The 55595-nt window shown below is 63.7% G+C and carries 63 protein-coding genes and 1 tRNA gene (2 of these 64 only partly in view); 12 read left to right on the top strand and 52 right to left on the bottom strand.

Annotated features, from left to right (window positions below):
* From LDO22_RS07690 to LDO22_RS07705, 4 genes are all read left to right on the top strand, one after another.
* Positions 1-446, top strand: the 3' end of a protein-coding gene (locus LDO22_RS07690) for a CpaF family protein (RefSeq protein WP_224026652.1). It extends 1036 nt beyond the left edge of the window; the window shows 446 of its 1482 coding nt (coding positions 1037-1482); its start codon lies off the left edge, out of view; its stop codon occupies positions 444-446.
* 10 nt (positions 447-456) lie between these two features.
* Positions 457-1389 (top strand): type II secretion system F family protein, encoded by a 933-nt coding sequence (locus LDO22_RS07695; protein WP_224026653.1) that lies wholly within the window; start codon positions 457-459, stop codon positions 1387-1389.
* 7 nt (positions 1390-1396) lie between these two features.
* Positions 1397-2281 carry a type II secretion system F family protein gene (locus tag LDO22_RS07700; RefSeq protein WP_224026654.1) on the top strand — a complete coding sequence of 295 codons (885 nt, stop codon included), beginning with the start codon at positions 1397-1399 and terminating at the stop codon, positions 2279-2281.
* 94 nt (positions 2282-2375) lie between these two features.
* Complete coding sequence (locus LDO22_RS07705; protein ID WP_224026655.1) at positions 2376-2858, top strand: Hpt domain-containing protein; 483 nt, start codon at positions 2376-2378, stop codon at positions 2856-2858.
* 3 nt (positions 2859-2861) lie between these two features.
* Here the strand turns inward: LDO22_RS07705 and LDO22_RS07710 are convergent, their stop codons facing one another.
* The gene (locus tag LDO22_RS07710; RefSeq protein ID WP_159631376.1) at positions 2862-3638 is read right to left on the bottom strand and encodes a response regulator transcription factor; all 777 of its coding nucleotides are present in this window, start codon (positions 3636-3638) and stop codon (positions 2862-2864) included.
* 252 nt (positions 3639-3890) lie between these two features.
* Between LDO22_RS07710 and LDO22_RS07715 the strand changes: the two genes are divergently transcribed.
* Positions 3891-5558, top strand: a complete 1668-nt coding sequence (locus LDO22_RS07715) for a sensor histidine kinase (protein ID WP_224026656.1) — start codon at positions 3891-3893, stop codon at positions 5556-5558.
* A gap of 12 nt (positions 5559-5570) precedes the next feature.
* Here the strand turns inward: LDO22_RS07715 and LDO22_RS07720 are convergent, their stop codons facing one another.
* From LDO22_RS07720 to LDO22_RS07755, 8 genes are all read right to left on the bottom strand, one after another.
* Positions 5571-6464 carry a tRNA pseudouridine synthase A gene (locus LDO22_RS07720; protein WP_224026657.1) on the bottom strand — a complete coding sequence of 298 codons (894 nt, stop codon included), beginning with the start codon at positions 6462-6464 and terminating at the stop codon, positions 5571-5573.
* 32 nt (positions 6465-6496) lie between these two features.
* Positions 6497-7069, bottom strand: a complete 573-nt coding sequence (gene rplQ / locus LDO22_RS07725) for a 50S ribosomal protein L17 (RefSeq protein WP_224026658.1) — start codon at positions 7067-7069, stop codon at positions 6497-6499.
* Positions 7070-7137: 68 nt separating this feature from the next.
* A complete protein-coding gene (locus tag LDO22_RS07730; RefSeq protein ID WP_013601812.1) occupies positions 7138-8148 on the bottom strand; it encodes a DNA-directed RNA polymerase subunit alpha in 1011 nt (336 codons plus the stop codon).
* A 130-nt stretch (positions 8149-8278) separates the two neighbouring features.
* The gene (gene rpsK / locus LDO22_RS07735) at positions 8279-8680 is read right to left on the bottom strand and encodes a 30S ribosomal protein S11 (protein ID WP_009358720.1); all 402 of its coding nucleotides are present in this window, start codon (positions 8678-8680) and stop codon (positions 8279-8281) included.
* Positions 8681-8734: 54 nt separating this feature from the next.
* Positions 8735-9109, bottom strand: a complete 375-nt coding sequence (gene rpsM / locus LDO22_RS07740) for a 30S ribosomal protein S13 (RefSeq protein ID WP_003803743.1) — start codon at positions 9107-9109, stop codon at positions 8735-8737.
* Between the two features lie 184 nt (positions 9110-9293).
* Positions 9294-9407 (bottom strand): 50S ribosomal protein L36, encoded by a 114-nt coding sequence (gene rpmJ / locus LDO22_RS07745; RefSeq protein WP_009358722.1) that lies wholly within the window; start codon positions 9405-9407, stop codon positions 9294-9296.
* A gap of 71 nt (positions 9408-9478) precedes the next feature.
* Entirely contained in the window at positions 9479-9700 is a 222-nt protein-coding gene (gene infA, locus LDO22_RS07750; protein WP_009358723.1) for a translation initiation factor IF-1, read from the bottom strand.
* A gap of 171 nt (positions 9701-9871) precedes the next feature.
* A complete protein-coding gene (locus LDO22_RS07755) occupies positions 9872-10807 on the bottom strand; it encodes a P1 family peptidase (RefSeq protein ID WP_224026659.1) in 936 nt (311 codons plus the stop codon).
* Between the two features lie 215 nt (positions 10808-11022).
* Between LDO22_RS07755 and LDO22_RS07760 the strand changes: the two genes are divergently transcribed.
* From LDO22_RS07760 to LDO22_RS07770, 3 genes are all read left to right on the top strand, one after another.
* On the top strand, positions 11023-11982 hold the full coding sequence (locus LDO22_RS07760) for a sugar ABC transporter permease (RefSeq protein ID WP_224026660.1): 960 nt from the start codon (positions 11023-11025) through the stop codon (positions 11980-11982).
* Between the two features lie 41 nt (positions 11983-12023).
* The gene (locus LDO22_RS07765) at positions 12024-12899 is read left to right on the top strand and encodes a carbohydrate ABC transporter permease (protein ID WP_224027193.1); all 876 of its coding nucleotides are present in this window, start codon (positions 12024-12026) and stop codon (positions 12897-12899) included.
* Positions 12900-12973: 74 nt separating this feature from the next.
* The gene (locus LDO22_RS07770; protein ID WP_224026661.1) at positions 12974-14323 is read left to right on the top strand and encodes an ABC transporter substrate-binding protein; all 1350 of its coding nucleotides are present in this window, start codon (positions 12974-12976) and stop codon (positions 14321-14323) included.
* 107 nt (positions 14324-14430) lie between these two features.
* Here the strand turns inward: LDO22_RS07770 and map are convergent, their stop codons facing one another.
* The 23 genes from map to rpsJ form a co-directional block, all read right to left on the bottom strand.
* Positions 14431-15258: a type I methionyl aminopeptidase gene (gene map, locus LDO22_RS07775; protein WP_224026662.1), complete on the bottom strand. Its 828-nt coding sequence runs from the start codon at positions 15256-15258 to the stop codon at positions 14431-14433.
* Positions 15259-15331: 73 nt separating this feature from the next.
* The gene (locus LDO22_RS07780; protein ID WP_201302397.1) at positions 15332-15901 is read right to left on the bottom strand and encodes an adenylate kinase; all 570 of its coding nucleotides are present in this window, start codon (positions 15899-15901) and stop codon (positions 15332-15334) included.
* A 5-nt stretch (positions 15902-15906) separates the two neighbouring features.
* On the bottom strand, positions 15907-17217 hold the full coding sequence (gene secY, locus LDO22_RS07785) for a preprotein translocase subunit SecY (RefSeq protein WP_159631367.1): 1311 nt from the start codon (positions 17215-17217) through the stop codon (positions 15907-15909).
* Between the two features lie 211 nt (positions 17218-17428).
* Entirely contained in the window at positions 17429-17914 is a 486-nt protein-coding gene (rplO, locus tag LDO22_RS07790) for a 50S ribosomal protein L15 (RefSeq protein WP_013601817.1), read from the bottom strand.
* Positions 17915-18121, bottom strand: coding sequence for a 50S ribosomal protein L30 (gene rpmD, locus LDO22_RS07795; protein WP_009358731.1), 207 nt, complete (start codon positions 18119-18121; stop codon positions 17915-17917). It lies immediately after the preceding gene.
* A gap of 2 nt (positions 18122-18123) precedes the next feature.
* Complete coding sequence (gene rpsE / locus LDO22_RS07800; protein WP_141159772.1) at positions 18124-18840, bottom strand: 30S ribosomal protein S5; 717 nt, start codon at positions 18838-18840, stop codon at positions 18124-18126.
* Positions 18837-19220 (bottom strand): 50S ribosomal protein L18, encoded by a 384-nt coding sequence (gene rplR / locus LDO22_RS07805; protein ID WP_159631366.1) that lies wholly within the window; start codon positions 19218-19220, stop codon positions 18837-18839. The genes rpsE and rplR overlap by 4 nt, the downstream gene beginning before the upstream one ends.
* Before the next feature lie 2 nt (positions 19221-19222).
* Complete coding sequence (gene rplF / locus LDO22_RS07810; RefSeq protein WP_159631365.1) at positions 19223-19759, bottom strand: 50S ribosomal protein L6; 537 nt, start codon at positions 19757-19759, stop codon at positions 19223-19225.
* A gap of 18 nt (positions 19760-19777) precedes the next feature.
* On the bottom strand, positions 19778-20176 hold the full coding sequence (gene rpsH / locus LDO22_RS07815) for a 30S ribosomal protein S8 (protein WP_015937843.1): 399 nt from the start codon (positions 20174-20176) through the stop codon (positions 19778-19780).
* Positions 20177-20258: 82 nt separating this feature from the next.
* Positions 20259-20840 (bottom strand): 50S ribosomal protein L5, encoded by a 582-nt coding sequence (gene rplE / locus LDO22_RS07820; RefSeq protein ID WP_018769138.1) that lies wholly within the window; start codon positions 20838-20840, stop codon positions 20259-20261.
* A complete protein-coding gene (gene rplX, locus LDO22_RS07825) occupies positions 20840-21202 on the bottom strand; it encodes a 50S ribosomal protein L24 (RefSeq protein WP_015937845.1) in 363 nt (120 codons plus the stop codon). The genes rplE and rplX overlap by 1 nt, the downstream gene beginning before the upstream one ends.
* Positions 21203-21205: 3 nt before the next feature.
* Complete coding sequence (rplN, locus tag LDO22_RS07830) at positions 21206-21574, bottom strand: 50S ribosomal protein L14 (RefSeq protein ID WP_003803789.1); 369 nt, start codon at positions 21572-21574, stop codon at positions 21206-21208.
* Between the two features lie 730 nt (positions 21575-22304).
* Entirely contained in the window at positions 22305-22610 is a 306-nt protein-coding gene (gene rpsQ / locus LDO22_RS07835; RefSeq protein ID WP_043454607.1) for a 30S ribosomal protein S17, read from the bottom strand.
* Entirely contained in the window at positions 22607-22936 is a 330-nt protein-coding gene (gene rpmC, locus LDO22_RS21815) for a 50S ribosomal protein L29 (RefSeq protein WP_159631364.1), read from the bottom strand. The genes rpsQ and rpmC overlap by 4 nt, the downstream gene beginning before the upstream one ends.
* A 2-nt stretch (positions 22937-22938) precedes the next feature.
* Positions 22939-23355: a 50S ribosomal protein L16 gene (gene rplP, locus LDO22_RS07845; RefSeq protein WP_043454603.1), complete on the bottom strand. Its 417-nt coding sequence runs from the start codon at positions 23353-23355 to the stop codon at positions 22939-22941.
* Positions 23356-24186 carry a 30S ribosomal protein S3 gene (rpsC, locus tag LDO22_RS07850; protein WP_141942674.1) on the bottom strand — a complete coding sequence of 277 codons (831 nt, stop codon included), beginning with the start codon at positions 24184-24186 and terminating at the stop codon, positions 23356-23358.
* Positions 24187-24552: a 50S ribosomal protein L22 gene (gene rplV / locus LDO22_RS07855; protein ID WP_009358304.1), complete on the bottom strand. Its 366-nt coding sequence runs from the start codon at positions 24550-24552 to the stop codon at positions 24187-24189. It lies immediately after the preceding gene.
* Positions 24553-24590: 38 nt separating this feature from the next.
* Positions 24591-24872, bottom strand: a complete 282-nt coding sequence (gene rpsS / locus LDO22_RS07860) for a 30S ribosomal protein S19 (RefSeq protein ID WP_003803803.1) — start codon at positions 24870-24872, stop codon at positions 24591-24593.
* A 12-nt stretch (positions 24873-24884) separates the two neighbouring features.
* The gene (gene rplB / locus LDO22_RS07865; RefSeq protein WP_159631363.1) at positions 24885-25724 is read right to left on the bottom strand and encodes a 50S ribosomal protein L2; all 840 of its coding nucleotides are present in this window, start codon (positions 25722-25724) and stop codon (positions 24885-24887) included.
* A gap of 29 nt (positions 25725-25753) precedes the next feature.
* Positions 25754-26059 (bottom strand): 50S ribosomal protein L23, encoded by a 306-nt coding sequence (gene rplW, locus LDO22_RS07870; RefSeq protein ID WP_011692807.1) that lies wholly within the window; start codon positions 26057-26059, stop codon positions 25754-25756.
* The gene (rplD, locus tag LDO22_RS07875) at positions 26056-26676 is read right to left on the bottom strand and encodes a 50S ribosomal protein L4 (protein WP_141159766.1); all 621 of its coding nucleotides are present in this window, start codon (positions 26674-26676) and stop codon (positions 26056-26058) included. Before rplD ends, rplW begins: the two co-directional genes overlap by 4 nt.
* Before the next feature lie 4 nt (positions 26677-26680).
* A complete protein-coding gene (rplC, locus tag LDO22_RS07880) occupies positions 26681-27331 on the bottom strand; it encodes a 50S ribosomal protein L3 (protein ID WP_159631362.1) in 651 nt (216 codons plus the stop codon).
* Positions 27332-27348: 17 nt separating this feature from the next.
* A complete protein-coding gene (rpsJ, locus tag LDO22_RS07885) occupies positions 27349-27657 on the bottom strand; it encodes a 30S ribosomal protein S10 (RefSeq protein ID WP_003803825.1) in 309 nt (102 codons plus the stop codon).
* Between the two features lie 397 nt (positions 27658-28054).
* Here rpsJ and LDO22_RS07890 point away from each other — a divergent pair, with 397 nt between their 5' ends.
* Positions 28055-29491 (top strand): GH1 family beta-glucosidase, encoded by a 1437-nt coding sequence (locus LDO22_RS07890; RefSeq protein WP_224026664.1) that lies wholly within the window; start codon positions 28055-28057, stop codon positions 29489-29491.
* A 36-nt stretch (positions 29492-29527) separates the two neighbouring features.
* Here LDO22_RS07890 and LDO22_RS07895 read toward each other — a convergent pair whose 3' ends face one another.
* From LDO22_RS07895 to LDO22_RS07930, 9 genes are all read right to left on the bottom strand, one after another.
* The gene (locus LDO22_RS07895; RefSeq protein ID WP_224026665.1) at positions 29528-30778 is read right to left on the bottom strand and encodes an Nramp family divalent metal transporter; all 1251 of its coding nucleotides are present in this window, start codon (positions 30776-30778) and stop codon (positions 29528-29530) included.
* 107 nt (positions 30779-30885) lie between these two features.
* Positions 30886-31011, bottom strand: coding sequence for a hypothetical protein (locus tag LDO22_RS21770; protein ID WP_256371453.1), 126 nt, complete (start codon positions 31009-31011; stop codon positions 30886-30888).
* 165 nt (positions 31012-31176) lie between these two features.
* The gene (gene tuf, locus LDO22_RS07900) at positions 31177-32367 is read right to left on the bottom strand and encodes an elongation factor Tu (protein WP_141159762.1); all 1191 of its coding nucleotides are present in this window, start codon (positions 32365-32367) and stop codon (positions 31177-31179) included.
* 255 nt (positions 32368-32622) lie between these two features.
* Positions 32623-34737, bottom strand: a complete 2115-nt coding sequence (gene fusA / locus LDO22_RS07905) for an elongation factor G (RefSeq protein ID WP_159631359.1) — start codon at positions 34735-34737, stop codon at positions 32623-32625.
* A 69-nt stretch (positions 34738-34806) separates the two neighbouring features.
* Positions 34807-35277, bottom strand: a complete 471-nt coding sequence (gene rpsG, locus LDO22_RS07910) for a 30S ribosomal protein S7 (protein ID WP_003803829.1) — start codon at positions 35275-35277, stop codon at positions 34807-34809.
* A gap of 1 nt (position 35278) precedes the next feature.
* Positions 35279-35653: a 30S ribosomal protein S12 gene (gene rpsL, locus LDO22_RS07915; protein ID WP_009358312.1), complete on the bottom strand. Its 375-nt coding sequence runs from the start codon at positions 35651-35653 to the stop codon at positions 35279-35281.
* 436 nt (positions 35654-36089) lie between these two features.
* A complete protein-coding gene (locus tag LDO22_RS07920; RefSeq protein ID WP_159631358.1) occupies positions 36090-39989 on the bottom strand; it encodes a DNA-directed RNA polymerase subunit beta' in 3900 nt (1299 codons plus the stop codon).
* A 104-nt stretch (positions 39990-40093) separates the two neighbouring features.
* Positions 40094-43603, bottom strand: a complete 3510-nt coding sequence (gene rpoB / locus LDO22_RS07925) for a DNA-directed RNA polymerase subunit beta (protein WP_159631357.1) — start codon at positions 43601-43603, stop codon at positions 40094-40096.
* A gap of 310 nt (positions 43604-43913) precedes the next feature.
* Positions 43914-44405 (bottom strand): hypothetical protein, encoded by a 492-nt coding sequence (locus LDO22_RS07930; protein ID WP_224026666.1) that lies wholly within the window; start codon positions 44403-44405, stop codon positions 43914-43916.
* Between the two features lie 271 nt (positions 44406-44676).
* Between LDO22_RS07930 and LDO22_RS07935 the strand changes: the two genes are divergently transcribed.
* Together LDO22_RS07935 and LDO22_RS07940 are read left to right on the top strand one after the other, a co-directional pair.
* On the top strand, positions 44677-45876 hold the full coding sequence (locus LDO22_RS07935; RefSeq protein WP_224026667.1) for an acetyl-CoA C-acetyltransferase: 1200 nt from the start codon (positions 44677-44679) through the stop codon (positions 45874-45876).
* Positions 45876-46373, top strand: a complete 498-nt coding sequence (locus LDO22_RS07940) for a YbaK/EbsC family protein (RefSeq protein WP_224026668.1) — start codon at positions 45876-45878, stop codon at positions 46371-46373. Before LDO22_RS07935 ends, LDO22_RS07940 begins: the two co-directional genes overlap by 1 nt.
* 73 nt (positions 46374-46446) lie before the next feature.
* Here LDO22_RS07940 and rplL read toward each other — a convergent pair whose 3' ends face one another.
* The 9 genes from rplL to LDO22_RS07985 all read right to left on the bottom strand — a co-directional run bounded on the left by rplL (position 46447) and on the right by LDO22_RS07985 (position 52995).
* The gene (rplL, locus tag LDO22_RS07945; RefSeq protein ID WP_018760467.1) at positions 46447-46824 is read right to left on the bottom strand and encodes a 50S ribosomal protein L7/L12; all 378 of its coding nucleotides are present in this window, start codon (positions 46822-46824) and stop codon (positions 46447-46449) included.
* Between the two features lie 77 nt (positions 46825-46901).
* Positions 46902-47483, bottom strand: a complete 582-nt coding sequence (rplJ, locus tag LDO22_RS07950) for a 50S ribosomal protein L10 (protein ID WP_141942696.1) — start codon at positions 47481-47483, stop codon at positions 46902-46904.
* Positions 47484-47779: 296 nt separating this feature from the next.
* Positions 47780-48898, bottom strand: coding sequence for a GNAT family N-acetyltransferase (locus LDO22_RS07955; protein WP_159631354.1), 1119 nt, complete (start codon positions 48896-48898; stop codon positions 47780-47782).
* Between the two features lie 7 nt (positions 48899-48905).
* Positions 48906-50045 (bottom strand): GNAT family N-acetyltransferase, encoded by a 1140-nt coding sequence (locus tag LDO22_RS07960; RefSeq protein ID WP_224026669.1) that lies wholly within the window; start codon positions 50043-50045, stop codon positions 48906-48908.
* Between the two features lie 124 nt (positions 50046-50169).
* Positions 50170-50877, bottom strand: coding sequence for a 50S ribosomal protein L1 (rplA, locus tag LDO22_RS07965; RefSeq protein WP_159631352.1), 708 nt, complete (start codon positions 50875-50877; stop codon positions 50170-50172).
* Between the two features lie 179 nt (positions 50878-51056).
* On the bottom strand, positions 51057-51488 hold the full coding sequence (rplK, locus tag LDO22_RS07970) for a 50S ribosomal protein L11 (protein ID WP_018760472.1): 432 nt from the start codon (positions 51486-51488) through the stop codon (positions 51057-51059).
* 128 nt (positions 51489-51616) lie between these two features.
* The gene (gene nusG, locus LDO22_RS07975) at positions 51617-52441 is read right to left on the bottom strand and encodes a transcription termination/antitermination protein NusG (protein ID WP_224026670.1); all 825 of its coding nucleotides are present in this window, start codon (positions 52439-52441) and stop codon (positions 51617-51619) included.
* A 114-nt stretch (positions 52442-52555) separates the two neighbouring features.
* Complete coding sequence (gene secE / locus LDO22_RS07980) at positions 52556-52840, bottom strand: preprotein translocase subunit SecE (protein ID WP_159631350.1); 285 nt, start codon at positions 52838-52840, stop codon at positions 52556-52558.
* 82 nt (positions 52841-52922) lie between these two features.
* Positions 52923-52995, bottom strand: a tRNA-Trp gene (locus tag LDO22_RS07985).
* A gap of 278 nt (positions 52996-53273) precedes the next feature.
* On the opposite strand from LDO22_RS07985, the gene LDO22_RS07990 reads away from it, so the two are divergent.
* Positions 53274-54491, top strand: a complete 1218-nt coding sequence (locus tag LDO22_RS07990) for a pyridoxal phosphate-dependent aminotransferase (protein WP_224026671.1) — start codon at positions 53274-53276, stop codon at positions 54489-54491.
* A 122-nt stretch (positions 54492-54613) separates the two neighbouring features.
* Here the strand turns inward: LDO22_RS07990 and LDO22_RS07995 are convergent, their stop codons facing one another.
* Together LDO22_RS07995 and LDO22_RS08000 are read right to left on the bottom strand one after the other, a co-directional pair.
* Positions 54614-55303: a response regulator transcription factor gene (locus LDO22_RS07995; RefSeq protein WP_224026672.1), complete on the bottom strand. Its 690-nt coding sequence runs from the start codon at positions 55301-55303 to the stop codon at positions 54614-54616.
* Positions 55300-55595, bottom strand: partial view of an ATP-binding protein gene (locus tag LDO22_RS08000; RefSeq protein ID WP_224026673.1) — the end only. 1042 nt of this gene lie beyond the right edge of the window; only the last 296 of its 1338 coding nucleotides appear in the window; its start codon lies beyond the right edge, outside the window; its stop codon occupies positions 55300-55302. Before LDO22_RS08000 ends, LDO22_RS07995 begins: the two co-directional genes overlap by 4 nt.

The raw sequence follows: 55595 nt of genomic DNA on the forward strand, positions 1-55595 counted from the left end.
TCCGCGGCGGTGAATCGCTGGACATGCTCCAGGCCATGAACACCGGCCACGACGGCTCCCTCTCCACCGTGCACTCCAACTCCCCCCGTGACGCCGTGGCCCGCCTGGAAACCCTGGTGCTCATGGCCGGCATGGACCTTCCATTGCGGGCCATCCGGGAACAGATCGCCTCCGCCGTGAACCTCATCGTCCAGATCTCCCGCCTCCGCGACGGCTCCCGCCGCATCACCCACGTCACGGAGGTCCAGGGCATGGAAGGCGACATCGTCACCCTCCAGGACGCCTTCGTGTTCGACTACTCTGCAGGCGTGGACGCACAGGGCCGGTTCATGGGCCGGCCGGTGGCCACCGGCATCCGGCCCCGCTTCATTGACCGGTTCGAAGACCTCGGCATCCACGTCTCCCCCGCCGTGTTCGCCACCCCGCTGGGTCCAGGCGCGAAGTAGGGACGGGCCCATGATCATCGCCATCGGAAGCGCCATCCTCCTCGCTGCCATCTGCCTGCTGGGCGTCGCGGTGCTTCTGCCGAGCGCCCCCTCGGTGCCGCTGGACCGCCGTCGTCCATTTGAACCCGAGCCGCCCTCCTCCCTGTCCCGCCTGGCACTCTCCGGCGTGAAATCCTTCGAACGGCTGCTGGCCGGCCGGAACGTCAAGCTGTTCTCCCGCCCGGAACTGGAAAACGCGGGCCTGCGGCTCAGCCAGGCCGAGTTCTTCCTGCTGGTGGGGATCGGCGCCTGCGTCGGCATGCTGGTGGGCCTGGTGACAGTAGGCCCCTTCATGGGACTGCTGCTCGCCCTGCTGGCACCCTTCGTGGGCAAACTGGTCCTCGGATTCCTGGCCGGCAAGCGCCGCACCGCCTTCGATAGCCAATTGGGCGACACGCTGCAGCTGCTCTCCGGCGGCCTGCGCGCCGGCCACAGCATCCTGCGCGCCATCGATGCCGCCGCGAACGAGTCGCAGAAGCCAACGTCCGAGGAGATGCGGCGGGTGATCACCGAGACCAGCCTCGGCCGTGACCTGCTCGCCGCCCTCAACGACACCGCCGACAGGATGAAGAACGAGGACTTCGTCTGGATCTCACAGGCCATCCAGATCAACCGCGAAGTGGGCGGCAACCTGGCCGAGGTGCTGGACCAGGTCAACGAGACCATCCGCGAGCGCGCGGAGATCAAGGGCCACATCAAGGCGCTGGCCGCGGAAGGCAAGTTCTCCGCCTACATCCTGATCGCCATGCCGTTCGGCATCGTGGCCATGTTGCTGGCCGTGAGCCCCAGCTACATGAACTCGATGTTCACCCATCCGCTGGGGTGGGTGATGATCGGTGCTTCCTTTGTCCTGATGACCATCGGTGCGCTGTGGATGCGCAAGATCATCGACCTGAAGTTCTGAGGACCCCATGAACCTCATCGTCCTGCTCTCAGTCCTGCTGGTCTGCCTCCCCCTGGGGGCCGTGGCCTGGTCCGTCCTCACGGTGGACAAGCAGGGCCGCGCGGCGGTCACCGACCTGCTCTCCCGTGGCGCCCCGCCCGTCGCAGTTGCACCCACCGGAGCGCCCGCACGGCTCGAAGCCCTGGGCCGGCGCCTTACTCCCCCGGCCTACGTCGCGTTCCTGGACCGCCTCCTGTCCCTCGCCGGACGCCCGGCCTCCATGCCGCTGGGAAAGGTGCTGGGATCCAAGCTCGCCCTCGGCCTGGCCGGGGTGGCCATGGGCGGCTACCTGGCCGCAATCGGCAGCAGTCCCCTGATGAAACTCGCCGGGATCTTCGTCCTGTTCCTTGGCTACTTCATCCCGGACCTGCTCCTCTACAGCAAGGGGCAGGAGCGGCAGAAGGCCATGCAGCTTGAACTGGCCAACACGCTTGACCAGATGCTGATCTCCGTGGAAGCAGGGCTTGGCTTCGAAGGCGCCATGGCCCGGGCCGGTGAGAACGGCAAGGGCCCGCTGGCCGAGGAACTGGTCCGCACCCTGCAGGACATGCAGGTGGGACGCAGCCGCCGCGAGTCCTACATCGCGCTGGCGGAACGGACCAGCATCCCGGAACTGCGCAGCTTCGTGCAGGCCGTGGTCCAGGCCGACACGTACGGCATCGCCATCAGCCGGGTCCTTAGGGTCCAGGCCAAGGTCATGCGGGTAAAGCGCCGCCAGCGGGCCGAGGAAAAGGCCATGAAGCTGCCGGTCATGATCCTTTTCCCGCTGCTGTTCTTTATCTTTCCGGTCCTCTTCATTGCCATCCTGGGACCGGCCGTGATCAACACCGTGGTGACCTTCAGCGCACAATAGACGATACTCAGTGCGGCGGCAAGGTTACCTCAAGGTTTACACAGAATGATAAGAAATTGGACGCCGAAGGAATTCCAGGAAGTAGCCTTGAACAATGCAGAGTCAACATCCCGGTTCCAGCGGAAAGAGCCCCGCTGCGGACTCCCCGCTGGCCGGGGTCACGTTGCCTGCAGCCCCCGGCCCGGCCGCAGGCGCGGCCCTCTCACTGGAAGCGGCTGCGCTCTTGCCGCTCATTGACGCAGCCGTGCTGGAGGAGCTCGAGGACGAGCTGGCCGGATCCGGACTGGCCCAACGCTTTGCCCGTGACTACGCCGCCATGTGGGACCTGCGCCTGGCCCGGCTGGGAACAGCCGTGGACAGCCAGGACGAGGCCTCGGCCCTGGATGCCGTCATCAGCCTGAAGATCAGCTCCGCCATGGTGGGCGGACTCCGGTTGGCCAGGCTCGCCGAACTCCTCGAAGGCCTGATCCGGCAGGGCGACTTCGTCCGGGGCCAGGCCATGATGGCCGGCGTGGCCCAGGACGGGGCACGGACGGTGTCCGAGCTGCAGTCGACCTACATTTTGGAAAAGGGCTGACCCCTAGGCGTCATCGGGACGGCGGGGCGCCAACCGGTACCCCACCCCGCGGACCGTCTGCAGCCAGCGCGGTGACAGCTGGTCCTCCTTGAGCTTGCGCCGCAGGTTTCCCACGTGGACCTCCACCGCCCGCTCGTCCGCCTCGCTGATGTATGTGTCCCGTTCATAGAAATCGCCCCGCACGGCCCTCACCAGGTCAGCCCTGGTGCAGACGGCACCGCCGCCCTTGAGCAGCACATGCAGCAGGTCGAATTCACTGCGGGTCAGCCCCAGCGGCTCACCCTTGACCTCCACGGTGCGTGTCCGGTGGTTCAGCAGGAGGCCGTTGTGCCGGAACACGCCGGTCTCGCCGTGCGTGTCAGGAACCGGCGCCTGTCCCAAACGGGCCGCCGCGTCCCCGGTTATCTCATGCCGGGGCCTGCGCATCATTGCCGCCACCCGCGCCCGGAGTTCCCTTGGCCTGAATGGCTTGGCGATGTAATCGTCCGCGCCAGTGTTCAGCGCCGAGAGCAGGTCCGGTTCCTCCGTCCTTCCGGTCAGCATCACCACATAGGCATTACTGAAATTCCGGATTCGCCGTAAAACCTCGAACCCGTCAATATCCGGGAGGCCGATATCGAGCGTTACAACGTTGGCCTGCTTGCTGCGGACCACCTCAACCCCGGCCCGCCCATCAACAGCTGTATGCACTTCGAAGCCCGCTTGGGTCAGTACGCCTTCAAGGAGGTTGCGTACATCCGCGTCATCTTCGATTACTACAGCTACACCAAGATCGTCCATTGCTATCCCTGCGCCAGGCGGAGATGGCCCCCCATTGGCCCAGCGCCAATGCCATTCCCGCTCCAACCATTTATACGCTACTAGTAAGCCCTGCTGATCACAGCTGTATTCGTCCGGAAAATTGAAAAGTCAATTATTATGACAAGACATGTGCACTATGGATGGGAAAGGGTAAGTACCGGGGTAAGGAAAGCAATTCAAAGACCCTGGCAGGGCCTGTAATCCAGTTGCGAAAGGGTACGAGTCAGAAACATGGCTGAGCCATTGTTCCACCGGGGGCCTGGCCGGTTCTTCCGCGAGCTGGGACCCCGCGCCCAGGTGGCGTTGTGCCAGCTCCCCCTCACCCTCGTAGTGCTGGTCCTGGCGGTGATTACACCGTTCGCATGGCCCTCCCTTCTGCACAGCCCGATATACGGCGCAGGGCTGGCACTCCATGGCATCCTGTTCCTTGCCTGCTTCCTGGTGCCCTGGGAGCGATTGCCGCACAAGCCGTACCTGGTGATCCCTGTGCTGGACTTTGCGGCGATCGCGTTCCTGCGCAACGGCGCGGCACCGCTCCTCCCGGGCCTGGCCGTCCTGGTGGTCTTTCCGGTCATCTGGCTCTCCGCGTCCGGAATGCTGGCACGGAGCAGCCTGGTGCTCAGCTTCCTGGGACCGTTCTTCATCATGGCCCCCTCGGCCGTGGACCACTTGCCCGCTGTCACGGCATCGGACCTCACCACGGTGGTTCTTTTTCCCGTGATGATGCTTGCTGTTTCGCTGGCCATCCGCTTCGCGAGCGTCAACCTGCGGCTGCAGCAGCGTGAACTGGCGGAGAAGGACCGGGAACTCCGGGACCTGCTGGCGGCAAGCCGGGAACGGGAAAAGCTGCTCGAAACCGTCCTGGACGCCACCGACGTCGGCATTGCCGCCGTCGACCGTTCCGGCCACTTCCTGGTGTCCAACAGCCGCCAGCGCAGCTTCCGCCGCGCCACAGGCGCTGACGAGGCCTTCCCCGGCCAGGGGCACCAGCTCATCTTCGGCCAGGACCGCCGCACCCTGCTTCCCCCGGACCGCAGGCCCATCAGCCGGGCCATGGCGGGGGAATCCTTCGCCGACTACCTGGTGTGGGCCGGTGAGGGGCCGGAGCAGCGCGCCGTCTCCACGGCGGCACGTCCGCTTGTCAGCGAGGATGGCCGGCTCACCGGGGCGGTGGTGGTTTACACCGATGTGACCGGCTGGGTGGAGTCCGTGGCCGCGAACCAGGAACTGGTCTCCAACGTCTCGCACGAGTTCAAGAACCCGCTGAACTCGATCATTGGCAACGTGGACCTGGTCCTGGATGAGGCGGACCTGCTGCCGCCGCCCCTGGCCCAGCGGCTCGTGGTGGTCCAGCGGAACGCGGAGCGGTTGATGGACCTCGTGGCCGACCTGACGGCTTCCGCCTCCACCACTTTGAATGTCCACCCCAAACGGACCGACCTGGCCAGCCTGGTGGAGACCAGCCTCAGTTCGGCCCAGGCCTCGGCACAGCGGTCCCACGTGGAGATCGCCGCCGATGTCCCCTCGCCCCTCTGGGCCTACGCCGACCCGCTCAGGATCGGGCAGGTCCTGGACAACCTGGTCTCAAACGCCATCAAGTACTCCCCCGGCGGCGGCAGGATCAGCATCAGCGCCACAGCGGACAGGCAGTGGGTTAGGCTGAGCGTCACGGACACCGGGATGGGCATGTCGCACGAGGACGCGGCACAGGTCTTCACCCGCTTCTTCCGGACGGAAGCGGCCCAGCAGGCGGCCATTCCCGGGGCGGGGCTGGGCCTGTCCATCACGCGGATGATCGTGGAGCGGCACGGCGGCAGCATCATGTGCGAGAGCGGCGAGGGCCAGGGCAGCACTTTCACGGTGACGCTGCCGGCGGATGGTCCACCTCCGTCGTTTTAGCAACGACGGGGGTCAGTGCTCGCGGACGGCCCGGGTCTGTTCGGCGCGGGCCAGCAGCTCGCTGTCCGACGGATATGCCACTTCCTCCAGCACCAGGGGATGCGGGGCCGCGAGGACAGACTTGGCATCCCGCTTCTGCAGCAGCAGCCGTTCGTACAGCCAGCCGGGTTCCTCCACGCCCTCCCCCACGTACAGGGCCGAGCCAATCAGCGCGCGCACCATGTTGTGGCAGAAGGCGTCGGCCTGGACGGTTGCCACGATGACGCCGTCCTCGCCGCGCCGGAACTCGAAGCGCTGCAGCTCGCGGATGGTGGTGGCACCTTCGCGCGGCTTGCAGAAGGACAGGAAGTTCTGCAAGCCCAGCAGCCGGGAGGATCCCTCGTTGAGTAGGTCCACGTCCAGCGGGTTTTTGTGCCACAGGGTGAAGTACCGCTCCAGGGGATCCCAGAGGGCAGGCCCGTCCGCGATCCGGTAGCTGTACCGCCGCCACAGCGCCGAAAAGCGTGCGTCAAAGCCGGCGGGTGCCGGCGAGATATCGTGGACCTCCACCGCGCCGTGCAGGTCGCCGAGGGCGCGGTTCAAGGCACCGCGGAGGCGCCGCAGCATGGCGACGGCGGGATCGAGTTCGTGCCCGCGCGGCAGTCCCAGCCACTCGGCTTCGGTGAGGTCCAAATGGACCACCTGGCCGCGGGCGTGCACGCCGGCGTCGGTGCGCCCCGCGACGGTGACCCGTACCTGGCGCCGGACCAGGAGCTCGATTGCTTCCTCCAGGACACCCTGGACGGTCCGCCGCCCCGGCTGGAGCGCCCACCCGCTGAACGGGCCGCCGTCGTACGAAAGGTCAAGCCGGATACGCAAAAACCCGCCGCCCCCTGGAACGGGGGCCGCGGGTTTTTGGTGGTTCACAGACCTAAGTCTATGCGAAGAGAATCAGCGAATTACTTCGCGTCCTTCTCCTCGGCTGCGGGAGCCTCGGCAGCTTCCTCAGCGGCCGGAGCCTCTTCGGTTGCAGCTTCTTCAGCAGCAGGTGCCTCGTCGGTTGCAGCAGCTTCCTCAGCGGCCGGAGCCTCTTCAGCGGGAGCTTCCTCGGCAGCCGGAGCAGCCTTGGCAGCAGCCTGGGTAGCCTCAGCTACGACGGCCTGCTTGGCGGAAACCGGCTCGAGGACCAGTTCGATGACAGCCATGGGAGCGTTGTCGCCCTTGCGGTTGCCGATCTTGGTGATGCGGGTGTAGCCGCCGTCGCGGTTCTCCACAGCCTGCGCAATGTCGGTGAACAGCTCGTGGACGACGCCCTTGTTGCTGATCAGGCCGAGGACGCGGCGGCGGGAAGCCAGGTCGCCACGCTTGGCGAAGGTCACCAGGCGCTCTGCGTACGGCTTCAGGCGCTTGGCCTTGGTCACCGTGGTGGTGATCCGCTTGTGCTCGAACAGGGATGAGGCCAGGTTCGCGAGCATCAGACGCTCGTGAGCCGGGCCGCCGCCGAGGCGCGGACCCTTAGTGGGGGTAGGCATAATTGTTTCTCCTCATGTGGAAGCCGTGGGCGGCACACCATGGTGCTGCCCGCCGGCCAAGGTCTGGTTTAGAGTTCGTCGTCGCCGAAAGCGGCGTCGTCCTCTTCGATTGCTGCGGCGCGTGCTGCGAGGTCAAAACCGGGAGGCGAGTCCTTGAGGGACAGGCCCAGTTCAACCAGCTTTGCCTTGACCTCGTCAATGGACTTTGCACCGAAGTTGCGGATGTCCATCAGGTCAGCCTCGGAGCGGGCAACGAGTTCACCCACGGTGTGGATGCCCTCACGCTTGAGGCAGTTGTAGGAACGGACGGTGAGGTCCAGATCCTCGATCGGCAGTGCCATGTCGGCTGCCAGGGCAGCGTCGGTGGGCGACGGGCCGATCTCGATACCTTCAGCTGCGGTGTTCAGCTCACGGGCCAGACCGAACAGTTCCACCAGGGTGGTGCCTGCGGAAGCAACGGCATCGCGCGGGGCGATGGCCTGCTTGGTCTCGACGTCGACAATCAGCTTGTCGAAGTCGGTGCGCTGCTCAACACGGGTTGCTTCCACGCGGAAAGTAACCTTCAGCACCGGCGAGTAGATGGAGTCAACCGGGATACGGCCGATCTCTGCGTCGCCGGACTTGTTCTGAGCTGCCGAAACGTAGCCGCGGCCGCGCTCGATGGTCAGTTCGAGTTCGAACTTGCCCTTCGAGTTCAGCGTGGCAATGTGCAGATCCGGGTTGTGGAATTCGACGCCGGCCGGCGGAGCGATGTCCGCGGCGGTGACGACTCCGGGGCCCTGCTTGCGCAGGTAAGCCACGACGGGCTCGTCGTGCTCGGAGGAAACCGACAGGCTCTTGATGTTAAGGATGATCTCGGTGACATCTTCCTTGACACCCGGAACCGTGGTGAACTCGTGCAGCACACCATCGATCCGGATGCTGGTTACGGCAGCACCGGGGATGGAGGAGAGCAGGGTACGGCGGAGGGAGTTTCCGAGGGTGTAGCCGAAGCCCGGTTCCAGCGGTTCAATGATGAAACGCGAACGGTTTTCGGAGACTACCTCTTCGGAGAGGGTGGGGCGCTGTGCAATGAGCACTTAGGTTTCCTTTCGGCGAGCATCCGCTATATGACGCAACACAGGTGGTGGAAATTCGGTCTGAAGACTTAACGCGCTGGGCTTGCCCGGACCATCACTGGTCCGGGCAAGCTCCTGCTGCGGAAAAGAATTAGACGCGGCGGCGCTTCGGCGGGCGGCAGCCGTTGTGCGCTGCGGGGGTGACGTCCTGGATGGAGCCAACCTCGAGGCCTGCGGCCTGCAGCGAACGGATGGCGGTTTCGCGTCCGGAACCCGGTCCCTTGACGAAAACGTCTACCTTGCGCATGCCGTGCTCCTGCGCACGCTTGGCAGCGGCTTCGGCAGCCATCTGCGCAGCGAACGGGGTGGACTTGCGCGAGCCCTTGAAGCCAACCTCACCGGAGGAAGCCCAGGAAATGACAGCGCCGGTCGGATCCGTGATGGAAACGATGGTGTTGTTAAAGGTGCTCTTGATGTGCGCCTGGCCAAGCGCGATATTCTTCTTGTCCTTCTTACGCGGCTTGCGAACCGCGCCACGAGTCTTCGGGGGCATTTTTTCTCCTACAGAAAGTTATTGGGGAAAGTCCGTAAATCCCGAGCGGGGATTTTAACGGGCCTTCTTCTTGCCGGCGACGGTACGCTTCGGGCCCTTGCGGGTACGTGCGTTGGTCTTCGTACGCTGACCGCGTACGGGCAGGCCCTTGCGGTGGCGCAGGCCTTCGTAGCTGCCGATTTCAACCTTGCGGCGGATATCTGCTGCTACTTCGCGGCGAAGGTCACCCTCAACCTTGTAGTTGCCTTCAATGTAGTCACGCAGCTCAACCAGCTGGGCGTCAGTCAGGTCCTTGACGCGGACGTCAGCGCTGATGCCAGTGGCAGCCAGGGTTTCGTGTGCACGGGTCTTGCCCACGCCGTAGATGTAAGTAAGCGCAATTTCCAGCCGCTTTTCGCGGGGAATGTCTACGCCAGCGAGACGAGCCATAGTGGCAGTACTCCTTGATAAACCGGAGGTCGTAGGCAGTACACCCGCACGTTCCGTGCGGCCCCAGCCTCCGACCGGGGGTTAGCTGTCCGGACTCTTTCGAGCTCAATGTTCCAGATCAGCTTGTGCTGCCTTTATTTACTTGCGTGGGTTAGCAACCCAGGATTTCCTTCAGGGAAGGAAATTAGCCCTGGCGCTGCTTGTGGCGCGGGTTCTCGCAGATCACCATGACCCGGCCATTACGGCGGATCACTTTGCACTTTTCGCAGATCTGCTTGACGCTCGGCTTGACCTTCATGGCGTTCCTTTGCGTGTAGCAGTTTGGTCAACTGGAGCAGCAGTCAGTTTGCACTGCCGCCGCCCAGCAATTTACTTGTAGCGGTAGACGATACGACCACGGGTGAGGTCGTACGGGCTCAGCTCCACCACTACGCGGTCCTCAGGGAGGATTCGGATGTAGTGCTGACGCATCTTTCCAGAGATGTGTGCCAGAACGATGTGCTTGTTGGTGAGCTCAACGCGAAACATCGCGTTAGGCAGCGCCTCGGTCACAACGCCTTCGATCTCAATGACCCCGTCCTTCTTGGCCATACCCTCCGCTAACTGTTGTTGCCGCAGCCCCGCCGGATAGCACCGGGCATGACCACGAACGTTTTTGTTGGATCGATTGCCGTCTCCAGGCCCAAAAGGGCGTGGCAGTCCAGACAACCAACAAACAACACTACCCTGTTGGCCGGTAAAAGTTAAATCGGCCATAGTAGCCTACGCGGTGCGGTACGCACCATATTCGCCGGCCGGAGTGCTCACGGCACCAGCCGCGGCCACGCCGTCCAGGATGGCCAAACGGACGACGTCGGCTGCCGCGCTTTGGAGCGTGATGAGACTGACCTGGCGGGCAGCGTCGTCGGAGCGGTCGAGTGCCACAGCACCGGTTGCCAGGCAGAAGACTGTGTCCCCGTCGGCCAGGGTATGGCTCGGGTTCAGCGCCCGGGCAATCCCGGCATGGGAAGCAGAGGCAGTCCTTTTACATTCGGCCACATCAAGAACGGCATTGGTGGCCACAACGACAAGAGTGGTGTTAAGGGGCGGCGGTTCAGTGGTCTCCACGGAGAACTGCACCGCTGGTTCAAACGGGAGTCCGAGTGCGTTGACTATGGCCAGGGCTCCGACCACAACCCCGTTCCCGAGCGTGGCCGACGCTGTGCCAACTCCCCCTTTATATTGCCCCCGGCCGATCAGTGCCCCGGTGCCGGCACCCACGTTGCCCCGTCCGGTGTCGTGGCCCTCCTTTTGTGCTGCCGCGGCGGCCGTTGCCGCGTAGCCCATGTCCGGCGTCGGCCGTGCGGCGAAGTTCCCGCCCCTGCCGAGGTCGAAGATGGCCGCGGCGGGGACTATGGGCACCACTCCCCCGGGAACGGCAAAGCCGCGGCCGTTTTCCTCGCACCAGCGCTGCGCGCCCGCAGCGGACGCCAGCCCATAGGCGCTGCCGCCCGTGAGGACCAGGGCGTCCACGGTGCCGACCAGGGTGGTGGGGTCAAGGGCGTCCGTTTCGTGCGTCGCCGGGCCGCCGCCCTGGACATCCACCGAGCCCACCGTGCCCGGCGGCGGCAGCACAACCGTAACGCCCGTCAGCCAGCCGTCCGTGTCCTTCTGGACGTGGCCCACGCGGATGCCCGGGACATCGGTAATGGTTCCCATGCCCCTATTGTCCCCTCCGCTGGCGCGCCCCTGCCGCAACGGCGAACTTTATGCGAGACTGCAATCAACACAGCGTTAACGGGCGACGAAGCCTTGGATAACAGTTCCCTGACAAGGGCATATGCGGGTTTCAGCCCCCTGACGGTCTGGTGTAGTAGTCCCTAGATCAAGCCAGGGCCGGCCACGAGCAGGCTCCCAACCCGGGAGAGACACGCATGACCCGTCAACTCGCCCAGCACCCCGCCACCCAACCCAAGAGGCCCCCGGGGCGTTCGGCAAAAGTTCCACGACGGCGGTGGACCGCAAGGACCCGCCGCGACTTCTTTGTTTTCCTTGCCATGGCGCTGCCCAACCTGGTGCTGATCGCCGTCTTCACCTACCGGCCGCTGTTCAGCAACATGTACTACTCCACGCTGGACTGGACCCTCGGTTCCCCCACCGCCAGCGTGGTGGGCTTCGCCAACTACGTCACCTTCTTCACCAGCAACGATGCCCCGAAAGTCCTGGGCACCACCGCAGTGTTCACGCTGGTGACGGTGGGCGGCTCCATGATCCTGGGCCTGCTGGTTGCGCTGGCCTTGAACGCGAAGGTCCGCGGCACCACGTTCGCGCGCTCCGCCGTCTTTGCCCCCTACGTCCTCTCCGGCGTCGGCGTGGGCCTGGTGTGGCTGTTCATTTTTGATCCGGGCTACGGCGTCCTGGCCTGGCTGCTCCGGGGCATCGGGCAGCAGAGCCCGCAGTGGATCAACGATCCCCAGCTGTCGCTGGTCATGGTGATCCTGGTTTACGTGTGGAAGAACCTGGGCTACTGCGCGGTGGTGTACCTCGCCGGGCTCCAGTCGCTTCCGCAGGAGGTCATGGAGGCGGCGTCCCTCGACGGTGCCAACGGGTTCCGCCGCTTCGTCAGCATCTCGCTGCCGCTGCTGTCCCCCACCACGTTCTTCCTCCTGATCACCACCATGCTCAGCTCGCTGCAGGCCTTCGACCTCATCCGGATCATGACACCCCTGGGCACCGGCACCAGCACCCTGATCTACGAGGCCTACCTCCAGGCCTTCGGGGCCTACAACAGGGCCGGCTACTCAGCGGCCATCTCGGTGGTCCTGTTTGCCATCCTCCTGGTGATCACCGTGCTCCAGCTGCGGTTCGTGGAACGAAAGGTTCATTACTCGTGACATCCCTATCACCGGTGAGCCCGGACCCCGCCGCCCCGGCCATCGCCGCACCGGATCCCGGCCTTCGCCGCGACCGGCCGTTCTCCCGGCGGAACCTTGTCCAGACCGTGGTGGGCGGCTACCTGCCGCTGCTGATCGCCACGCTGGTGGTGTTCCTGCCCCTCCTGTGGATGGTGCTCAGCTCCTTCAAGCAATCGGGCGAAATCGTCACCACCGACCTGAAGATCCTTCCGGAAAGCCTGAACCTGGAGAACTACCGGACCGCCATGACTACGGTCCCCTTCGGGCAGTTCTTCCTGAACAGCACCATCGTCACCCTGTCAGGGGCAACCATCAAGGTGCTCCTGGCCATCCTGACGGCGTACGCCCTGGTCTTTGTCCGCTTCCCGTTCCGGAACTTCATCTTCCTGCTGATCCTGGTGGCCCTCATGGTGCCGCCGCAGGTATCCATCCTGCCCAACTTCATCCTGATCGCTGGGATCGGCGGGAAGAACACCCTGTGGGGCATCATCCTGCCCGGCCTTGGCACCGCGTTCGGCACGTTCCTGCTGCGGCAGCACTTCCGTACCCTGCCCGCCTCCATTCTCGAATCTGCAGAGATGGACGGTGCCGGCCACTGGCGCCGGCTGTGGCAGATCGTGGTCCCCGTCTCCGTGCCTTCCATTGCCACGGTGGCCCTGGTGACCATCGTGACCGAATGGAACGACTACATCTGGCCGCTGATCATCACGGACCGGCCGGAAACCATGACCTTGCCGGTCGGCCTCACCCTCCTGCAGAACAACGAGAGCAACGCCGCCGGCTGGGGTGTCCTCATGGCCGGGGCAGTCCTGGTCATCGTCCCCATCCTGATCATCTTCGCGGCCCTGCAGCGCTACATCGTGGCGGGCCTCACCCAAGGCAGCGTGACCGGCTAAGCCGCCGGCCGCCGTCGTAGTACCCAACCTCCAAGTACTCCCCCTTCCGCAGGCAACAACCGAAAGGAACTGTCATGACACTTCACCTGGACCGGAGGCACTTCCTGGGCCTGGCAGGGCTCACCGCCTCTGCCGCAGCCCTGGCCGCATGCGGCGGACCTTCTACAAGCGGCGGTGGACAGGCGACGTCCCAGGCGGCCGATATCGACTTCAGCGGCGTGAAGCCCGCTGCCAAGATCGACTTCTGGTCCAGCCACCCCGGACAGTCCCAGGATGTGGAAAAGAGCCTGATCGAGAAGTTCCAGGCCAAGAACCCGGGCATCGCCGTCAACCTGGTCACCGCCGGCGCCAACTACGAGGAAATCGCCCAGAAGTTCCAGACCGCACAGGCAGCCAAGTCCGGCCTCCCGGGTGTCGTTGTCCTTTCCGACGTGTGGTGGTTCCGGTACTACACCAACGGCAGCATCATTCCGGTGGACAGCCTGACCAAGCAGCTGAACATGAAGATGGACGACTTCCAGCAGTCACTGGTCAATGACTACAAATACGACGGCAAGCAGTGGGCCCTGCCCTACGGCCGGTCAACGCCGCTGTTCTACTACAACAAGGACCACTTCGCGGCAGCCGGAATCCCGGACCGGGCTCCCAAGACCTGGCAGGAATTCGGCGAGTGGGCACCCAAGCTGAAGGCAAGCTCCGGCGCCCAGTACGCCTACATCTATCCGGCTCTGGCCGGCTATGCGGGCTGGACCCTGCAGAACATGCTCTGGGGCTGGGGCGGTGGCTGGTCCAAGGAATGGGACATCACCTGCGACTCCGCCGAATCCGTCGCCGCGCTGCAGTGGGCCCAGGACTCGATCTACAAGGACAAGTGGGCGGGTGTCTCGTCCAAGGAAGCGGCCGACGATTTCTCCGCAGGCCTGACCTCGGCCACCATCGCCTCCACGGGCTCGCTGCTGGGCATCCTGAAGTCGGCCAAGTTCAACGTGGGTGTTGGCTTCCTGCCCGGCGGCCCCAAGGCGACCTCCAACGTCTGCCCCACGGGTGGTGCAGGCCTGGGCATCCCCAGCGGCATTTCCAAGGAGGAACAGCTGGCCGCCGGGATGTTCCTGGACTTCGTCACCCAACCGGAGAGCACCGCGGAGTTCTCCGCCGCCACCGGCTACATGCCCACCCGCAAGTCGGCCGACATGAAGGCGGTCCTGGCCAAGACGCCGCAGATCCAGACCGCAGTGGACCAGCTCGCGGTGACCAAGGTCCAGGACAACGCCCGCGTGTTCCTGCCGGGTGCTGACCAGGAGATGGCAAAGGCCGCTGCGAAGATCCTCACCCAGCAAGGCGACGTCAAGTCCACCATGACGGACCTGAAGACCACCCTGCAGGGTATCTACGACCGGGACGTGAAGCCGAAGCTGAAGTCCTAGCCGCTGTCGAAACGCAAAAGCCCTGGCGGGACCCGGATCCGGGTCCTGCCAGGGCTTTTGTGCGTCACGCAGGAAAATGCGCGTCGAAGAAGGGGAAGCGTGTCCCCTTAGGGAATCGGCACCGGGGTGACGCCCAGGGGCACCAGGTGCTCCGCACCGCCGTCGGGCGCCGACAGCACCCAGATGCCCTTCTCGTGCACTGCCACGGAGTGCTCCCACTGGCAGGAGCGCTTCCCGTCGGTGGTTACCACGGTCCAGTCATCCTCCAGGACTGCGGTCTCGATGCCGCCCCGGACCAGCATGGGTTCAATGGCAAGGCACAGGCCCGGCTTGATCTTGGGGCCGCGGTGGTTGGTGCGGTAGTTCAGGACGTCCGGGGCCATGTGCATCTCGGAGCCGATGCCGTGGCCCACGTAGTCCTCCAGGATGCCCAGCGGCTTGCCGGGGACGGAGGAGACGTAGTCGTCAATGGCGGCGCCGATGTCCCCAACGTGCGAACCGCCGGCCAGAGCGGCGATCCCCCGCCACATGGCGGCCTGGGTGACGTCCGAGAGGCGCTGGTCCTCGGGGTCCGCTGTTCCCACGATCACCGTGCGCGCGGAATCCGAGTGCCAGCCGTTGACGATCGCGCCGCCATCGATGGAGATGATGTCGCCGTCCTGCAGGACGCGGCTGCCCGGAATGCCGTGCACCACTTCCTCATTGACGGACGTGCAGATGGTCGCCGGGAAGCCGTGGTAGCCCAGGAAGTTGGACTTGGCGCCTGCCTCGTTGAGGACGGCGGCGAAGACATCGTCCAGGTGCTTGGTGGTGACCCCCGGCACCGCGGCGGCAACGGCGGCATCCAGTGCACGGCTGAGGACCAGGCCGGCCTCGTGCATGGTGCGCATCTGGGCGTTGTTCTTGTATTCGATGCGGGGCTGGCCGAAGGCCATGATGTTTCCTTTCAAATGGCTGAGGCTCCTCCCGGATGCCGGGAGGAGCCTCGATAAAACCGGGCGCCTTGGGTCAGGCGGCCTGTGCGGCCTTGATGGCCTGCATCACGCGGTTGGTAACTTCGTCGATCGGACCGATTCCGTCAACCTTGGTGAGGATGCCGCGGTCGGCGTACTTCGCCACCACAGCTTCGGTCTGCTCGTGGTAGAGGTCCAGGCGGTGGCGGATGACGGCTTCGTTGTCGTCGCTCCGGCCCGTTTCCTTGGCCCGGCCCAGAAGGCGGTGTACCAGCTCCTCGTCGTCGGCAGTCAGCTGCAGGACCACGTCGAGCTTCTCGTCGCCGTCGGCGAGGATCTCGTCCAGGTAGTCCACCTGCGCGGTGGTGCGCGGGTAGCCGTCCAGCAGGAAGCCGTTCTCGACATCGGACTCGTTCAGGCGGTCACGGACCATCTTGTTGGTCACGCTGTCCGGGACGAAGTCACCGTTGTCCATGTACTTCTTGGCCTCGACGCCGAGCGGGGTTTCGCCCTTCACGTTGGCACGGAAGATGTCGCCGGTGGAGATGGCCACAACGCCAAGGCGTTCCGAAATCCGCTCCGCCTGCGTTCCTTTTCCGGAACCGGGAGGTCCAATAATCAGCATTCTCGTCATCGCAAAAGCCCTTCGTAGTGACGTTGTTGTAGCTGCGCATCAATCTGCTTTACGGTCTCCAACCCAACGCCCACCATGATCAGGATCGAGGTGCCACCGAACGGGAAGTTCTGGTTTGCGTTGATCAGCACGAGTGCCACCAGCGGGATCAGTGCCACGAAGCCCAGGTAGAGGGCGCCGGGCAGGGTGATCCGTGAGAGCACGTACTGCAGGTAATCAGCGGTCGGCCTGCCGGCGCGGATACCTGGGATGAAGCCGCCGTACTTCTTCATGTTGTCTGAGACTTCTTCAGGGTTGAAGGTAATCGCGACGTAGAAGTAGGTGAAGAACACGATCAGGACGAAATAAACCGCCATGTAGATCGGGTGGTCACCGCGGGTGAGGTTGTTGTTGATCCACTCAACCCACGGTTGCATTGGCTCGCCGTTCCGGGGCTGGTTGAACTGAGCGATCAGCCCGGGAATGTAGAGCATGGAGGAAGCGAAGATCACCGGGATGACACCGGCCATGTTCACCTTGATGGGAATGTAGGTACTGGTGCCGCCCACAGTGCGACGTCCGATCATCCGCTTGGCGTACTGCACCGGGATGCGGCGCTGTGACTGCTCGACGAAGACCACCAGGGCCACGGTGAGCAGACCCACCACCAGGACCAGGAAGAAGGTTCCCGGTCCCTGCGAGGTCCAGATGGCACCCAGGGAGGTGGGGAACTGGGCTGCGATGGAGGTAAAGATGAGCAGCGACATGCCGTTGCCCACGCCCTTCTCCGTGACGAGTTCGCCCATCCACATGATCAGGCCGGTGCCTGCCGTGAGCGTGATGATGATCAGGATGGTGGTGATGATGCTGCTGTCAGGGATCACCGGCAGCTGGCAGCCGGGAAGCAGCTGCCCTGAGCGGGCCAGGGACACCAGCGTAGTGGCGTTGAGCAGGCCCAGGGCGATGGTGAGGTAACGGGTGTACTGGGTCAGCTTGGACTGTCCCGACGCGCCCTCTTCGTAAAGCTGCTGGAACCGGGGAATGACCACCCGGAGCAGCTGCACGATGATGCTGGCCGTGATGTAGGGCATGATGCCCAGGGCGAAGATGGACACCTGGAGCAACGCGCCGCCGCTGAAGAGGTTAACGAGCTGGTACAGCCCGCCGGCGGTCTGACCGTTCTGCAAGCATTGCTGGACATTCTGGTAGTTCACACCGGGCGAGGGAATGAAAGCACCCAAGCGGAAGATGGTGATGATTCCCAGCGTGAACAACAACTTGCGTCGCAGATCAGGCGTGCGAAAGGCCCGGCCAAATGCGCTAAGCAAGCGTCCTCCTGTGGTGTCAATAAGGGTGGGGGTGGCGGAATTTGATAAATCCCGACATCCGAGTCTAACGGGTCTATGTGCCGAGCGAACAATCCGGGCCGGCCGGCATGCGCCGGATGGCAGGAATTGTTCGCCAGGCGGATACGAAAAACTCCCGGTATCCGGGGCCGAAGCCCGCGGATACCGGGAGTTTTACAGCTGGCGCCGTCCTTTACAGGGCGGTGGTGCTTCCGCCTGCTGCAGCAATCTTTTCGGCGGCGCTGGCCGAGAATGCGTGGGCGGTGACGTCAACCTTGACGGTGATGTCGCCGGTGCCCAGCACCTTGACGGGCTGGTTCTTGCGAACGGCACCCTTTTCGACCAGGTTCTCCACGGTGACTGCGCCACCTTCCGGGAACAGCTCGTTGAGCTTGTCCAGGTTTACCACCTGGAACTCGACCCGGAACGGGTTCTTGAAGCCACGCAGCTTGGGCAGGCGCATGTGCAGCGGCAGCTGGCCGCCGGCAAAGCCAGCCTTCACCTGGTAGCGGGCAGCCGTACCCTTGGTACCACGGCCGGCGGTCTTACCCTTGGATGCCTCACCACGACCAACACGGGTCTTGGCGGTCTTGGCACCCGGTGCGGGACGCAGGTGGTGAACCTTCAGGGCGTTCTGCTTCTCAGCAGCCTGCGCCTTATCAGCAGTGTTCTCTGCCATTTACTTCGCCTCCTCTACCTTTACCAGGTGCGGAACCGTGTTGAGCATTCCAACGGTTACGGCGTCGGCGGTGCGGACAACAGTGTGTCCGATCCGCTTCAGGCCGAGGGACCGCAGGGTGTCGCGCTGGTTCTGCTTGCCGCCAATGGCGGACTTGATCTGAGTGATTTCCAACTGAGCGTCCGAGGGGACCAGGTTCTTAGCCAAGACTAAACACCTGCCTTCGGAGCCAGGAGGGCCTTCACCAACGCTGCCGGAGCGATCTCGTCCAGCGGCAGGCCGCGGCGTGCTGCCACTGCTGCCGGCTCTTCGAGGCGCTTCAGGGCATCAACGGTCGCGTGAACGATGTTGATGGCGTTGGAGGAACCGAGCGACTTGGAGAGGATGTCGTGGATGCCCACGCACTCCAGTACTGCACGGACCGGACCACCGGCGATAACACCGGTACCGGCGGAAGCCGGACGCAGCATTACGACGCCGGCAGCGGCTTCACCCTGAACGCGGTGCGGGATGGTGTTGCCAACGCGGGGAACGCGGAAGAAGGACTTCTTGGCCTCTTCAACGCCCTTGGCGATAGCAGCGGGAACTTCCTTGGCCTTGCCGTAGCCCACGCCGACCATGCCGTTACCGTCACCAACGACGACCAGTGCGGTGAAGCTGAAGCGACGACCACCCTTGACGACCTTGGAGACGCGGTTGATGGTGACAACGCGCTCTACGAACTGGTTCTTTTCGGCTTCACGGCCACCGTCGCGGCCGCCACGGCCACCGCGGTCGCCGCGGCCCTGGCCACGGTCGCCACGCTCGCCGCGACGGGCGCCACCACGGCGGTCCTCGGCAGCGGGGGCAGTGGTCTCAGCAGCTGCGGCTTCGGGCGCCTTCTGATCTGCAGACACAGTGTCCTTTTCCTTGTTTGCTTCGGTCACAGTGACAGCCCACCTTCGCGTGCACCGTCAGCGACGGCGGCGATCCGGCCGTGGTACTTGTTACCACCACGGTCGAACACAACAGCCTCGACGCCGGCAGCCTTGGCACGTTCGGCAACGAGCTCGCCAACGCGCTTGGCCTTGGCAGTCTTGTCACCGTCGAATGCACGAAGGTCAGCTTCCAGAGTGGACGCGCTTGCTACGGTCTGGCCAATGGTGTCATCGACAACCTGGACAAATACGTGGCGTGCGGAGCGGTTGACCACCAGGCGGGGGCGGACAGCCGTACCGGAAATGCGCTTGCGGATACGAAGCTGGCGGCGGCTGCGACCAGCAGCCTTGCTCTTGTTCGTACGCTTCTTGTTAATGGAGATGGCCATGGTTACTTACCAGCCTTTCCGACCTTGCGGCGGATAACTTCGCCGGCGTAACGGATGCCCTTGCCCTTGTACGGGTCAGGCTTCCGCAGCTTGCGAATGTTGGCAGCGACCTCGCCGACCTGCTGCTTGTTGATACCTGAGACAGAGAGCTTGGTCGGTCCCTCTACTGCAAAGGTGATGCCGGCCGGAGCCGAAACGTTGACCGGGTGGCTGTAGCCCAGAGCGAACTCAAGGTCAGATCCCTTGGCCTGAACGCGGTAACCGGTACCGACGATTTCAAGCTTCTTCTCGTAGCCTGCGGTGACGCCCTGGATCATGTTGGCGATCAGGGTGCGGGTCAGGCCGTGGAGCGAACGGGAGGCGCGCTCGTCGTTCGGGCGGCTGACGGTCAGGGTGTTCTCGTCCAGGGCAACCTCGATGGGGCTGGCCACAGTGTGGGTCAGCTCCCCCTTGGAACCCTTGACGCTGACGACAGAGCCGTCAACCTTGACCTCAACGCCGGCAGGAACGGTGATGGGGAGACGTCCAATACGTGACATTATTCTCTTCCTTTCCCGTTACCAGACGTACGCGAGGACTTCGCCGCCCACGCCCTTCTTGCCGGCCTGCTTGTCAGTCAGGAGGCCGGAAGAGGTGGACAGGATAGCGATACCCAGGCCACCGAGCACGTGCGGGAGGTTAGTGGACTTCGCGTAAACGCGGAGGCCCGGCTTGGAGATGCGGCGTACACCGGCGATGGAACGCTCGCGGTTCGGACCGAACTTGAGGTCCAGGGTCAGCTTCTTGCCAACCTCAGCGTCCTCTTCCTTCCAGCCGGCGATGAAACCTTCGGCCTTGAGGATGTCGGCAACGCGTGCCTTGAGCTTGCTGTAAGGCATAGACACGGAGTCGTGGTATGCCGAGTTTGCGTTACGCAGGCGCGTAAGCATATCTGCGACAGGATCTGTCATTGTCATGTGGGCTCATGCCCTTCCTCATAACGGTTTCCGCCGTTCCATTCCCTGGGGAGCGGAGCGGCCGGACCTTTTACGTAGTTAATTAAGCTTCGGTTTTGAACGGGAAACCAAGCGCCTTGAGCAGCGCGCGGCCTTCGTCATCGGTCTTGGCAGTGGTGACAACCGTGATGTCCATACCGCGGACGCGGTCGATCTTGTCCTGGTCGATTTCGTGGAACATAACCTGCTCGGTCAGACCGAAGGTGTAGTTGCCGTTGCCATCGAACTGCTTGCCGCTGAGGCCGCGGAAGTCGCGGATACGGGGCAGAGCCAGGGTGACCAGGCGGTCCACGAATTCCCACATGCGGTCGCCACGCAGGGTAGCGTGTGCACCGATGGGCATGCCTTCGCGCAGCTTGAACTGTGCGATCGACTTGCGGGCCTTGGTAACCTGCGGCTTCTGGCCGGTGATCTGGGTGAGGTCGCGGACAGCGCCGTCGATCAGCTTGGAGTCCTTGGCGGCATCTCCAACACCCATGTTCACAACAACCTTCACCAGACGGGGTACCTGGTTCACGTTCTCGTACTTGAATTCATCCTGGAGCGTTGCCTTGATGGATTCGGCGTACTTGGTCTTCAGACGAGGAACGATCTTCGTTGCCGGAGTCTCGAGAGTCTCAGTCATTAGATGTCCTTCCCGGAGCTCTTGGACACGCGGATACGGACGGTCTTCTTGACACCGTTCTTCTCCACAGTGTCGAGGCGGAAGCCCACACGGGTCGGCTTCTTGGTCGACGGGTCAACCAGGGCCACGTTCGAAATGTGGATCGGGGCCTCTACGACCTCGATGCCGCCTGTCTTGGTGCCGCGCTGCGACTGTCCAACACGGGTGTGCTTGGTGACGCGGTTGATACCCTCAACCAGCACGCGGTTGGTGTCGGTGAAGACGCGCAGAACCTTGCCCTGCTTGCCACGGTCGCCGCCGCGCTCAGCCTTGGCGCCAGTGATGACCTGAACCAGGTCACCCTTCTTGATCTTTGCAGCCATGGACTAGAGCACCTCCGGAGCCAGAGAAACAATCTTCATGAACTTCTTGTCACGCAGTTCACGACCAACCGGTCCGAAGATACGGGTACCGCGGGGGTCACCGTCGTTCTTCAGGATCACAGCTGCGTTCTCGTCAAACTTGATGTAGGAACCATCCGCACGGCGGCGTTCCTTCTTGGTACGGACGATGACGGCCTTGACCACATCGCCCTTCTTTACGTTGCCGCCCGGGATTGCATCCTTGACGGTGGCGACAATGACGTCACCGATGCCTGCGTAGCGACGGCCAGATCCACCGAGAACGCGAATGGTAAGGATTTCCTTAGCACCCGTGTTGTCGGCGACCTTGAGTCGCGACTCCTGCTGAATCACTATTTACTCCTTGCGTCGCGCCGGTTCTCAGGCCGTGATGTTGCTACGGAATGAGCCTTGCGGAACGGTTGATCGGGGTGTCTCTTGACCTGCCTGGATTTTGCCAGACCAGGCCTAAACGCCCGTGCCAGAAGCAGTTGCTCCCACCCGGTCCGGGACGGATCCCGGGCGCACAGGGGCACTATGCTGTGGCACGCTTGTTTACGAGGTTGATGATGGCGCGCGAAAGGCGCCATACAAACTCAATATCCTAGCATGTTTTCCGCCAGTCCCCATATCACCGCCGTCCCCTGCCCGGCAAGACGGACGACGGCGTGATGCAGGGCAGCCTTTCCGCCCGCCCGGGGTGCCGCTCCCCCGCCAGCACAACGCCCCATCACTTCCTGCAGCAAAACAACCAACGCCCGATCACCTCCAGCAGCAAAACAACCAACGCCCGATCACCTCGAGGCCTACCGGCAACGGGAAGTGATGGGGCGTCGCCGAAAAGGCGGTAATAAGTGATGGGGCGTCGCCGAAAAGGCGGTGATAAGTGATGGGGCGTTTGTGAAGGACGGACGACGGCGTGACGCAGGGCAGCCTTTCGGCCCGCCCGGGGTGCCGCTCCCCCGCCGGGCCAGGCGCCGCCGTCGTCCGCTTCACTCAAAAGCTGCCTGGCGTGACGCCCGCGTTAAGCGAGGAAGCCCCCGCTCCCGGAAGGGAGCAGGGGCTTCCAGCGAAGCAGCAGGTGCTACTTGGCCTTTTCGAGGATTTCCACGAGCCGCCAATTCTTGGTGGCGGACAGCGGACGGGTCTCGGCGATGACAACGAGGTCGCCGATGCCGGCGGTGTTCTCTTCGTCGTGTGCCTTGACCTTGGAGGTGCGGCGGATGACCTTGCCGTACAGTGCGTGCTTCACGCGGTCTTCAACCTCGACAACGATGGTCTTTTCCATCTTGTCGGAGACCACGTAACCGCGACGGGTCTTGCGGTAACCGCGCTGCCCAGCCTTGGCTTCGGTAGCAGTTTCGGTCACGTTCTGGTCCTTTTCACTCACTTGGCGTCCTCCTCGGTCTCAGCCTTTTCAGCCTTTTCGGCCTTCTTGGTTGAAGCCTTCTTGGACTTCTTCTCTTCCTTGGCTTCCACAACCGGTGCGGCAACCTCGGCACGAATGCCCAGCTCGCGTTCGCGGAGAACGGTGTAGATGCGTGCGATGTCCTTCTTTACCGCGCGCAGGCGACCGTGGTTCTCCAGCTGTCCGGTGGCGGACTGGAAACGCAGGTTGAACAGCTCTTCCTTGGCCTTGCGGAGTTCTTCAACGAGACGCTCGTTGTCGAAACCGTCCAGCTGTGCGGGAGCCAGATCCTTGGATCCTACTGCCATTTCTATTCACCACCCTCGCGACGCACAATGCGTGCCTTCAACGGCAGCTTGTGGATTGCCAGGCGCAGGGCCTCGCGAGCTACCTCTTCATTGACACCGGAGAGTTCGAACAGAACCCGGCCCGGCTTGACGTTGGCGACCCACCATTCCGGTGAACCCTTACCGGAACCCATGCGGGTTTCGGCAGGCTTCTTGGTCAGCGGACGGTCCGGGTAAATGTTGATCCAGACCTTACCGCCACGCTTGATGTGGCGGGTCATTGCGATACGAGCGGACTCGATCTGACGGTTGGTGACGTATGCCGGGCTCAGGGCCTGGATGCCGTACTCACCGAAGGAGACCTGGGTGCCGCCCGTAGCAGCGCCGGAACGACCCGGGTGGTGCTGCTTACGGTGCTTTACTCGACGTGGGATAAGCATTTAAGCCTGTCCTCCTTCTGCAGCAGCAGGTGCTGCTTCAACTGCCGGTGCTTCGGCAGCAGGAGCTGCTTCAGCGGCCGGACGGTCGTTGCGACGGCGGCGGTCACCGCGGTCAGCGCCACCCGGGCGGCCGGGACGCTCGCCACGGCCGCCGCGGGACGGTGCGGCAGCAGCCTGTGCAGCCAGTTCCTTGGCGGTGACGTCACCCTTGTAGATCCAGACCTTCACACCGATGCGGCCGAAGGTGGTCTTGGCTTCGTAGAAGCCGTAGTCGATGTTCGCGCGCAGGGTGTGCAGGGGCACACGGCCTTCGCGGTAGAACTCCGAGCGGGACATTTCAGCGCCACCCAGACGGCCCGAGCAGGCGATACGGATGCCCTTGGCACCTGCACGCTGTGCGGACTGCATGGCCTTCTTCATCGCACGGCGGAATGCCACGCGGGAAGTCAGCTGCTCTGCAACGCCCTGGGCCACAAGCTGGGCCTCCATCTCGGGGTTCTTGACCTCGAGGATGTTCAGCTGGACCTGCTTGCCGGTGAGCTTTTCGAGCTCGCCGCGGATGCGGTCTGCTTCTGCTCCACGGCGGCCGATGACGATGCCGGGACGGGCCGTGTGGATGTCCACGCGGACGCGGTCACGGGTGCGCTCGATCTCGACCTTGGCGATGCCGGCGCGCTCCATGCCCGTGGACATGAGCTGGCGGATGCGGATGTCTTCGCGAACGAAGTCCTTGTACCGCTGGCCGGCCTTGGTGCTGTCAGCGAACCAGTGCGATACGTGATCGGTGGTGATGCCGAGTCGGAACCCGTGCGGGTTTACTTTCTGTCCCACTTAGCGAGCCTCCTCTTTCTCCGGGGTAGCGACTACCACGGTGATGTGGCTGGTGCGCTTCTTGATCTGAAATGCACGACCCTGGGCACGCGGCTGGAACCGCTTCATGGTCGGGCCTTCATCAACAAACGCTTCGCTGATGATGAGGTCGCCTTCGTCAAACGCCACGCCGTCGCGGTCCGCGAGGACCCGGGCGTTGGAGATTGCTGACTGAACTACCTTGAATACCGGCTCCGAAGCTGCCTGCGGGGCAAACTTCAGAATTGCCAGAGCCTCATTCGCTTGCAATCCACGAACAAGGTTGACGACGCGCCGGGCCTTCATAGGCGTTACGCGGATGTGGCGCGCAATTGCCTTGGCTTCCATTGCTTTCCTTCTCTCGTCTTTGACGTAAACGCAGGCGCCTAGCGGCGCTTGCCCTTACGGTCGTCCTTGACATGGCCGCGGAATGTCCGCGTGGGAGCGAATTCGCCGAGCTTGTGCCCGACCATCGACTCAGTGACAAACACCGGGATGTGCTTGCGTCCGTCGTGTACGGCGATCGTGTGTCCGAGCATGTCGGGGATGATCATCGAACGGCGGGACCAGGTCTTGATGACGTTCTTGGTGCCCTTTTCGTTTTCCCTGGCTACCTTCACAAAGAGGTGCTGGTCAACGAAAGGACCTTTTTTCAGGCTGCGTGGCATGTGTCCAGGCTCCTATCGCTTGTTCTTGCCAGTACGACGGCGACGCACAATAAGCTTGTCGCTCTCTTTGTTGGGGCGGCGGGTGCGGCCTTCCCGCTTACCGTTCGGGTTGACGGGGTTACGTCCACCGGACGTCTTACCCTCGCCACCACCGTGCGGGTGGTCAACCGGGTTCATGGCGACACCACGGACGGTCGGGCGAACGCCCTTCCACCGCATACGGCCGGCCTTGCCCCAGTTGATGTTCGACTGCTCGGCGTTGCCGACCTCGCCGACGGTTGCGCGGCAGCGCACGTCAACGTTGCGGATTTCGCCTGAAGGCAGACGCAGCTGGGCGAAGCGGCCTTCCTTGGCAACAAGCTGGATCGATGCGCCGGCGGAGCGGCCCATCTTGGCGCCGCCACCCGGACGCAGTTCAACTGCGTGGATGACAGTACCCACCGGGATGTTGAGCAGGGGCAGGTTGTTACCGGGCTTGATGTCAGCACCGGCACCTGCCTCGACAACGTCACCCTGGGAGAGCTTGTTGGGAGCGATGATGTAACGCTTGGTGCCATCAACGTAGTGCAGGAGGGCGATGCGAGCCGTGCGGTTCGGATCGTACTCGATTTCGGCAACGCGGGCGTTGACGCCGTCCTTGTCGTGGCGACGGAAGTCGATCAGACGGTACTGGCGCTTGTGTCCGCCACCCTTGTGACGGGTGGTGATCTTACCGGAGTTGTTACGGCCGCCCTTTTTGGGCAGCGGACGTACCAACGACTTTTCCGGCGTCGACCGCGTAATTTCGGTGAAGTCCGCTACGCTCGAGCCACGACGGCCCGGGGTAGTCGGCTTGTACTTACGGATTCCCATAATTTATTTCCTCGTTAAAGTGGTCTCCGCTACGCGAGCGGACCGCCGAAGATGTCGATGGTGCCTTCTTTGAGGGTGACAATCGCACGCTTGGTGTTCTTGCGGGTACCCCATCCGAATTTGGTGCGCTTGCGCTTACCGGCACGGTTGATGGTGTTGATCGATTCGACCTTGACGGAGAAGATCTTCTCCACGGCCAGCTTGATCTCGGTCTTGTTCGAACGGGGGTCCACCAGGAAGGTGTACTTGCCCTCGTCGATCAGGCCGTAGCTCTTTTCCGACACGACGGGTGCAAGCACGACGTCGCGGGGATCCTTGATGGTGGCTGCACTCACTTGGCATCCTCCTCGTTCTTAGCTGCCTTAGCGGCAACGAATGCGTCGTAGGCAGCCTTGGTGAAGACAACGTCATCAGAGACGAGAACGTCGTAGGTGTTCAGCTGGTCTGCGTACAGAACGTGAACGCCGGCGAGGTTGCGCACGGACAGTGCAGCAACGTCGTTATCGCGCTCGATGACGACCAGCAGGTTCTTGCGGTCGGAAACACCGCGGAGCGTTGCCAGTGCGGTCTTGGCGGAGGGCTTGGTGCCTTCAACCAGTTCTGCGACAACGTGGATGCGACCGTTGCGGGCCCTGTCAGACAGTGCGCCGCGCAGTGCAGCAGCAATCATCTTCTTGGGGGTGCGCTGGCTGTAGTCACGCGGGGTCGGACCGTGGACAATGCCACCGCCGGTCATGTGAGGAGCACGGATGGAACCCTGACGGGCGCGGCCGGTACCCTTCTGCTTGAACGGCTTGCGTCCTGCACCGGAAACTTCAGCGCGGGTCTTGGTCTTGTGGGTACCCTGGCGTGCAGCAGCGAGCTGGGCAACGACGACCTGGTGCAGCAGCGGCACGTTGGTCTGAACGTCGAAGATCTCTGCAGGCAGGTCAACCTGGACAGTGTTAGCCATTGAACTAGGCTCCCTTCACGGCGGTGCGTACGAAGACGACCTGGCCGCGGGCGCCGGGGACGGCACCCTTGATCAGGAGCAGCGACTTCTCGACGTCAACCGCGTGGACCGTGAGGTTCAGCGTGGTGTGACGAACGGCGCCCATGCGGCCGGCCATTTTCATGCCCTTGAAGACGCGGCTCGGGGTGGATGCGCCACCGATTGAACCGGGCTTACGGTGGTTCTTGTGGGCACCGTGGGAAGCGCCAACGCCGTGGAAGCCGTGACGCTTCATAACACCGGCGAAGCCCTTACCCTTGGTGGTCCCGACGACGTCGATCTTCTGGCCGGCTTCGAAGAGCTCTACAGAGAGCTCCTGGCCCAGCTCATACTCGGCAGCATCTGCGGTACGAAGTTCGACGACGTGGCGGCGAGGCGTGACGCCTGCCTTTTCAAAGTGACCAGCCAGCGGCTTGGTGACCTTGCGGGGATCGATCTGGCCGTAGCCGATCTGAACGGCGACGTAGCCATCAACATCTGCGTTGCGCAGCTGGGTGATGACGTTCGAGTCTGCCTGGACCACAGTGACGGGGATGAGCTTGTTGTTCTCGTCCCAGACCTGGGTCATGCCGAGCTTCGTGCCCAGCAGGCCCTTTACGTTACGGGTTGCGGTCATAGTCTCTCAGCACCTCCCTACAGCTTGATTTCGATGTTCACGTCAGCCGGCAGGTCGAGACGCATGAGCGAGTCAACAGCCTTCGGCGTGGGATCGATGATGTCGATAAGACGCTTGTGCGTGCGCATTTCAAAGTGCTCGCGGCTGTCCTTGTACTTGTGCGGAGAGCGGATAACGCAGTACACGTTCTTCTCCGTCGGCAGCGGCACGGGGCCGACTACCGTTGCGCCTGCGCGCGTGACCGTCTCAACGATCTTCCGTGCTGAAACGTCAATGACCTCGTGGTCGTATGACTTCAGCCGGATGCGGATCTTTTGTCCCGCCATGTCGCCTGACTCTCTTTCAGTCTGTGCTTCCCCGGTTTAGGGCTGCCCTGTTCACTTACTCGTTGTATGGCTGCCGAAGCATTTGAGGTCGTAACCACCATCCGCCGCACAAACTGAATCCGGATAAATCCGGGTTCCTCACCTTGCCGGCGCAACCGACCCCCGCGGTCGGGCGTGTCGCGCTGAACACGCATACAAATCCGCAATTCCATTGGGGTGGGTTATGTTTGGTCTTCAACTTGGACCCTGCACCCGGCATTATCCGGATCGGGACGCGAAGAAGCGCTTGAACAACTCATCTAGTATGCCGGAAAAGCCGGGCAGATGCGAATTGGCACCCGGGCCGCCGCCTGCACGCCCCATTGCAGTGGAAAGAAACCGGCTGGATGATAGGGGCATGACCCTGGAAGGCACTGAAGCGGTGACGGAACTGGCCGGGCGCGTGCCGGCGTCGTTCACCCTGGGCGTCGCCGCCGCGGCGTTCCAAATCGAAGGCGCGCTGAAGGACGGGGGCCGCGGCCCCTCGGGGTGGGATGCCTTCGCGGAAAAGCCCGGCGCCATCATGGACGGGCACTCCCCCGCCGTGGCCTGCGACCACTACAACCGGCTGCCGGAGGATGTGGCGCTGCTCAAGGAGCTGGGCGTTGATTCCTACCGGTTCTCGCTTTCGTGGCCACGGATCCAGCCCGACGGCCGGGGCAGCTTCAATGCCGAAGGCCTGGATTTCTACGACCGCCTCATCGACCAGCTCCTCGATGCCGGCATCTCCCCGATGGCCACCCTGTACCACTGGGACACACCCCTGCCGCTGGAACACCGTGGCGGGTGGCTGAACCGCGACACCGCCGAAAGGTTCGGCGACTACGCCCGGGCCGCCGGTGAGCGGTTCGGCGACCGTGTGGCCCAGTGGGTCACCCTCAACGAACCGGTCTCGGTCACCCTCAATGGCTACGCCCTGGGGGTGCACGCGCCGGGGCGCCGGTTGATGTTCGATGCCCTTCCCGCCATCCACCACCAGCTCCTGGCGCACGGGCTCGGCGTGCAGGCGCTGAGGGCGGCCGGAGTGGCGGGCGGCGTTGGCATGACCAACCTGCACTCCCCCGTCAGGCCCGCCACCCGGAAGATCGGCGACCGGCTCGTCGCGCACCTGTACGACCTTCTGATGAACAGGATCTACGCCGATCCCGTCCTGCTAGGCCGCTATCCCTCACTGCCCCTGTACGCCAAGCCCTGGCTGCGCTCCATCGGCAGAATCTCCGATGCCGACCTGAGGACCATCCACCAGCCCCTGGACTTCTACGGGCTCAATTACTACTTCCCGGTGAAGGTGGCCCTGGGGCCGGGCATCACCCCCATGCCTGCGGACATGCACAAGGAAATCGCCAAGCTGCCCTTCCACGAAGTGGGTTATCCGGAGTACGGCAGCACCGGCTTCGGTTGGCCCGTGGCACCGGAGCACCTGGGGGTCCTGCTGCGGGAAATGAGGGACCGGTACGGAGAGGCGCTTCCGCCGATGTACATCACCGAGGGCGGCGCCAGCTTTCCTGAACCCGACAGGGTTTCAGAGACGCTGGAGGACACCGACCGCGTCGAGTATCTGGCTGCGCACTTGGGGACAGCTCTTGAAGCTACTGCTCCCGGCGGCATGGCCGAGGGCGTTGACCTGCGCGGCTATTACGTGTGGACACTAATGGACAATTTCGAGTGGGCCGCCGGCTACTCGCAGCGTTTTGGCCTGGTGCACGTGGACTTCGATTCACTGGAGCGGACCCCCAAACGGTCCTTCTACTGGTACCAGGCGCTGTCACGCGCCCGGGGCCACCGGCGGGACTAGCCGGCGGGCTACCAGCGGCATGTCACTGCCGACATGTCACTGGAGGCCCAGCACTGTAAGGAAGATCAGCACGCAGTTCAGTCCCACGATGAGCGTGGCGCTCGTCCAGCCCGCAATCCGAAGCGGTTTCGAGTCCGCGTGGATGCCCATCACCTTGCGGCTGCCGGTGAGGCGGATCAGCGGAATGAGCGCGAACGGGATGCCGAAACTCAGGAGGACCTGGCTCAGGACCAAGGCCAGCGTTGGTTCAATGCCGGCGCCCAGGACCAGCAGAGCCGGGATCAGGGTGAGCGTGCGGCGCATCAGCAGCGGAATCCTGACCTTCAGCAGCCCGCCCATGATGGTGGCCCCCGCGTAGCACCCCACCGACGTGGACGCCAGGCCCGAGGCCAGGAGGCCAATGGCGAATACGACGCCGATGACGGGCCCCAGTGCCGACGTCACGGCTGCGTGCGCTCCGGCAATGGTGCCCGTCCCCTCCACTCCGCGAAGGCTGGTGGCGGCCAGCAGCAGCATGGCTATATTGACGATTCCGGCAAGCAGCAGGGCACCGGCGACATCCACGCGGGTGGCCCGGATCAACCGCGTCCTGACTGCCGGGTCTTCGGAGAAGCCGTGACGGTCGCGGGCCAGGGCCGAGTGCAGGTAGATCGCGTGCGGCATGACGGTGGCCCCGAGCATGCTGGCTGCGAGCAGGACGGTATCGGTTCCCTCGAAGCGTGGCACAAGGCCGGCGATGGCACCACCGGCATCCGGTGGCGCGACGAACAGGCCCGAAACAAACCCGACGGCAATCACGCCGAGCAGGGTCAGAATGGCGAGCTCGAAGGACTTCTGGCTCCGGTTCGACTGCAGTGCCAGCAGCAGCATGGACGCCAGGCCGATGATGAACCCGCCGGTGAGCAGGGGCAGGCCGAACAGCAGGTTGAGCGCAACGGCGCCGCCAATGACTTCCGCCATATCCGTGGCCCCGGCAACGATCTCAGCCTGCACCCAGTAGGCACGGCGCCGCCCGGTTCCCAGGCGTTTGCCGAGGATTTCCGGAAGGCTCATTCCGGTGGCCAGGCCCAGCTTGGCCGACTGGTACTGGATCAGCACCGCCATGGCATTGGCTGCCACCAGAACCCAGACGAGCAGGTACCCGAAGTTTGCGCCGGCAGTCAGGTTAGCCGCCACGTTCCCCGGGTCCACATACGCGATGGCGGCCACGAACGCGGGCCCCAGCAGCAGGAGGCGGGACCACACTTTGGTGGAGGCGGATTCCGCCGCCAATGTTGAAACAGCCATCACGTGTCCTCGTCGTTGCGGGCGTCAATAAGACGAGGATACCGCGAATTTAGGTATACCGAAAAGTAGGAATAAGGCATACCAGCAATGGGCGCTGCCAACCCACGTTACTGGTTCTTGTTTGCCCTGTTGATCCGCTTGGCCCGGTCGATCTCGTGCCGGAAATTTCTTTTGACCCAGAACACCCCGGCCACGACGGCCACCGCGATGATCAGGAAAATAAGCCACCCCATGATGATCTCCTTTCAGTGCTGCAACAGTATCAGTGGCCCCTCCCGGCAGCACCCGCGGGGTCCCCGCCAAAAAGGGTAAAAGAAAGCCCCGCTGCTTGGAGCAGCGGGGCTTTCTTTGTGGATTCAGCGCGGGCCGGGGCCCGGTGGATCCTCCATCAGCAAGTACTACTTGATGATCTTGGTAACGCGTCCCGACCCAACGGTGCGGCCGCCTTCGCGGATAGCGAAGCCGAGGCCCTCTTCCATAGCGATGGGCTGGATAAGCGCAACGGTCATCTCAGTGTTGTCGCCAGGCATAACCATTTCCGTGCCCTCGGGCAGGGTGATAACGCCGGTTACGTCCGTGGTACGGAAGTAGAACTGCGGGCGGTAGTTGGAGTAGAACGGGTTGTGACGTCCGCCTTCGTCCTTGGAGAGGATGTAGACGTTGGCCTCGAAGTCGGTGTGCGGGGTGATGGAACCCGGCTTGACGACAACCTGGCCACGCTCGACATCGTCGCGCTTCAGACCGCGGAGCAGCAGGCCACAGTTCTCGCCGGCCCATGCTTCGTCGAGCTGCTTGTGGAACATCTCGATACCGGTAACCGTGGTCTTCTGGACCGGGCGGATGCCGACGATCTCGACCTCGGAGTTGATGGCGAGGGTTCCACGCTCGGCGCGGCCCGTAACAACGGTGCCACGGCCGGTGATGGTGAAGACGTCTTCGATCGGCATCAGGAACGGCTTGTCGCGGTCACGTACGGGGTCCGGAACGGACTCGTCGACAGCAGCCATCAGGTCCTCAACGGACTTGACCCACTCGGGGTCGCCTTCCAGGGCCTTCAGGCCTGAAACGCGGACAACCGGAGCGTTGTCGCCATCGAAGCCCTGCGAGCTGAGGAGCTCACGAACTTCCATTTCGACGAGGTCGAGGAGTTCCTCGTCATCGACCATGTCAGCCTTGTTCAGTGCGACCAGCAGGTACGGAACACCAACCTGGCGGGCCAGCAGAACGTGCTCGCGGGTCTGTGCCATCGGGCCGTCGGTAGCGGCAACCACGAGGATTGCGCCGTCCATCTGGGCAGCACCGGTGATCATGTTCTTGATGTAGTCAGCGTGGCCGGGGGCGTCTACGTGTGCGTAGTGACGCTTCTCGGTCTGGTACTCCACGTGGGAGATGTTGATGGTAATACCGCGCTGACGCTCTTCGGGTGCAGAGTCGATCGACGCGAAGTCACGCTTCTCGTTGAGATCCGGGTACTTGTCGTACAGCACCTTGGAAATGGCGGCCGTCAGCGTCGTCTTACCGTGGTCAACGTGACCAATGGTGCCGATGTTGACGTGCGGCTTAGTCCGCTCGAACTTTGCCTTTGCCACAGGTTCCTCCTAGAACGTTTTCAAATAGCTTGCCCTCCAGCCGCGCTTATCGCGGTAGAACTCAGGCAAGTCTACTTGGGGGGCTTTGGATTGGTGAAATTGCAGATTCAGGAACTAATACTAATCCCCTGAGCCTGTTCGTGCAGGGGCCGGAATCCGGCCGGATTATTCCGGCCGGCCCGGCCACCTGCACCGGCCACGCTGTCCGCTGGCAGACAGCGCCACCGAGGTGTTCGCTTCGAAAGTCCGGAAGGACTACTCGCCGCGGGACTTCTGGATGATCTCGTCGGCAACTGCCTTCGGGACCTCGGCGTAGCTGTTGAACGTCATGGAGTACACAGCACGGCCCTGGGTCTTCGAGCGCAGGTCACCGATGTAGCCGAACATGCCGGACAGCGGAACGTGCGCACGGATGACCTTGACGCCCTGTGCATCTTCCATGGACTGCATCTGGCCACGGCGGGAGTTGAGGTCACCGATAACTTCACCCATGTATTCCTCAGGGGTGCGGACCTCGACATCCATCAGCGGTTCGAGCAGAACCGGGTTCGCCTTGCGTGCAGCTTCCTTGAAAGCCATACGGCCGGCGATCTTGAACGCCATTTCCGAGGAGTCAACATCGTGGTACGCGCCGTCGATCAGCGTGGCCTTGATGCCGACAACCGGGTAGCCGGCCAGGACGCCGTCGTTCAGTGCATCCTGGATGCCCGCGTCAACAGACGGGATGTACTCGCGGGGAACGCGGCCACCAGTGACCTTGTTCTCGAACTCGTACAGCTCGCCCTCGGCGGTGTCCAGCGGCTCGATGGCAATCTGGATCTTTGCGAACTGACCCGAACCACCGGTCTGCTTCTTGTGCGTGTAGTCGTGGCGTTCGACGGCGCGCTTGATGGTTTCGCGGTAAGCAACCTGGGGCTTGCCCACGTTGGCCTCGACCTTGAACTCGCGGCGCATGCGGTCCACCAGGATGTCCAGGTGGAGCTCGCCCATGCCGGCGATGATGGTCTGGCCGGTGTCTTCGTTGAGGGACACCTGGAAGGTGGGGTCCTCAGCGGAGAGCTTCTGGATGGCCGTGGACAGCTTCTCCTGGTCACCCTTGGTGTTCGGCTCGATGGCAACCGAGATCACGGGCTCCGGGAAGCTCATGGACTCGAGCACAATCTGGTTGCTGGCATCGCACAGGGTGTCACCGGTGGTGGTGTCCTTCAGGCCGATGGCTGCGTAGATGTGGCCGGCGGTAGCGCCCTCAACGGGCATTTCCTTGTTGGCGTGCATCTGGAACAGCTTGCCGATGCGCTCCTTCTTGCCCTTGGTGGAGTTGACCACCTGGGCGCCTGCTTCCACGTGACCGGAGTACACGCGGATGAAGGTGAGCTGGCCGAAGAAGGGGTGGGCCGCAATCTTGAACGCCAGGGCCGAGAACGGCTCGTCAGCGGAAGGCTTGCGGGTCAGTTCCTTCTCTTCGTCGCGGGGGTCGTGGCCGACCATCGGGGGGACGTCGAGCGGGTTCGGCAGGTAGTCCACAACCGCGTCGAGCATGGGCTGAACGCCGCGGTTCTTGAACGCGGAGCCGCAGAAGATCGGGTAGAGCTCGGAGTTGATCGTCATCTTGCGGATGCCGGCCTTGAGCTCGTCGATCGAGATCTCTTCACCCTCGAGGTACTTCTCCATGAGTTCCTCGGAGGACTCGGCGACGGTCTCAACGAGGTTCGCGCGGTACTCCTCAGCCTTTTCCTGGAGGTCAGCGGGGATCTCGCGGATCTCGTACTTGGCACCCATGGTCACGTCGCCCTTGGCGTCGCCGGGCCACACCAGTGCACGCATGTAGAGCAGGTCCACGACGCCGATGAAGTCGTTCTCGGCACCGATGGGCAGCTGCATGACCAGCGGCTTGGCACCGAGGCGGCTGATGATGGTGTCTACGGTGAAGTAGAAGTCAGCACCGAGCTTGTCCATCTTGTTGACGAAGCAGATACGCGGAACGTTGTACTTGTCCGCCTGGCGCCAAACAGTCTCGGACTGCGGCTCAACGCCTTCCTTGCCATCGAAGACGGCAACTGCACCGTCGAGGACGCGCAGGGAGCGCTCCACCTCAACCGTGAAGTCCACGTGGCCGGGGGTGTCGATGATGTTGATCTGGTTGTTTTCCCAGAAGCAGGTCACGGCGGCAGACGTGATGGTGATGCCGCGTTCCTTTTCCTGTTCCATCCAGTCGGTGGTCGAAGCGCCGTCGTGCGTTTCGCCGATCTTGTGGTTCACACCCGTGTAGAACAGGATGCGCTCGGTGGTGGTGGTCTTGCCGGCATCGATGTGGGCCATGATGCCGATGTTGCGGACCTTACTAAGGTCGGTAAGCACGTCCTGTGCCACGGGGTCTCCTTTTGGGATGGACTACACGTTCGCCGCCGGCTCGGTTGAGCCGGCGGCGCCCGGGGAGTATTACCAGCGGTAGTGTGCGAAGGCCTTGTTGGACTCGGCCATCTTGTGGGTGTCTTCGCGACGCTTCACAGCGGCACCGAGACCGTTCGACGCGTCCAGGATTTCGTTCTGGAGGCGCTCGGTCATCGTCTTCTCGCGGCGGGCCTTGGAGTAGCCAACCAGCCACCGCAGGGCGAGTGCGGTGGAGCGGCCCGGCTTGACCTCAACCGGAACCTGGTAGGTGGCGCCACCGACACGGCGGGAGCGGACCTCAAGGGAAGGCTTGACGTTGTCCATGGCCTTCTTCAGGGCTGCAACGGGGTCGCCGCCGGACTTGGCGCGTGCGCCTTCGAGTGCACCGTAGACGATGCGCTCTGCCGTGGACTTCTTGCCGTCAACGAGTACCTTGTTGATGAGCTGGGTTACCAGCGGGGAACCGTATACCGGATCCGAAACGAGCGGCCGCTTGGGGGCCGGACCCTTGCGAGGCATATTACTTCTTCTCCATCTTTGCGCCGTAGCGGCTGCGGGCCTGCTTACGGTTCTTCACACCCTGGGTATCGAGGGCGCCACGGACGATCTTGTAGCGGACACCCGGGAGGTCCTTAACACGACCACCGCGAACGAGCACAATGGAGTGCTCCTGCAGGTTGTGGCCAACACCGGGGATGTAGGCGGTAACTTCCACGCCGCCGTTGAGGCGCACACGTGCCACCTTACGCAGAGCCGAGTTCGGCTTCTTCGGGGTGGTGGTGTAGACGCGGGTGCAAACACCGCGGCGCATGGGGCTGCCCTTAAGCGCGGGAGCCTTGGTCTTTGAGACCTTAGGCGTGCGGCCCTTACGGACCAGCTGGTTAATCGTAGGCACTCTCGTGTTCTCCGTTTTATCCGGAGTGGCTGTTTCCGGCCACTCTCCTGTTGCGTTGCCCCGCCGCCCGGGCCCTGAAGGGAATCTCCATGGCGGCGAAGGCGAAGCCTTAATAGTCGGATCGCACACCGGCACGAAACGTACATTCCTGTAGTTCCCTAGGCATGCAAAAATGTGGCATACGTTGCACAAGAACCCTGCAAACCGGAAACGTCGCTCTGGTCCAGCTTCTCAGCTGGTATCGGCGCACTCATCCACTGCCACAATAACAATTGGTAACAAGTCTAGCATGGACGGGCTCCATGCCTTAATCGACGGGTTAAACGGGGATGGTCCCCCACCTTTCGGTGCGGGACCATCCCTCTTGCATCCTAAGGGCGGGGCGGAGGGTCCCTACGTGGCGCGGAACGCAACACGAAAGGGACCGCCCTGCCCGTCAGCGGAAGTCGTTGCCCAGGTCGTAGTCATCCAGCGGGATGGCGTGGAACTCGGGAGCTCCGTCACCGCCCAAGGTGTCGTACGAGAAGTCACTGAATGCGCTGGGGCCGGTGAACAGGTTGGCCTTTGCTTCCTCAGTGGGCTCCACGGTGACCTCGGTGTAGCGCGGGAGGCCCGTGCCGGCCGGGATCAGCTTACCGATGATGACGTTTTCCTTCAGGCCGAGCAGCGGATCGCTCTTGCCTTCCATGGCCGCCTGCGTCAGGACGCGGGTGGTCTCCTGGAAGGACGCTGCGGACAGCCAGGACTCGGTGGCCAGCGACGCCTTGGTAATGCCCATGAGTTCAGGACGTCCGGAAGCCGGAGTCTTGCCCTCGGACACAACGCGGCGGTTGGCGTCCTCGAAGCGGCTGCGCTCGGCGAGCTCGCCGGGCAGCAGGTCCGATTCGCCGGACTCGATGACCGTGACGCGGCGCAGCATCTGGCGGACGATAACCTCGACGTGCTTGTCGTGGATACCGATGCCCTGGCTGCGGTAAACGCCCTGCACTTCGTCCACGAGGAACTTCTGTGCCGCACGCGGGCCCATGATGCGCAGGACCTGCTTGGGGTCGACCGGGCCGTTGATCAGCTTCTGGCCCACGGAGACGTGGTCGCCGTCTTCGATCAGCAGGCGTGAACGGCGGAGGACCGGGTAGGCGATCTCTTCCGTTCCGTCATCCGGGGTGATGACCAGGCGCATCTGGCGCTCGGACTCTTCGATGGTGATGCGGCCGGCTGCTTCAGCAATCGGGGCGACACCCTTCGGAGTCCGGGCTTCGAAGAGCTCCTGGATACGGGGCAGACCCTGGGTGATGTCGTCGCCACCACCGGCGGAAACAGCACCACCGGTGTGGAACGTACGCATGGTCAGCTGGGTACCGGGCTCACCGATGGACTGTGCGGCGATGATGCCCACGGCCTCGCCGATGTCCACGGTCTTGCCGGTGGCCAGCGAGCGGCCGTAGCACAGGGCGCAGGTGCCGACGCTGGACTCACAGGTGAGTACGGAGCGGACCTTGACCTCGGTGATGCCTGCCTTGAAGAGCTCATCGATCACGACGTCGCCGCAGTCGGTGCCGGCGGCTGCGAGGACGTTGCCCTCGGAGTCCACGACGTCGACGGCCAGCGTACGTGCGTAGGCGCTGTTCTCGACGTTCTCGTCCAGGACCAGCTCACCGTTGGAATCGGCGACGGCGATGGGCGTGACCAGGCCACGCTCGGTGCCGCAGTCCTCTTCACGGACGATGACGTCCTGCGAGACGTCCACCAGACGACGGGTCAGGTAACCCGAGTTGGCGGTACGCAGTGCGGTATCTGCCAGGCCCTTACGGGCACCGTGCGTGGCGATGAAGTATTCCAGCACCGACAGGCCCTCGCGGTAGGAGGACTTGATGGGGCGCGGGATGATCTCACCCTTCGGGTTGGCCACCAGGCCACGGATACCCGCGATCTGGCGGACCTGCATCCAGTTACCACGTGCACCGGAGGACACCATGCGGTTGATGGTGTTCATCGGGGACAGGCTCTCACGCATCACGGAGGCGATGTCGTTGGTTGCCTTGTTCCAGATCTCGATCAGTTCCTGGCGGCGCTCGTCGTCGTCGATCAGGCCCTTGTCGTACTGGCCCTGGATCTTGGCGGCGCGTTCTTCGTACCCGGCAAGGATTTCCGGCTTGGCAGCAGGAACCTCGATGTCGGAGATGGCGACGGTGACGCCTGAACGGGTGGCCCAGTAGAAACCGGCATCCTTCAGGTTGTCCAGCGTTGCCGCGGTGACGACCTTGGGGTAGCGCTCGGCGAGGTCGTTGACGATCCGGGACAGTTCGCCCTTGTCGGCAACGGCTTCAACCCACGGGTAGTCCTCGGGCAGGGTCTGGTTGAAGACAACCTGGCCCAGGGAGGTCTGGACGAGTGCCGGCTGACCGGGCTCCCAGCCTTCCGGGGCTTCCCAGCCGGCGTAGGGGACGAATCCTTCGAGCCGGATCTTGACCTGCGAGTTCAGGTGCAGCTCGCGTGCATCGAAGGCCATGATGGCTTCCGATACGGAGGAGAAGATCCTGCCTTCGCCGGCGGAACCCTTGCGCTTGGTGGTCAGGTGGTAGAGGCCGATGATCATATCCTGCGAAGGCAGGGTGACCGGGCGTCCGTCAGAGGGCTTCAGGATGTTGTTCGAGGACAGCATCAGGATGCGGGCCTCAGCCTGCGCCTCGGGGCTCAGCGGCAGGTGGACTGCCATCTGGTCGCCGTCGAAGTCGGCGTTGAACGCGCCACAAACCAGCGGGTGCAGCTGGATTGCCTTGCCTTCAACAAGCTGCGGCTCGAACGCCTGGATGCCCAGGCGGTGCAGGGTAGGTGCACGGTTGAGCAGCACCGGGTGTTCGGTGATGATCTCTTCGAGCACGTCCCAGACCTGCGGGCGGTAGCGCTCCACCATCCTCTTTGCCGACTTGATGTTCTGGGCGTGGTTGAGGTCAACCAGGCGCTTCATCACGAACGGCTTGAAGAGCTCCAGGGCCATCTGCTTGGGCAGGCCGCACTGGTGCAGCTTCAGCTGCGGGCCGACGACGATGACCGAACGGCCCGAGTAGTCAACGCGCTTGCCGAGGAGGTTCTGGCGGAAACGGCCCTGCTTGCCCTTGAGCATGTCGCTCAGGGACTTCAGCGGACGGTTGCCGGGTCCGGTGACCGGACGGCCGCGGCGGCCGTTGTCGAAGAGGCTGTCAACAGCTTCCTGAAGCATGCGCTTCTCGTTGTTGACGATGATCTCCGGAGCACCCAGGTCAAGCAGGCGCTTGAGGCGGTTGTTGCGGTTGATCACACGGCGGTACAGGTCATTGAGGTCGGAGGTCGCGAAGCGGCCACCGTCCAGCTGGACCATGGGGCGCAGTTCCGGCGGGATCACCGGGACGGCGTCGAGGACCATGCCGAGCGGGCTGTTGTTGGTGGTCAGGAATGCGTTGACCACCTTGAGCCGCTTGAGGGCGCGGGTCTTGCGCTGGCCCTTGCCGTTGGCGATGACGTCGCGCAGCAGGTCGGACTCGGCCTGCATGTCGAAGTTCTCGAGGCGCTTCTTGATGGCCTCGGCACCCATGGAGCCCTCGAAGTACATGCCGTAGCGGTCGCGCAGTTCGCGGTACAGGCCTTCGTCACCTTCGAGGTCGGCGACCTTCAGGTTCTTGAAGCGGTCCCAGACCTGCTCGAGGCGCTCGATGTCGGCGTCGGCACGCTTGCGCACGTTGGCCATCTGGCGGTCGGCGGAGTCGCGGGCCTTCTTCTTGTCGGCAGCCTTGGCGCCTTCGCCCTCGAGGCGTGCGATTTCGCCTTCAAGGTCGCGGGCAATCGCGGCGATGTCGGCGTCGCGGTTGTCGATCAGCTGCTTCTTCTCGATGTCGTGCTCAACCTGCAGGTTGGGCAGTTCCTCGTGGCGGGCAGCTTCGTCGACGCTGGTGATCATGTAGGCAGCGAAGTAGATGACCTTTTCGAGGTCCTTCGGGGCCAGGTCAAGGAGGTAGCCCAGGCGGGACGGAACACCCTTGAAGTACCAGATGTGCGTAACGGGGGCGGCCAGTTCAATGTGGCCCATGCGCTCACGGCGGACCTTGGCGCGGGTGACTTCAACGCCACAGCGCTCACAGATGATGCCCTTGAAGCGCACGCGCTTGTACTTGCCGCAGTAGCATTCCCAGTCCCGGGACGGGCCGAAGATCTTCTCGCAGAAGAGGCCGTCCTTCTCGGGCTTGAGCGTGCGGTAGTTGATGGTTTCCGGCTTCTTAACCTCGCCGTACGACCAGCCGCGGATGTCTTCCGCGGTGGCGAGGCCGATCTGCATGAGGCCGAAGGAGGATTCGCTGGACATATGGTCCCTGTTCTCTCTTGTTCTCTAAATTCTGAAGTCTTGGTGCGGGATGAGGGAGGTGGGGTTCGACGGCGGGTGCGCACCCGCCGTCGAACGCCCGCCTGCTAAACCTCTTCTACGGAGCTGGGCTCTGCGCGAGACAGATCGATGCCCAGTTCTTCCGCAGCCGTGAAGACTGCGTCATCAGAGTCACGCATTTCAATTGTGGTTCCGTCCGTGGAAAGAACTTCCACGTTCAGGCACAGCGACTGCATTTCCTTGATCAAGACCTTGAAGGATTCGGGAACGCCCGGCTCGGGGATGTTCTCGCCCTTGACGATCGCTTCGTAGACCTTCACACGACCGTGGATGTCATCGGACTTGATCGTGAGGAGTTCCTGGAGGGTGTAGGCGGCGCCGTAAGCTTCGAGCGCCCACACTTCCATTTCACCGAAGCGCTGGCCACCGAACTGTGCCTTACCACCCAGCGGCTGCTGCGTGATCATGGAGTACGGGCCGGTGGAGCGTGCGTGGATCTTGTCGTCCACCAGGTGGTGGAGCTTCAGGATGTACATGTAGCCGACCGAGATCGGATCCGGGAACGGCTCGCCGGAGCGGCCGTCAAACAGGCGGGTCTTGCCCGAGGAGTTGATCAGGCGGTCACCGTCGCGGGTCACGTTGGTGGAATCCAGCAGGCCCGTGATTTCCTCTTCGCGGGCGCCGTCGAACACCGGCGTGGCAACAGTGGTGGGACCACTCTCGCGCGGCAGGTTCGGCAGCTGCTTGACCCACTCGGGCTCGCCTTCGATCTTCCAACCGGTCTTGGCAACCCAACCGAGGTGCGTTTCGAGCACCTGGCCCACGTTCATACGGCCCGGAACACCCAGCGGGTTCAGGACGATGTCAACGGGGGTGCCGTCGGCAAGGAAGGGCATGTCCTCGATCGGAAGGATCTTGGAGATAACACCCTTGTTGCCGTGGCGGCCGGCGAGCTTGTCGCCGTCGGTGATCTTCCGCTTGGCGGCCACGTAGACGCGGACCAGCTGGTTCACGCCCGGGGGCAGCTCGTCGTCGTTGTCGCGGTCGAAGACGCGCACGCCGATGACGGTTCCGGACTCGCCGTGGGGCACCTTCAGGGAGGTGTCGCGGACTTCGCGGGACTTCTCACCGAAGATGGCGCGCAGCAGGCGCTCTTCCGGGGTCAGTTCAGTTTCACCCTTCGGAGTGACCTTTCCGACCAGGATGTCCCCTGCTTCAACCTCGGCACCGATGTGGATGATGCCGCGCTCGTCCAGGCCGGCCAGGACTTCCTCGGACACGTTGGGGATGTCACGGGTGATTTCCTCGGCACCAAGCTTGGTGTCGCGGGCATCGATCTCGTGCTCCTCGATGTGGATGGAGGAAAGGACGTCCTCGGCAACGATGCGCTGCGAGAGGATGATGGCGTCCTCGAAGTTGTGGCCTTCCCATGACATGAATGCCACGAGCAGGTTCTTGCCCAGTGCGAGCTCACCCTGGTCCGTAGCCGGGCCGTCGGCGATGATGCCGCCAACTTCCAGGCGCTGGCCTTCGTTCACCAGGACGCGGTGGTTGTAGCAGTTGCCCTGGTTGGAACGGGCGAACTTGTTGATGCGGTAGTTGGTCTCGGTGCCGTCGTCGTTGAGCATGATGACGAGCTCGGCGGAAACCTCGGTGACCACACCGGCCTTCTTGGCGATGACAACGTCACCGGCGTCGACGGCGGCGGCGCGCTCCATGCCGGTGCCCACCACGGGAGCCTCGGAACGGACCAGCGGCACAGCCTGGCGCTGCATGTTGGCACCCATGAGTGCACGGTTGGCGTCGTCGTGCTCCAGGAACGGGATCAGGGCCGTAGCCACGGACACCATCTGGCGCGGGGAAACGTCCATGAACTCGACGTCAGCGGCGGGAACCAGCACGGGCTCGCCTCCACCACCGCGGGCACGGACCAGGACGGTCTCTTCAGCGAACTTCTTGTTCTCGTCCAGCGGCGCGTTGGCCTGGGCGATCAGAACCTCAGCCTCGTCGTCGGCCGTCAGGTACTGGACGTCGTCGGAGACGACGCCGTCCTTGACGAGGCGGTACGGGGTCTCGATGAAACCGAACGGGTTGATGCGGCCGTAGGAAGCCAGCGAACCGATCAGACCAATGTTCGGGCCTTCAGGGGTTTCGATGGGGCACATACGTCCGTAGTGGGACGGGTGCACGTCACGGACTTCCATGCCGGCGCGGTCACGGGACAGACCACCGGGGCCAAGGGCCGACAGGCGGCGCTTGTGGGTCAGGCCCGAGAGCGGGTTGTTCTGGTCCATGAACTGCGACAGCTGGGAGGTTCCGAAGAACTCCTTGATGGCCGCAACCACGGGGCGGATGTTGATCAGGGTCTGCGGCGTGATGGCCTCGACGTCCTGGGTGGTCATACGCTCGCGGACAACGCGCTCCATGCGGGACAGGCCGGTGCGGACCTGGTTCTCGATGAGCTCGCCGACGGCGCGGATGCGGCGGTTGCCGAAGTGGTCGATGTCGTCGATCTCGACGCGCAGGTCCACTTCCTGGCCATCGCGGGTGCCCTTGATGGTCTTCTCGCCGGCGTGCAGCGCGACGAGGAACTTGATCATGGCGACGATGTCTTCAACGTGCAGGACAGAGGCTTCCTTGTCGCCAAGGGAGCGGTCGATGCCAAGCTTGCGGTTGATCTTGTAGCGGCCAACCTTGGCCAGATCGTAGCGCTTGGAGTTGAAGTACAGGTTGTCCAGCAGGGACTGGGCAGCCTCGACGGTGGGCGGCTCGCCCGGGCGCAGCTTGCGGTAGATGTCCAGCAGGGCGTCTTCGCGGGTTTCGGTGGCGTCCTTCTCCAGGGTTGCCCGCATGGAGTCGTACTGGCCGAACTCTTCGAGGATCTGGCCTTCGGTCCAACCCAGGGCCTTCAGCAGCACCGTGACGGACTGCTTGCGCTTGCGGTCGAGGCGGACACCGACCTGGTCGCGCTTGTCGATCTCGAGCTCGAACCATGCACCGCGGGACGGGATGATCTTGGCGGTGAAGATGTCCTTGTCGCTGGTCTTGTCGGCGGCGCGCTCGAAGTAGGCGCCCGGCGAACGGACCAGCTGGGAGACGACGACACGCTCGGTGCCGTTGACGACGAAGGTGCCCTTCTCGGTCATCAGGGGGAAGTCACCCATGAACACGGTCTGCTGCTTGATTTCGCCCGTGTTGTTGTTCATGAACTCGGCCTTGACGTACAGCGGAGCCGAGTACGTTGCGTCCCGGTCCTTGCACTCAGCCATGGTGTACTTGGGGTCAGCGAACTCCGGATCGGAGAAGCTCAGGGACATGGTGCCCTGGAAGTCCTCGATCGGGGAGATCTCTTCGAAGATGTCCGACAGGCCGGACGTGGTGGCGACGCTGAGATCGTTTTCTTCGACAGCCTTTGCCACGCGTGCCTGCCAGCGCTCATTGCCGACCAGCCAGTCAAAGCTGTCCGTCTGCAGGGCAAGCAGATTCGGAACGTCAAGGGGTTCGTGAATCTTTGCGAATGAGAGCCGGCGAGTGGCACCATCAGTGCTGTCGGCAGTGTTAGCGGTTTCGTTATTAGAGGTGCTCGAGGCGACCAAGAGGGATCCTTCCACAGACCTTCAGGCGTTTTCAGATCTCCCCCGCTGTGCACCCTGCGAAGTGACTCCGCAGCGCTACCATCCGGTTCCGCTATATGACCCGGGGCCTGAACTGACTATGCTGTGACCGTTGTTACGGCACGTTGATTGCCAGCTGCCAGGCAAAGCCCACCGCTATATGAAGGCTGAAGGTAAACAGGGAAGACGCAAATATCTACGATACGGCAAAACAACCTACGTGTCTACCCCACATCCCGCCGGATTGCAAGCACCCAGTTTCCGGCGGCCTGCACCAGGAGTGCCGGACCGCCTAGAGGCGCAGCGTCACGCCCTCGGCCGTGCAGGTGCCGGCGTTCGCGAAAACGGCATCCCTTACGGCGTCCTTGGATTCCTGGGACGGCTTGCCCCCGGTTTCCGCCACCGACGAGTGGTCGATGGCGAGCAGGCTCAGCGAGGTGAACAGGCCCCTCAAGTCCCCGGAAACTGTGTCCTTGGCGTCCTGGGCCCGGGAGTACACGTCCTCGTAGCCCTGTGAATCGGTGGGGGAAACGGCGCCATAGTCCGCCACCAGCTTGTTGAAGAGTTCGCAGGCCGCCTTGGTTCCCCCTGACCGGGCCGCACCTGTACTTCCAGGCCCGGTGGAGGCGGCAGGGCTGGTGCTTGCCGCGCCGTTGTCCGAGGGTGCCGGCGTGGCCTGGGTTGTTTCCGCCGGCGCCGGCGTGGACATTGAGCACCCCGCCAGCGCACTGCCCGTCAGTACGGCCATGGCGGCGATGGCAGCCGCAGTAAATGTCTTGTTCACGATGTCGCTCCGTCCGTCCCGGCTCCGGACCTGGTGTCCCCCTGCAAAGCGCGTCCCCCTGCAAAGCCTCGCCGTCCACCCTACGCAAGCGGCCGCCGTCGTGCACAACACAATGGATGGGTACCTCTCCCCTGCCGTCCCGTGCTGCAAAGCCCGGCGGCAGGATGCCGCGCAGGAATGCACATGGCGCTCCCGGCGTTTGAATAGTTGGGTGACCAGGCTCACGATAGCCTTGGTGGCTTAGACCGAAACCGGACTGAAAGTGGTAACCATGGACAACACTCCCCACAGCAATGACGTTGTCATCCTCGGGGCCGCACGGACCCCGCAGGGCCGGATCAACGGCCAACTGTCCAGCCTCACGGCAGTGGATCTCGGTGCGCACGCCATCAAGGCCGCACTGGCCTCCAGTGGCGTCGATGCCGCGGATGTGGAGGCTGTCATCATGGGCCAGGTCCTGCAGGCAGGCGCCGGGCAGAACCCTGCGCGGCAAAGCGCCATCGGCGCCGGCATCGGGTGGAATGTGCCTGCCGTGACCGTCAACAAGGTGTGCCTTTCCGGGCTGACCGCGGTGATTGACGCCGCCCGGATGATCCGCGCGGGCGAGGCTGCCGTGGTGGTGGCCGGCGGCCAGGAGTCGATGAGCCGGGCACCGCACCTGCTTCCGGGATCGCGGCAGGGGTGGACCTACGGCTCCATCCAGGCGCTGGACGCTGCCGCCCACGACGGGCTGACCGACGCCTTTGACGGGGAGTCGATGGGCCTGTCCACCGAGACGCGGAACCTCTCGCTGGGTATCGACCGCACCTCCCAGGACAACGTCGCCGCCCAATCGCACCAGCGCGCGGCGCTTGCGGCGAAAAACGGAACGTTCGACGGCGAGATCGCACCTATCAGCGTCAAGCAGCGCAAGGGCGAGCCCCTGGTGGTGGACACCGATGAAGGGGTCCGCCCCAATACCTCGATCGAATCACTGGCCGGCCTGCGCGCTGCATTCGTCACTGACGGCACCATCACCGCAGGCAACTCCTCTCCCCTGTCCGACGGCGCCGCCGCCCTGGTGATCGCATCCCGCGGCTACGCAGAGGAGCACGGGCTCGAATACCTGGCGGTGGTCGGGAAGCCGGGACAGGTGGCCGGGCCTGACAACTCCCTGCATTCCCAGCCGTCCAACGCCATCATGAACGCCCTGGGGAAAGCAGGGTGGAGCACCGCCGACCTTGACTTCATCGAGATCAACGAAGCCTTCGGCTCGGTGGCCGTGCAGTCCCTCAAGGACCTGGACTACCCGCTGGAGAAGTGCAACCTCCACGGCGGCGCCATTGCCCTGGGTCATCCGATCGGCGCCTCGGGTGCCCGGCTGGCCGCCCACGCCGCCCATGAGCTGAAGCGGCGCGGGACCGGCAAGGCTGCAGTGTCCCTCTGCGGCGGGGGCGGGCAGGGCGAGGCCCTCCTGCTGTACCGCGACTGATGGCGGGCTCATCCGGAAACGGAGCGGACGGCGTCGGGCGGGAACGGTTCCTGGCCGACGCCGCTGCCCGCGGCCTGGCAGTTGACGTGGTGGAACGGCCCGCAGCGAAGAGCCTCGAAGAGGCTGCGGACATCATGGGAATCACACCGGCGGACATCGTCAAATCCCTGGTGGTCAAGCACAAGGACGGGACGTTCCTCTTCGCGCTCATCCCGGGCGACCGGCAGATTTCGTGGCCCAAGCTCCGTGCCCTGGTGGGCGTGAACAAGCTGTCGCTGCCGCCCGCAGGAACTGCACTGGAGGCAACCGGCTACGAGCGGGGCACCATCACCCCGCTGGGCAGCACCACCGCCTGGCCCGTCTATGCCGACGCCACGATCACCGGGCGGCGCATCTCCATGGGCGCCGGGGCACACGGCTACAGCGCCTTCGTGGATGCCGATGAGTTGACCGCAGCCCTGGGCGCCGTCGTGGCGGACATCAGCGAACCGTCCTGAAACGGAAGGCCTTTGTTAAGGCAGGAAACCCCGCCCACCGAGGTGGACGGGGTTTCCGAAGGAAAAGGCGTTGTTACTTGAGGGTAACGGTGGCGCCTGCAGCCTCGAGCTGCTCCTTGGCCTTCTCGGCAGCTTCCTTGTTGGCGCCTTCGAGAACAGCCTTGGGGGCGCTGTCAACCAGGTCCTTGGCTTCCTTGAGGCCGAGGGAGGTGATGGCGCGAACTTCCTTGATGACTGCGATCTTCTTGTCACCGGCAGATTCGAGGATGACGTCGAAGTCGGTCTTCTCTTCAACCTCTTCAGCAGCTCCGCCACCGGCGGGGCCGGCAACTGCAACAGCAGCGGCGGTAACTTCGAAGGTCTCTTCGAAGAGCTTGACGAACTCGGAGAGCTCGATGATGGTCAGTTCCTTGAAAGCTTCAATGAGCTCTTCGTTGCTGAGCTTCGCCATGGTAGGCGTCCTTCCTGTTGTGGTGTCCCGCCGGCGTTAGGCCGGGATGACACCGGAGTCTGGTGGGGTAAAGAGAATTAGTTCTCTTCGGCAGCAGGAGCTTCAGCGGGAGCTTCAGCTTCAGCGGCAGGGGCTTCTTCAGCGGCAGGCGCTTCGGCAGCTGCCGGTGCACCGTTCTCTTCTTCAAGCTTGAGGCGCAGTGCGTCGATGATGCGTGCAGCTGCGGCGGCAGGTGCCTTGAGGACGCCTGCAACCTTGGCGAGCTGCAGCTCGCGGGACTCGAGGGCAGCCAGTGCGGCGACCTCGGTGGCGTCCAGCGCCTTGCCCTCGAAGTAACCGGTCTTGATGACCAGCTGCTTGTTGGCCTTGGCAAAATCCGTCAGGCTCTTGGCAGCGGCAACTGCGTCACCCTTGATGAACGCGATTGCAGTGGGGCCGGCAAGCTGGCCGTCGAATGCTTCGACGCCGGCTTCCTTGGCTGCAATGGCGGTCAGGGTGTTCTTGACGACCGCGAACTTGGTGTCCTGGCCGAGAGAAACACGCAGCTGCTTGAGCTGTGCAACGGTGAGCCCGCGGTATTCGGTCAGGACAGCGGCGTTCGATTCCTTGAAATCGTTAGTGATCTCAGCTACTGCTGAAACCTTGGTAGGCGTTGCCATAACCCTCCTTCCGGGGATAGTGCCGGTATTCGACGGTCCCCGCTCAAGAGAGCTAAAACTAAAAACGCCCCGCGCAGATGCACGGGGCTTGGCTCAACACGTTTATCCCGTGGAGCTTTGCTTCGTTCACCTGCGCCGGCCGCCCTGCGTTGAGGGTCCTTCGTCCGGAAAGCCACTGTGGTCCCCAGCGCACAACTGCAGAGTTGAGCCATGTTCAGGAGAGTGGATTTCCAACAACCGACGGTCTTTGGTACTCCCAGCTTACGCGAGGCATTGCCGGTCCGCCAAATCGGCGCTCAGCTGGTGCTGGTGCGCAGCGTGGGGAGCTCCTTCTGCCAGATACCCGTCACGCCGGCCGTCTGGAATCCCAGCTGCTTGTTGACCGTCAGCAGGTACCGGTTCTCCGGCGCATTCCAGGTGTAAATGATGCGTGCGTCCGGGAACTGCTCGCTGAGCCGCTCCATGTTGGCCACCTTGATCAGCAGCCCGAGCTTGTTGCCCCGGTGTTCCTGCAGGACCAGGGTGTCGTCCTGGAACACCACGTCAGCCCGGTGCGCCAGGACCGTGATGGTGGTCAGGCCCACCAGCGCCCCGGTGGCGATGTGCTCGACGGCGGTGACCACCGTTCTCCTGCCCTGCGCGATGGCGACGTCCTCCGCCTCACGCAGGATGCCGCCGTCGAACACCATGTCCTGTTCAATCGGCGCATCCAAGGACGGGTCAACGTCGGCGCCGGCCTGGTTTTCGAGCGCGGCCACGGCCTCCAGCCAGCGGTCCGGGCAACGGTCCGTCCAGTGGTGCAGCCGGTACCTGCCGTTGTTGGCTTCCTCGGCTTCAGCCTGTAGGTCGGCCACGAGCTTGGTGTCCAGGGGCAGGAGACAGGAGCTGAACTGCTCGATGTGCTGCAGCGTGTATCCGGTCTTCTGCGCGAACTCCACTTCGCGGCTCTCCAGGGGCACGAACCCCTGTCCGGAGCCGGGCACCAGCTGGGCCCGTTCAAACTCGTGCAGTGACGCGCCCGGATGGTTGGTATCCACCAGGATCATGGTGCGTCCTTCACCCCTGGCCAGCTGTTCGGCAGCCTCAAGCAGGCGGCGCCCCACCCCCTGCCGCTGGAACTCGGGCAGGATGTCCAGGGTGAGCTCGGCCAGGTCCAGGTGGTCGGTCAGGGGCAGCGCGATATCAACCGTGCCTACAATGGCGCCGTCCACCTTGGCAACGAGGATCAGCTGGCGCTCGTACGGGTCCGCGAACTCAAGCAACTTTTCCTGCGGACCGTACGCAAGATCGTCGCTGCCCCACGTCTGCATCCGGACCTTGCGGCCCACCTCCACGGCGGCGAGGAAGTCCGCCGCGTCCGGGGTGTCCAATGAGTCGGGTATGTACAGCTGCTCGATCTTCACGTCTATTGCCATGCGGGCATCATCCCAGCCGTTTCTGCCACTCACCTTCATAGCCGGCGGGCCTGAATCCAAGGGCGGTATTTATCGCCAGCATATGCTGGTTTTCGCTGGCATTCCATGTCAGGACCGAGCGCGCCCGGGGCCATTTTTCCTGTGCACGCCGCAGGTTGGCCGCCTTGATCAGCATCCCCAGGCGGTGGCCGCGGTGCCCCGCCGCCACAAGGGTGTCCTGCTGGAGCAACGACTCCGGGACCTGCGGGCGCCAGGCCAGGACGGAGTAGGCAACCAGTTCACCGGTGGGGCGGTACACCGCCGCGGCCACAGAGGTCTGCACACCGCTGCGGACCAGGGCCTGTTCATCGTCCCGCACGCGGCGTACGTCCCAGTCCTCCCGCTCCCAGTCCATTCCGGCTGTGGGGGCGTCCGTGCTCATCCGCGCCCGCAACCCGGCATAGCCGGCAACAAGCGTGTCCGGGCAGTGGCCGTCCCAGGCCGTCAGGATGTAATCGCCGCTGCGGGCCAGGGCGTCAGCCTCCAGGCGTGCCAACCGGGCATCCGGTACGGGCAGCATGAGCCGGCTGGAACGCTCCACCTGCTCAAGCGCATACCCGGCGTACAGGGCAAAAGCGGTTGCAGGGTCATCCCCCGGCAGTTGGCCGGCCCCGGACCTCGCGGCGATCCTGGGCGAATCACGCCGTACAGCGTCCAGCGGCACCTCGTGGAAGGAGTCCAAGGATGACCTGCCGCGTGCCCGTGCCACGCTTTCGGCGTGCTCCAGCAGCGCGCGTCCCAGTCCCCTGCGGCGCCGGGCAGGAATGACCAGGACGTCGATGCCTGCAGTGGCCAGGTTCTCGCGCAGGGGCAGCGTCACCGAGCACATTCCCACCGGTTCCCCGCCGGCCCGGGCCAGGAACAGGTGCCGTTCCTCGTACTCGTTGCCGCGCCAGAACTCCAGCGCTTCGGCTGGGGTAAGGCAGCGCTCCAGGCTCCCCCAGACAGCCAGCGCCTCTGCCTCCTTCATGGCCTGGCAGGCCAGGAGGTCCGCGGACGGCGCAGTGCCCGGGCGGTCCTGGCCGCGCGGAGGAATGACGACGGCGGCAATCGCCAGGGCATTGGACGGCGGCGATGACGCGGGCTGGGTTCGCTTGTGCTGGTCCATGACGCCAGCTTAGGCACTGCCCGCCGGTATGGACGCAAAAAAGAAGACCGCCCCGGCACGTGAGCGCCGGAACGGTCTTCAGTTGCTCCGGAATCACTCCGGGAGCAGGAACTTCAGTGAGGGACTATGCCTCGGTGAGCACCTTGGTGACGTTGGGGTCCACGGAGATGCCGGGGCCGAACGTGGTGGCAACGGTGGCCTTCTGGATGTAGCGGCCCTTCGCAGCGGACGGCTTGAGGCGAAGAACCTCTTCCAGTGCTGCTGCGTAGTTCTCGGCCAGCTTGATGGCGTCGAAGGAAACCTTGCCGATGATGAAGTGCAGGTTGGAGTGCTTGTCGACGCGGAAGTCGATCTTTCCACCCTTGATGTCGTTGACGGCCTTGGTGACGTCGGGGGTCACGGTGCCCGTCTTCGGGTTCGGCATCAGGTTACGCGGGCCCAGGACCTTACCGAGGCGGCCAACCTTGCCCATGAGGTCAGGGGTGGCAACGGCGGCGTCGAAGTCGGTCCAGCCGCCGGCGATCTTTTCGATCAGGTCGTCGGAACCAACGAAGTCGGCGCCGGCTGCGATTGCGGCCTCAGCCTTGTCACCCGTTGCGAAAACCAGGACGCGGGCGGTCTTACCGGTGCCGTGGGGCAGGTTGACGGTGCCGCGGACCATCTGGTCAGCCTTGCGGGGGTCGACGCCGAGGCGGAAAGCGACCTCAACGGTGGCGTCGAACTTGGACGGGTTGGTGTCCTTGGCCAGCGTTACTGCCTCGAACGGTGCGTAGTGCTTCTCCGCGTCGATCTTGGCGGCTGCTGCCTCATATGCTTTGCTGCGCTTTGCCATGCTGCTTATTTCTCCTTGTGCAGTTGTGGTCTGCGGACCGCGCTGGGCCCTGCCACAGTCGGCGATCCGGTTCGTTATCCGGCCCGGATGGCCAACATTTCAATTTTTTTGGTGCCGGTGTCCCGGCGGTGCCGCCCGTCGTCGTCAATTACCACGACGCTGGACAGCGGTCAGGGCTGTTAGCCCTCGACGGTGATGCCCATGGAGCGGGCGGTGCCGGCGATGATCTTCGCTGCGCCTTCGAGGCTGGTGGCGTTGAGGTCTTCCATCTTGGTGGAGGCGATCTCGTTGACCTGGGCCTGGGTCAGCTTGGCAACCTTGACGGTGTGCGGGGTGGATGAACCCTTGGCGACGCCTGCAGCCTTCTTGATGAGCTCTGCAGCCGGCGGGGTCTTGGTGATGAACGTGAAGGAACGGTCCTCGTAGACTGTGATTTCCACGGGGATGACGTTTCCGCGCTGGGCTTCCGTCGCAGCGTTGTACGCCTTGCAGAATTCCATGATGTTGACACCGTGCTGGCCAAGCGCAGGACCGATCGGCGGGGCCGGGTTGGCGGCACCTGCCTGGATCTGCAGCTTGATGAGGCCGGTGACCTTCTTCTTGGGAGCCAATGTAGGGTCCTTCTCTCAATAACGTCCTGGGGCACAGGAGCGTGCCTCAGGTTTTTGGCCGCCATGGCAAGGCGGCCGGCCGTTCCGGCGCCACTAAGCGGGCGGCACCGGGACGAATTCTAGGATTCTCAGATCTTGGTGACCTGGTTGAACGCCAGGGTAACCGGCGTTTCGCGCTCGAAGATGGAGACCAGCACCACGAGGGTCTGGGACTCGGGCTTGATCTCCGAGATCGTGGCGGGGAGGGTCTCGAACGGACCTTCCTTGACGATGACGGACTCGCCGACCTCGAAGTCGACGGCCACGGGAACCTGGTTCTGCTTGTTGACCGGCTTGCCCTTCTCGGCCTGCTCTTCCTCGAACACGGGAGCGAGCATGGAGAAGACCTCGTCCAGGCGCAGCGGGACCGGGTTGTGGGCGTTGCCCACGAAGCCGGTGACGCCGGGGGTGTGGCGGACGGCGCCCCAGGAGGCATCCGTCAGGTCCATGCGGACCAGGACGTAGCCGGGGATGCGGACGCGGTTGATCACCTTGCGCTGGGCGTTCTTGATCTCCACGACTTCTTCCATGGGCACCTGGATTTCGAAGATGTAATCTTCCATGTCCAGGGTCTGGATGCGTGTTTCAAGGTTCGCCTTCACGCGGTTCTCGTAACCGGCGTAGGAGTGGATGACGTACCAGTCACCCTCCTGGCGGCGCAGCTTGGCCTTGAACTCCTCGGCCGGGTCAGCGGCTGCGGTGGCTGCAGCGGCGGCAAGGGCGTCTGCGGGCTCGTCTTCACCCTCGGCGTCGGAAGCGTCGGCTTCGTCGGCGTCAACAACTGCTGCGTCGGAGGCTGCGTCGTCGGATTCGGGCGTGGAGGACTCAACCTCGGACTCTTCACCGGCTTCTGCCGTGACGTCCGGGGATTCTTCCAGCCCAGTCTCGGTTACCTCGAGCTCCTGCTCAGACACTTGGTCTCCTGCTTCCTCATTGCCTAACATGCCTATTTAAATGGCTCAATTCCGCACGCCGGCGCTTCCTTCCGGTTACCCGGGCGAATCACGCGGCCTGCGGACCGTGCAGCCTTAGCTGTCCTTGGAGCCGGTGCCGCCGAAGATCCAGCTGACAGCGGTTCCAAAACCAATGTCCAGCAGGCTGACGATGACCATCATGATGGTCACGAACACCAGCACCACGAGCGTGTAGTTGATCAGTTCCTTGCGGGTGGGGGCAACAACCTTCTTCAGTTCGCCGATGATCTGGCGGACAAAGAGTGCAATGCGGGCGAAGAAGTTTGCCTTGGCTTCCTTCTTAGCTGGGCGGCCCTTGGAGCTGCTGGCAGCTGTTTCGGTCACCTGGTCCTCGCTCATCTTTGCAATGGTGGATTACCCGGCCCTGATCAGAACCATGGTTGCTGCGCCTGCTCCGGGCTTTCGCCCGGAGCAGCTTGCGCAGGGCAGACAGGACTCGAACCTGCAACCTGCGGTTTTGGAGACCGCTGCGCTACCAATTGCGCCACTACCCTATGGAGTGAATTCCACTTCTTTGATGGCCCAACACCAGTTTGGACTGGGGCGCACGCCATCATCTGTGTTTCAACACCGGTGAACCAGTCTACGCAAGAACTTCGCGTAGGTAAAACCAGCCCGTTCCGGCCCATCCGCAGTCCGGCCTGAAACGTGCTGCGCGGGGCAGTCATAAATCAAAACCGGCACCCCGGAGGGTCCGGTGAACAGCATAGAGTAGAACTCGTCGAATCCCACATTCCAGCCTCCGGGCTGCAAGCGAAGAACGGACCTGCCAATGTCTTCCGCCCGCGTTTCCCAACGCATTTCCGCTATTGCCGAATCCGCAACCCTGGCCGTTGACGCCAAGGCCAAGGCGCTGAAGGCAGCTGGCCGGCCGGTTATTGGTTTCGGTGCGGGCGAACCCGATTTCCCCACCCCGGACTACATCGTCCAGGCGGCCATCGAGGCTGCCGGCCAGCCCAGGTTCCACCGCTACTCCCCTGCCGGCGGCCTGCCCGAGCTGAAGAAGGCAATTGCGGAGAAGACGCTGCGCGACTCCGGCTACACCGTGGATCCCTCACAGGTGCTGGTCACCAACGGCGGCAAGCAGGCCGTCTACAACACCTTCGCCACCCTGGTGGATCCGGGCGACGAGGTCATTGTGCCTGCCCCGTTCTGGACCACCTACCCGGAGGCCATCCGGCTGGCAGGCGGCGTGCCCGTGGAGGTCTTCGCCGGGCCAGAACAGGACTACCTGGTGACTGTTGAACAGCTCGAAGCGGCCGTGACGGACCGGACCAAGATCCTGCTGTTCGTCTCGCCGTCGAACCCCACGGGTGCTGTGTACTCCCCCGAGCAGGTGGCGGAGATCGGCAAGTGGGCCGCGGCCAAGGGCCTGTGGGTGGTCACGGACGAAATCTATGAGCACCTGACCTACGACGGCGTCCCGTTCACGTCCATCGCCACCGCTGCCCCGGAACTGGGCGACAAGGTGGTCATCCTCAACGGCGTTGCCAAGACGTACGCCATGACCGGCTGGCGGGTGGGCTGGATGATCGGCCCGGCAGACGTCATCAAGGCGGCCACCAACCTCCAGTCGCACGCCACGTCCAACGTGTCCAACATCATGCAGATCGCCGCCCTCGCCGCCGTGTCCGGCCCGCTGACCGCCGTCGATGAGATGAAGGTGGCGTTCGACCGCCGCCGCAAGGCCATCGTCGCGGGGCTGAATGCGATTGACGGCGTGGAATGCCCGACGCCGAAGGGCGCCTTTTACGTATACGCCGACGTCCGTGCGCTGCTGGGGAAGGAATTCCCCACCGCGTCCGGCACCGCCACGCCGCAGACCTCCGCGGAGCTGGCCTCGCTGATCCTCGACGAGGTTGAGGTGGCAGTGGTTCCGGGCGAGGCGTTCGGCCCCTCCGGCTTCCTGCGCCTCTCCTACGCCCTGGGTGACGACGACCTCGCCACAGGCGTCCAGCGCCTGCAGGACTTCCTGGGCAAGGCCCAGTAACGCCCCATCACCTTTCGCCGGAAAAACCAGAACGCCCCATCACCAAGTGATGGGGCGTTCTGGTTTAAGGCCCGAAAGGTGATGGGGCGTTGGAGATATAGGGGCGGGAGGTGATGGGGCGTTTAGAGGAGGCGGCGCTCCGCGGCCCACTTGGTGAGTTCGTGGCGGCTGGAGAGCTGGAGCTTCCGCAGCACCGCCGAGACATGGGTCTCCACGGTCTTGATGCTGATGAAGAGTTCCTTGGCCACTTCCTTGTAGCTGTAGCCCCGGGCGATAAGCCGCATGACCTCAAGCTCACGGGCGGAGAGCTTGTCCAGTTCATCATCGGCGATGTCCGCGGGGGCGGTGCCGAAGGCGTCCAGGACAAAACCGGCCAGGCGGGGCGAGAAGACTGCGTCGCCGCCGGCCACCCGGAACACGGCATCGGTAATTTCGGCGCCGGAGATGGTCTTGGTGACATAGCCGCGGGCGCCGGCACGGATGACGGCGACCACGTCCTCCGCGGCGTCGGACACACTCAGGGCCAGGAACCGGGTGCTGGACAGGAGCGCGGCGGAGCCGGCGATGACTTCCCGGCCGCCGCCGCCCAGTCCGCCGGGGAGGTGGACATCCAGGAGGACGACGTCGGGCCGCTGCTGGGCAATCACGGCGATGGCCTGCTCCACGGTGGCAGCCTCCCCCACCACCTGGATGCTGGGGTCGAGGTCCGCTTTCAGGCCGGACCGGAAAATGGCGTGGTCGTCCACGATGACCACCCGGGCCGAGTTGGCCGGCCGGGCACTTCCGGCACCTGTTCCCTGGGTTGTGTTCATGATTTTCCTTCCGCGTGTTCTGCTGCGGCAGGCAGCCGGAGGCGGACCTCGGTGCCGTCGCCGGTGCTGAGGATGGCAGCCGAGCCGCCGTGCCGTTTCATCCGGCCGATGATTGATTCCCGGATACCGAGCCGGTCCGCGGGCACGTCCCCCAGCTCAAAGCCCGGTCCCCTGTCCTTGATGAAGATCTCGGCCTGCCCGTCAGACGCTTCAAGGTAGACCGAGACCGTCCCGCCACCGTGCCGTGAGGCGTTGAGCATGGCCTCCCGGCTGGCCTGGACCAGGGCCTCGT

This window comes from Arthrobacter sp. NicSoilC5 (assembly GCF_019977395.1).
Classification (GTDB): domain Bacteria; phylum Actinomycetota; class Actinomycetes; order Actinomycetales; family Micrococcaceae; genus Arthrobacter.

Coding starts and splice junctions, on each gene's coding strand:
- LDO22_RS07695 (WP_224026653.1), top strand. CDS start 457: ATGATCATCGCCATCGGAAGCGCCATCCTCCTCGCTGCCATCTGCCTG.
- LDO22_RS07700 (WP_224026654.1), top strand. CDS start 1,397: ATGAACCTCATCGTCCTGCTCTCAGTCCTGCTGGTCTGCCTCCCCCTG.
- LDO22_RS07705 (WP_224026655.1), top strand. CDS start 2,376: ATGCAGAGTCAACATCCCGGTTCCAGCGGAAAGAGCCCCGCTGCGGAC.
- LDO22_RS07710 (WP_159631376.1), bottom strand. CDS start 3,638: ATGGACGATCTTGGTGTAGCTGTAGTAATCGAAGATGACGCGGATGTA.
- LDO22_RS07715 (WP_224026656.1), top strand. CDS start 3,891: ATGGCTGAGCCATTGTTCCACCGGGGGCCTGGCCGGTTCTTCCGCGAG.
- rplQ (WP_224026658.1), bottom strand. CDS start 7,069: ATGCCTACCCCCACTAAGGGTCCGCGCCTCGGCGGCGGCCCGGCTCAC.
- rpsK (WP_009358720.1), bottom strand. CDS start 8,680: ATGCCCCCGAAGACTCGTGGCGCGGTTCGCAAGCCGCGTAAGAAGGAC.
- rpsM (WP_003803743.1), bottom strand. CDS start 9,109: ATGGCTCGTCTCGCTGGCGTAGACATTCCCCGCGAAAAGCGGCTGGAA.
- rpmJ (WP_009358722.1), bottom strand. CDS start 9,407: ATGAAGGTCAAGCCGAGCGTCAAGCAGATCTGCGAAAAGTGCAAAGTG.
- infA (WP_009358723.1), bottom strand. CDS start 9,700: ATGGCCAAGAAGGACGGGGTCATTGAGATCGAAGGCGTTGTGACCGAG.
- LDO22_RS07755 (WP_224026659.1), bottom strand. CDS start 10,807: ATGGGAACCATTACCGATGTCCCGGGCATCCGCGTGGGCCACGTCCAG.
- LDO22_RS07760 (WP_224026660.1), top strand. CDS start 11,023: ATGACCCGTCAACTCGCCCAGCACCCCGCCACCCAACCCAAGAGGCCC.
- LDO22_RS07770 (WP_224026661.1), top strand. CDS start 12,974: ATGACACTTCACCTGGACCGGAGGCACTTCCTGGGCCTGGCAGGGCTC.
- map (WP_224026662.1), bottom strand. CDS start 15,258: ATGGCCTTCGGCCAGCCCCGCATCGAATACAAGAACAACGCCCAGATG.
- LDO22_RS07780 (WP_201302397.1), bottom strand. CDS start 15,901: ATGCTGATTATTGGACCTCCCGGTTCCGGAAAAGGAACGCAGGCGGAG.
- rplO (WP_013601817.1), bottom strand. CDS start 17,914: ATGGCAGAGAACACTGCTGATAAGGCGCAGGCTGCTGAGAAGCAGAAC.
- rplR (WP_159631366.1), bottom strand. CDS start 19,220: ATGGCCATCTCCATTAACAAGAAGCGTACGAACAAGAGCAAGGCTGCT.
- rplF (WP_159631365.1), bottom strand. CDS start 19,759: ATGTCACGTATTGGACGTCTCCCCATCACCGTTCCTGCCGGCGTTGAG.
- rpsH (WP_015937843.1), bottom strand. CDS start 20,176: ATGACAATGACAGATCCTGTCGCAGATATGCTTACGCGCCTGCGTAAC.
- rplE (WP_018769138.1), bottom strand. CDS start 20,840: ATGACTGAGACTCTCGAGACTCCGGCAACGAAGATCGTTCCTCGTCTG.
- rplX (WP_015937845.1), bottom strand. CDS start 21,202: ATGGCTGCAAAGATCAAGAAGGGTGACCTGGTTCAGGTCATCACTGGC.
- rpmC (WP_159631364.1), bottom strand. CDS start 22,936: ATGGCAGTAGGATCCAAGGATCTGGCTCCCGCACAGCTGGACGGTTTC.
- rplP (WP_043454603.1), bottom strand. CDS start 23,355: ATGCTTATCCCACGTCGAGTAAAGCACCGTAAGCAGCACCACCCGGGT.
- rplV (WP_009358304.1), bottom strand. CDS start 24,552: ATGGAAGCCAAGGCAATTGCGCGCCACATCCGCGTAACGCCTATGAAG.
- rpsS (WP_003803803.1), bottom strand. CDS start 24,872: ATGCCACGCAGCCTGAAAAAAGGTCCTTTCGTTGACCAGCACCTCTTT.
- rplB (WP_159631363.1), bottom strand. CDS start 25,724: ATGGGAATCCGTAAGTACAAGCCGACTACCCCGGGCCGTCGTGGCTCG.
- rplD (WP_141159766.1), bottom strand. CDS start 26,676: ATGGCTAACACTGTCCAGGTTGACCTGCCTGCAGAGATCTTCGACGTT.
- rplC (WP_159631362.1), bottom strand. CDS start 27,331: ATGACCGCAACCCGTAACGTAAAGGGCCTGCTGGGCACGAAGCTCGGC.
- rpsJ (WP_003803825.1), bottom strand. CDS start 27,657: ATGGCGGGACAAAAGATCCGCATCCGGCTGAAGTCATACGACCACGAG.
- LDO22_RS07890 (WP_224026664.1), top strand. CDS start 28,055: ATGACCCTGGAAGGCACTGAAGCGGTGACGGAACTGGCCGGGCGCGTG.
- LDO22_RS07895 (WP_224026665.1), bottom strand. CDS start 30,778: ATGGCTGTTTCAACATTGGCGGCGGAATCCGCCTCCACCAAAGTGTGG.
- LDO22_RS21770 (WP_256371453.1), bottom strand. CDS start 31,011: ATGGGGTGGCTTATTTTCCTGATCATCGCGGTGGCCGTCGTGGCCGGG.
- rpsG (WP_003803829.1), bottom strand. CDS start 35,277: ATGCCTCGCAAGGGTCCGGCCCCCAAGCGGCCGCTCGTTTCGGATCCG.
- LDO22_RS07920 (WP_159631358.1), bottom strand. CDS start 39,989: ATGTCCAGCGAATCCTCCTTCGGCCTCATGCAGATCGGCCTCGCCACC.
- LDO22_RS07935 (WP_224026667.1), top strand. CDS start 44,677: ATGGACAACACTCCCCACAGCAATGACGTTGTCATCCTCGGGGCCGCA.
- LDO22_RS07940 (WP_224026668.1), top strand. CDS start 45,876: ATGGCGGGCTCATCCGGAAACGGAGCGGACGGCGTCGGGCGGGAACGG.
- rplL (WP_018760467.1), bottom strand. CDS start 46,824: ATGGCGAAGCTCAGCAACGAAGAGCTCATTGAAGCTTTCAAGGAACTG.
- rplJ (WP_141942696.1), bottom strand. CDS start 47,483: ATGGCAACGCCTACCAAGGTTTCAGCAGTAGCTGAGATCACTAACGAT.
- LDO22_RS07955 (WP_159631354.1), bottom strand. CDS start 48,898: ATGGCAATAGACGTGAAGATCGAGCAGCTGTACATACCCGACTCATTG.
- LDO22_RS07960 (WP_224026669.1), bottom strand. CDS start 50,045: ATGGACCAGCACAAGCGAACCCAGCCCGCGTCATCGCCGCCGTCCAAT.
- rplA (WP_159631352.1), bottom strand. CDS start 50,877: ATGGCAAAGCGCAGCAAAGCATATGAGGCAGCAGCCGCCAAGATCGAC.
- secE (WP_159631350.1), bottom strand. CDS start 52,840: ATGAGCGAGGACCAGGTGACCGAAACAGCTGCCAGCAGCTCCAAGGGC.
- LDO22_RS07990 (WP_224026671.1), top strand. CDS start 53,274: ATGTCTTCCGCCCGCGTTTCCCAACGCATTTCCGCTATTGCCGAATCC.
- LDO22_RS07995 (WP_224026672.1), bottom strand. CDS start 55,303: ATGAACACAACCCAGGGAACAGGTGCCGGAAGTGCCCGGCCGGCCAAC.